Consider the following 48016-nt stretch of genomic DNA (forward strand, 5'->3'; position numbering starts at 1 on the left):
CGCTGGTACGGATGCAGCGCCTCCGCCAGTTCCTTCTCCACCTGGCGCTGCTCGGCCACCTCCAGCGCCGCGTCGAACAGCCCCGTGGACAGCAGCCCGCGGACCGCGCTGGCCATGTCCGCGTAGCCGAACGGGCAGGTCACCCGCCCCGAACCGTCCGGCCGCAGCCCGGCCCGGTCCGCCAGCTCCTCCAGGTCGTCGCGTCCGCTGGGCCGCCAGCCGCCCGCCGTACGCAGCGGATCCGCCAGCCGCTGCGCCACCCGCAGCACCCCGGCCGTGGCGCAGCGCTCCACCGGGCCCCAGCCGCCCAGCACCACCGCGCTGCCGCGCTCCGCCAGCCCGGCCGCCGCGCTCAGCGACGCCGTCAGCCCTTCGACGCTGCTCCCACAGCCCACCGGATGGAAGGCCGTGACCACGTTGAACGCGCCGCCGCCGCACGCCGCGGCCTCCAGCCCGCCGCTGACCACACGGGTGTGCTCCGGCATCCCGTCCGGCGTGAGCCGCTCGCGGGCCAGCTCCAGCCGGGACTCGTCCGCGTCCACACCGCAGACCTGCGCCCCGCGCCCGGCCGCGAGCAGCAGCGCCAGCCCGGAGCCGCAGCCGAGCCCGAGCAGCCGGGTGCCGGGGCCGACCCCCAGCCGGTCGTACGCGGCCTCGTACAGCGGCACCAGCATTCTTTCCTGGATCTCGGCCCAGTCGCGGGTGCGCGAGTGCGAGGCGGCCGGCGTGGGCGGCCCGTCGCAGTCCATGGCCGCGGAGTTCGGAAGCTGGTGCCGCACGAGCGTGGGTGACATCGATAGCGCCCCTATTCGCCGAGAACCCGAAGCTGTTCCGTACCGATCGCCCCCGTGTTCGCGCGTTGTGCGCCCCCGCAATCCAGACAACTGCGCATCCGTCCGGGCGTCCAGGGGATGCGCCGGGGTTGTCTCCCGCGCGCCCCCGTATGCGCCGGGCCCGCTCCCCGGAGCGCCGTTCCAGAGTGCCCCGGCGGGGGCGCATCCGCCACGGCAGCACCCGCCACCCGGACGCTCCGCGCGCCCCCCAACTCCCCTTAGCCGGTCCCGTCCGACGGCCCTACGGTGGGATGCGGCCCGGCGCCGGCGGGCACAGCTCGCCCCCGTACCATCGCCGCGGTGATCGCCGCCGTGGCATACGGCCCGCTACGCCATGCGGCGTACGTGGCGGTACGTACCGGCTTGCGGGCCGGTGGGCGCCTTCTCTGCAGATCGACGCACTGCGCCCTCCACACGGCCCATGACCAGAAACTGACTGGTACGTGCAAATTATTTGGGATGGCCCGGAATCGGAACACTGGGCGACCTCGGCTCGTTGTCACGACGTGAGCACGACACCGCCTGTTCTCGCCGCCGAGCTGGCGCTCGCGTGGGCCGATATTCAACGGCACCACCCCGAGCTGCCGGACCTGGCCGCGCCCGAGTCCCTGATCGGAGAGTCCTCGTCCGCCTGTGGCGCCGAGCTCTCCTTCGAACGGCTGCTCCATGAGGCAGTCCACGGCATCGCCGCAGCCCGCGGCGTCCGCGACACCTCCCGGGCAGGCCGCTACCACAACCGCCGGTTCCTGGCGATCGCCGAGGAGCTGGGCCTGGACCATGCCGACGAGCCGCATCCCAGCAGCGGCTTCTCGCTGGTCACGCTCAACCCCGAAGCCAGGAGGCGCTACCGCCCCACCATCGAACGACTCGCCAGAGCCCTCAAGGCCCACTCGGCCGCGACCGCGACGGACACCGCCCGCAGCTTCCGCGGTCCGGCCGCCCGGCACGGCTCCTCCGGAGGCGGCGTGCGCGTCAAGGCCGTCTGCGACTGCGGGCGCAATGTCCGCGTCGTGCCGTCCGTGCTCGCCCAGGCGCCGATCGTCTGCGGCGGCTGCGGCAAGCCCTTCCGGATCCCCGAGGTGGCCGCGGTCGGCTGACCCGAAGGCGTGTGGCACAATGGCTAGCTGTACTCGACAGTCGCACAGGACCCCTCTCTCCTCCGGCTGACGCGTCCATCGGGCACCCGAGTACCGCAACCCCACGTGGCATCTCGTTGTGCCCCACCACGTCAAGACCAGGAGACACCACTCCCGTGGCAGTCAAGATCAAGCTGAAGCGTCTGGGCAAGATCCGTTCGCCTCACTACCGCATCGTCGTCGCCGACTCCCGCACCCGCCGTGACGGCCGGGCCATCGAGGAGATCGGTCTGTACCACCCGGTGCAGAACCCCTCGCGCATCGAGGTCGACTCGGAGCGTGCGCAGTACTGGCTGGGCGTCGGCGCGCAGCCGACCGAGCCCGTTCTGGCCATCCTCAAGGTCACCGGCGACTGGCAGAAGTTCAAGGGCCTGCCCGCCCCGGCGCCGATGAAGGTCGCCGAGCCGAAGGCCGACAAGCGCGCCCTCTTCGAGGCCGCCGCCAAGGCTTCCGGCGACGAGCCGAAGGGTGAGGCCATCACCCCGAAGGCGAAGAAGGCTGACAAGAAGGCGGACGAGGCTGCGGCCGAGTCCACCTCCGAGTCGACCGAGGCCTGAGCATGCTCGAGGAAGCCCTCGAGCACCTCGTCAAGGGCATCGTCGACAACCCCGACGACGTGCAGGTGGCTTCGCGCACCCTGCGTCGCGGGCGCGTGCTCGAGGTCCGGGTGCACCCCGACGACCTCGGCAAGGTGATCGGCCGCAACGGCCGTACCGCCCGCGCGCTGCGGACCGTCGTGGGCGCCATCGGCGGCCGGGGCATCCGCGTCGACCTCGTCGACGTGGACCAGGTCCGCTGACAAGTTGAACACCGGCTCGGGCCGGGGAGGGCCTTAGGGCCGTCCCCGGCCCGTACCCGTTTGCGGCGGTCTCCCCCGGGCCGCGACCATCAATTGAGGAACCACGACGGCTGAACGACCACCTTCGCGAAAGCGGTGGGGGACTGGCCGCAAGGAGCAGTAGTGCAGCTGGTAGTTGCCCGCATCGGCCGGGCCCACGGCATCAAGGGCGAGGTCACCGTAGAGGTACGCACCGACGAGCCCGAGCTGCGGCTCGCCCCGGGCGCCGTCCTCGCCACCGATCCGTCCTCCGCCGGGCCGCTGACCATCGCGACCGGCCGGGTGCACAGCGGCCGGCTGCTGCTGCGCTTCGAGGGCGTCGCGGACCGTACGGCCGCCGAGGCGCTCCGCAACACCCTGCTGATCGCGGACGTCGACCCCGAAGAGGTCCCCGAGGACCCCGAGGAGTTCTACGACCACCAGCTGGTCGACCTCGATGTCGTCACCCGCGACGGCACGGTCGTGGGCCGGATCTCGGAGATCTCCCATCTGCCCTACCAGGACCTGCTGGTCGTCGCGCGCCCTGATGGAGGCGAGGTCCTGATCCCGTTCGTCTCCGAGATCGTCCCGGAGATCGACCTGGAGGAGCAGCGCGCGGTGATCGACCCGCCGCCCGGCCTGCTCGACGAGAGCCAGGCCGAGATCGCCGCCAGCCGTGAGGACAGCTGATGCGGCTCGACGTCGTCACGATCTTCCCCGAGTACCTCGAGCCGCTGAACGTCTCCCTCGTCGGCAAGGCCCGGGCCCGCGGCCAGCTGGACGTGCGCATCCACGACCTGCGGCAGTGGACCCACGACAGGCACAACACCGTCGACGACACCCCCTACGGCGGCGGGCCCGGCATGGTCATGAAGCCCGAGCCGTGGGGCGAGGCGCTCGATGCGATACTCGCCTCCGGCGAGGGCGAGCCCGTCATCGTCGTACCGACCCCGAGCGGTGAGCCCTTCACCCAGCAGCTCGCCGTCGAACTCTCCGCCAAGCCCTGGCTGGTCTTCACCCCGGCCCGCTACGAGGGCATCGACCGCCGCGTCATCGAGGAGTACGGAGACCGCCTCGACGTCCGCGAGGTCTCCATCGGCGACTACGTGCTGGCCGGCGGCGAGGCCCCGGTGCTGGTCATGGTCGAGGCGGTGGCCCGGCTGCTGCCCGGCGTCCTCGGCAACGCCGCCTCCCACCAGGACGACTCCTTCGCCCCCGGCGCGATGGCCGACCTCCTGGAGGGGCCCGTCTACACCAAGCCTCCCGAGTGGCGCGGCCGCGCCATCCCCGAGGTGCTGGTCAGCGGCCACCACGGCAAGATCGCCCGCTGGCGCCGGGACGAGGCCTTCCGCCGCACCGACCGCAACCGCCCCGATCTGATCGAGCGCGCCGACCCCGCCGCGTTCGACAAACACGACCGCGCGATCCTCGCGGCTCTCGGCTGGTCACAGGGCGAGGACGGCCGATTTGGGCGTACGAGCGAGGCCGTGGAAGAATAGGCCGCTGCCGTGTGCGTCCGGCGCGCGCCCCTGCCACAGGGGGAACGACGCCCGCCCGACGGAACGGCATCCGAAACATCCTTTCCGATATCCCGTTGATGACCTGTGGCATCAACGAAGAAAGCAGTGGGTCATGCACCTTCTCGACTCCGTCGACGCCTCGTCGCTGCGCAGCGACATCCCGGCCTTCCGCCCGGGTGACACCATCAACGTCCACGTCCGCGTCATCGAGGGCAACCGCTCCCGTGTGCAGCAGTTCAAGGGCGTCGTCATCCGCCGTCAGGGCTCCGGCGTGCGCGAGACCTTCACGGTCCGCAAGGTCAGCTTCTCCGTCGGCGTCGAGCGCACCTTCCCGGTGCACACCCCGATCGTCGAGAAGATCGAGGTCGTGACCCGCGGTGACGTCCGTCGCGCCAAGCTGTACTACCTGCGCGAGCTGCGCGGCAAGGCCGCCAAGATCAAGGAGAAGCGCGAGAGCTGAGCCGCGCCGCCCGGCACGCGATTTTTTGCGCCCGGGCAACGCAAAGCGCCTCTCGCGTCCGGTGTCCGGACGCGGCCGGATAGGCTCGGGCCCCGATGGACACCGACGCACAACGTACGGAGCGCGACCCCTCTCCCACCCCCGACACGGGGCCGGAGCAGGGGTCGCGCTCCGCGCGTTTCCTCGCCCGTGCGGCCCGTCTGCGGCACCGGCCGGTGACCCTGCTCGCGGTGTGTGTGGCGTTCGTCCTGCTGCTCAGCGCGGTCGTCGCACAGCCGTTTCTGATCCCCAGCTCCTCCATGGAGAACACCCTGCGGATCGGGGACCGGGTGCTGGTCAACAAGCTGGCGTACCGTTTCGGCAGCGAGCCGGCGCGGGGCGATGTGGTGGTGTTCGACGGCACCGGCTCGTTCGTTCACAGGGAGCAGGGGGAGAATCCCGTCACGGGGCTGCTGCGCGGAGCCGGCGCGGCGCTGGGACTGGCCCGTCCCGCCGAGACCGATTACGTCAAGCGCGTGATCGGCATCGGTGGTGACCATGTGACCTGCTGCGACAGACGGGGGCGGATCGAAGTGAACGGTGAGCCCGTGACCGAGGGCTACCTCCATCCCAAGGACGCGCCGTCCTCGGTGGAGTTCGACATCGTGGTGCCGGAGGGGAAGCTGTGGGTCATGGGGGACCACCGCGCGAAATCGAGCGACTCCCGCGACCATCTCGGTGAACCGGGCGGCGGCACGGTCCCCGTCGACAAGGTCATCGGCCGCGCGGACCTGATCACCTGGCCGTTCGGCCGCTGGCGCACCCTCGACGCACCGCCGTCCTTCGACCGGATACCCGCCGCGGCAGGCTCCCGTGGGTAGCCGCGGACGCCCCCGCCACGGGCGGCAGAGCGCCAAGGGGCCGGGCCGCGGCACAGACGGCGCGTACGGGGACTCCGGGGGCCCGTACGGCGACTCCGCGGTGCCCGGAGACCCCGAGCCCGGCGGCCGCGGTCAGCAGCCGCGCCGGCCGGCGACCGGCGGACGGGCCGAGCGGCGGCGCCAGGCCAAGCGCATCAAGCGCCGCAGGCGCCGCTCCTACCTCAAGGAAATCCCCATCCTCATCGGGGTGGCGCTGGCCATCGCCCTGGTCCTGAAGACCTTCCTCGTCCAGGCGTTCGTCATCCCGTCGGGCTCCATGGAGCAGACGATCAAGATCGGCGACCGGGTCCTGGTCGACAAGCTCACCCCCTGGTTCGGGTCCAAGCCGGAGCGCGGCGATGTCGTCGTCTTCCAGGACCCCGGGAACTGGCTCAAGGGCGAGCAGCACCAGCCCGCCGCCGACGGGGGTGCCTTCCAGCCGGTCAAGGACGTCCTGACCTTCATCGGGCTGCTGCCGTCGGACGATGAGAAGGACCTGATCAAGCGGGTCGTCGGGGTCGGCGGCGACACCGTCAAGTGCTGCGACACGAAGGGCCGGGTCACCGTCAACGGCACCCCGCTGACCGAACCGTACGTCCATCCGGGGAACCCGCCCTCCCAGATCAAGTTCACGGTGAACGTGCCCACGGGGCGGATCTTCGTCATGGGCGACCACCGCTCCGACTCCGCGGATTCGCGCTTCCACCTGGACGAGCCGTACCGTGGCACGATCTCGGAGAAGAAGGTCGTGGGCCGCGCCGTGGTGATCGCCTGGCCGTTCAGCCACTGGCGGCGCCTCGACGAGCCGGACACGTTTGCCACAGTGCGCGACGCGCCGGGCGCCAAGGCGTCCGCGGCGGATCCGCCGCATAGGGTGTCACCTGAGACTTTGACCGTACTCCCGACCCCTGCGGAACTCCCGCTCGTTATGGGAGTGGCGGGCCTGCACCGGTTGACGGGTGGGCGAGTGCGTGGAGTGAGGAGCAGATGTGGGGGACTTGGCGGTCGGCGCGCGGTCCGGAACCGAAGAGCCCGAAGAGCCGGCAAGGCGCGGTGAGACCCCGCAGCCGGCGGCGAGTTCCGTGCATCAGTCACGATCACAGTCACAGTCGGAGCAGCAGGCACAGCCGCCGCATGGGGTGCCGCTGAGCAAGCCGGATACATCGGATGCGCCCGATCCGCTGGGCGCGGCAGCGGACGAGGAGGCGAGCGGCAGCGTGAAGAAGGGCAAGAAGCCGCGCGCCTTCTGGAAGGAGCTGCCGATCCTCATCGGCATCGCCCTGCTCCTGGCGCTGCTGATCAAGACGTTCCTGGTCCAGGCGTTCTCCATCCCGTCCGACTCGATGCAGGACACCCTGCAGCGCGGGGACCGGGTCCTGGTCGACAAGCTGACGCCGTGGTTCGGGTCCAAGCCGGAGCGCGGCGAGGTCGTCGTCTTCCACGACCCGGGCGGCTGGCTGAACGAGACCCCGACGCCCGAGCCCAACCCCGTCCAGAAGGTCCTCAGCTTCATCGGCCTGATGCCCTCGGCCGAGGAGAAGGACCTGATCAAGCGGGTCATCGCGGTCGGCGGCGACACGGTCGAGTGCCACGGCAGCGGCCCGGTCAAGGTCAACGGCAAGGCCCTCAAGGAAGACTCGTACATCTACCCCGGAGCCACGCCCTGCGGGGACCGCGCCTTCGGTCCGATCCATGTCCCCGAGGGGCGGATCTGGGTGATGGGCGACCACCGCGACGACTCGCTCGACTCCCGCTACCACCAGAACCTCAAGGGCAACGGCACGGTGTCGGAGGACGAGGTCGTCGGCCGGGCCTTCACCATCGCCTGGCCCATCACGCGCTGGGCGACCCTGCCGGTGCCGGACACCTTCGACCAGCCCGGCATCAGCAAGGCCGTGGCGGCGGCTCCGGCCGCGCTGGGCCTGGCGGGTGCGGTGCCCCTCGTGCTGTGGCGTCGCAGGAGGCTGACCGGAGAGCGTAACCCCAGGTAAGGTGCCGTCCCGGATCTTCGACGCGGGCCGGTCCGCGGGGTGGGAGCTGGGATGAGCAGCAGTACGGATCGCAGGACCGACGGCCGCGGCCGGACGACGGGCAGTGTGCTGTCCGGTCTGGCCGTGGCCGTCGGCTGTGTGCTGTTCCTGGGCGGCTTCGTATGGGCGGCGCTGATCTACCGCCCCTATACGGTGCCGACCGATTCGATGGCCCCGACGATCGCGGCCGGTGCCCGGGTCATCGCCGAGAACGTGGACGGCTCCGAGATACGCCGCGGGGACATCGTCGTCTTCCAGGACTCCGTCTGGGGCGATCAGCCGATGGTCAAGCGCGTCGTCGGCGTCGGGGGCGACAAGGTCTCCTGCTGCACCAAGCAGGGCCGGCTGACCGTGAACGGAACCCCCATCGAGGAACCGTATCTGCAGGGCAGTGGTCCCGCCTCGCCCGTCGGTTTCAAGGCCGCGGTCCCCGCCGGCCAGCTCTTCCTGCTCGGCGACAACCGCAGCGACTCACTCGACTCCCGGGTCCACCTCACCGACGGCGACCACGGCTCGGTGCCGCGCAGCGCCGTACGCGCCCGGGTCGACGCCCGCGCCTGGCCGCTGGACAGCGTCGGGATGATGGAGCGCCCGGCCGGATTCTCCGCCCTGCCCGGCGGCACCTCGCAGCCCGGCCCGCTGCAGCCCATCACCCTCGCGGTGGTCGCCGGCGCGGTCCTCATCCTCGGCGGCGGGGCCTACGGGCCGATCGCCCGGCGCAGGGCGCGCAGGCGTGGGTGAGCGGGCCGCCGGAAGGCCGGCGGAGGGGAGCGGGCCCGCGGGCCCCGGGGAGTCGGATCAGGCCGGCGTGCGGCAGGTCTCCCGGATCGTGCTGCTCGACCCCGATGACCGGATCCTGCTGCTCCACGGTTTCGAGCCGGAGCATCCCGGCGAGACCTGGTGGTTCACCCCTGGTGGCGGCCTGGAGGGCGGCGAGACCCGGGAAGCGGCCGCCCGCCGCGAGCTCGCCGAGGAGACCGGGATCACCGACGTCGTCCTCGGCCCCGTCCTGTGGAAGCGCCTCTGCTCCTTCCCCTTCGACGGGCGGCGCTGGGACCAGGACGAGTGGTACTACCTGGCGAGAACGGACCGGACCGCCACCGACACCGCAGGACATACGGAGCTGGAACGGCGCAGCGTCTCGGGACTGAGGTGGTGGACTTTGGAGGAACTGTCCGCGTCCCATGAGACGGTGTATCCGACCAGACTCGCCGAGCTGCTGCGCACACTGCTCGACGAAGGGCCCCCTGGTGCGCCGGTGCAGCTGGAGACCGAGAGCGTCTGACGCACAATAGGGGGACGCACGGCTGAAGGGGATCTGCCATGAGCGCCGAGGACCTCGAAAAGTACGAGACCGAGATGGAGCTGAAGCTCTACCGGGAGTACCGCGACGTCGTCGGGCTGTTCAAATATGTGATCGAGACCGAGCGGCGTTTCTACCTCACGAACGATTACGAGATGCAGGTGCACTCGGTTCAGGGCGAGGTCTTTTTTGAGGTCTCGATGGCCGACGCCTGGGTCTGGGACATGTATCGCCCGGCCCGCTTCGTCAAGCAGGTGCGCGTACTCACGTTCAAGGACGTGAACATCGAGGAGCTCAACAAGAGCGATCTGGACCTGCCGGGGAGCTGAGCCGGCCGCACGGGCGGCGGGGCGGCCGGGCAGCCGGTGCGCCCTCCGCGGCGATGTCCGGCGTGCCCTGTGCCGCCCCTGTGCCGCCTCGTGTGGGTGAGCGGGTTATCCACAATCGGCTCGTTGTCCACCAAGATCCAATAGGTCGCGGTGAGGGCGTCACAGTCGGTGCCGGAGGTGGTACCGCATGAACGCCATGCAGGCCGGCCGCACGGCCGGGGACGACGCACGGATCAGGGACGGGGCGCGGGGGAGGCGCCGGAAGCGGCCGGGCACGGGAGGCAGGCCCGCCGCGGGCAGGCCACCGGGCGGCACGCCGCCGGCTGTACGGCGGCCGGCTGCCGAGCTGCCGGGGGCGAAGCGCACGGACATCCGCCGACGCACACTCGGCCGCTACGGCGAGGACCTGGCCGCCCGGTGTCTCATCGAAGCCGGGATGCGGATCCTGGACCGCAACTGGCGCTGCCGCGAGGGCGAGATCGACATCGTCGCCGCCGACGGCGACGCCCTGGTCGTCTGCGAGGTCAAGACCCGCCGCGCCGGCCGCTTCGAACACCCCATGGCGGCCGTACGCCCCCAGAAGACGGCCCGGCTGCGCCTGCTGGCGGAGCGCTGGCTGGAGCGGCACGGCGGCCCGCCACCCGGCGGCGTACGGATCGATGTCGTCGGCGTGCTCCTGCCGGCCCGGGGCGCCCCGGTCGTCCAGCACGCACGAGGGGTGGCGTAATGGGATTCGCCCGTACCTGCTCCGTCGCCCTGGTCGGCGTCGAAGGCGTGGTCGTCGAGGTCCAGGCCGACCTCGAACCCGGCGTCGCGGCCTTCACCCTCGTCGGGCTCCCGGACAAGTCCCTGGTCGAGTCCAGGGACCGGGTGCGCGCCGCCGTGGTGAACTCCGGCGCCGAGTGGCCCCAGAAGAAGCTCACGGTCGGCCTCAGCCCGGCCTCCGTACCCAAGAGCGGCAGCGGATTCGACCTGGCCGTGGCCTGCGCGGTCCTCGGGGCCGCGGAGCGCCTCGATCCCCGTGAACTCACCGACGTGATGATGATCGGCGAACTGGGCCTGGACGGCCGGGTCCGCCCCGTCCGCGGCGTGCTGCCCGCCGTACTCGCCGCCGCCGACGCCGGATACCGCCAGGTCGTCGTTCCGGAGCGGACCGTCGCCGAGGCCTCGCTCGTGCCCGGTGTCTCCGTCCTCGGCGTCCGCAGCCTGCGCCAGCTGATCGCCGTCCTCGCCGACGAACCGGTGCCCGAGGAGGAGAGCCCGCTGGAAGAGGGCCGCCCCGACCCGCTGCTGGCCGGACTGGTCGTGCCCGGCACCGGCGTCAGCGCGGGGCTGCCCCACGGCGACCACACACCCGACCTCGCGGATGTCGCAGGACAGTACGAAGCCCGCCGCGCCCTGGAAGTGGCCGCCGCCGGGCGCCACCACATCTTCCTGAAGGGTCCGCCCGGCGCCGGCAAGACCCTGCTCGCCGAACGCCTCCCGGGACTGCTGCCGCCGCTGTCCCCCAAGGAGTCCCTGGAGGTCACCGCCGTCCACTCGGTGGCAGGCACCCTTCCGCCGGGACAGCCGCTGGTGCACCGGCCGCCCTACTGCGCCCCGCACCACTCCGCGACGATGGCCTCCCTGGTGGGCGGCGGCACCGGCCTGCCCCGCCCCGGAGCCGTGTCCCTCGCCCACCACGGCGTGCTCTTCGTGGACGAGGCCGCCGAATGCAGCCCCCGTGTCCTGGACGCCTTACGTCAGCCCCTGGAATCCGGGTACGTCGTCATCGCCCGTGCCGCGGGCATGATGCGCATGCCCGCCAGGTTTCTGCTGGCCCTCGCCGCCAACCCCTGCCCCTGCGGGCGACACGGCACCAGCGGCGGCGGCTGCGAATGCCAGCCGTCCGCCATCCGCCGCTACCGCGCCCGCCTCTCCGGGCCGCTGATGGACCGGGTGGATCTGCGGGTCTCCGTGGAACCGGTCGCCCGTGCCGAACTGGTCGCGCTCGGCCGCAGCGGCGAATCCACCGAGACCGTGGCCGAACGCGTAAGGGCGGCTCGTGAACGCGCCGCGGCCCGCCTCGCCGACACCCCCTGGGGCACCAACAGCGAGATCCCCGGCCATGAACTCAGAACCCGCTGGCAGGTCCACCCCGGCGCCCTGGCCAAGGCGGAACGCGACCTCGAATGCGGCCTCCTCACGGCCCGCGGACTCGACAGGGTCCTCCGCGTCGCCTGGACCGCCGCCGATCTGGCCGACCGTGACCGCCCCACCAGGGAAGACGTCAACTGGGCCCTGGAGCTGCGGACCGGAGTACGCCGCGGAGCACTGGCGAAGACGGGCGGCGGGGGAGGCGTTGGCGGCAACGGCAACGGCAACGGCAGCGGCAAGGGCAGCGGCAGCGAGCGGGAGACGGCGGCCGCCGGGCTGTCGTACGGGCAGGGGTGAGCCATGAAGGGAACCGACGGGTATGGAGCCGACGCGCCCGGAGCTGAGGCCTGCGAAGCCGCCGCGCCCGGAACCGAGGCGCCCGGAACTGAGGCCTGCGGAGCCAGCGCATACGGAGCCGAGGCATACGGAGCCGAGGCGTGCGGAACCGGCCGAGACGGAGCCGGGGCAGGCGCAGCCGCGGCATGTGGAGTCGACGCATGGGGCTTCGCCGCCCATGGGCTGCCAGCGCAGGCGGACCACGCGAGCCGCGCGTCCGGTCCGGAGACCGATCCGGACCGCCCGCTGCTCGCGACCGCCGAACCGCGCTCCGCGCTACGCTCCGTCGTGCGCCCCGCGTTCGCCCGGCCACCGGCTCTCCGCCAGGCCCGCGATCCGCAGTGCACGGCCCGCGCCGCCCTCACCCGGATCCTTGAGCCGGGTGACGAAACCGCCGGCCGCTGGCTGCGCGAGATGGGCCCGGTGGCGCTGTGGCACGCGCTGTCCGACGAAGCGGCCGATCCGCCCGCAGGCGCAAGCCCGGCCAAGATCGCGGGCCTGAGGATGCGCGCCGCGCGGGCACGCCCCGCGGAGGACCTCGCCGCGATCACCGCACTCGGCGGACGCTTCATCTGCCCAGGGGACGAGGAATGGCCCCGTCAGCTCGACGACCTCGGCGACGCCCGCCCCATCGGCCTCTGGGTGCGCGGGAGGACCAACCTCCGGATGTGGGCGCTGCGCTCCGTGGCCGTCGTCGGCGCACGGGCCTGTACCGAATACGGCGCCCACCTGGCCACCACCCTCGGCGCCGGCCTCGCCGACCGTGGCTGGACGGTCGTCTCCGGAGCCGCCTACGGCATCGACGGCGCGGCCCACCGCGGCGCGTTGGCCGCCGACGGCGCCACCGTCGCCGTCCTCGCGTCCGGCGCCGACTACATCTACCCGCGCGGTCACACCGAGTTGATCGGGCGGATCGTCGAACAGGGCCTGGTGGTCGCCGAGTTGCCGCCCGGCGACCACCCCACCCGCAGCCGCTTCATCCAGCGCAACCGCGTGATCGCCGCGCTGACCAGAGGCACCGTCGTCGTGGAGGCCGAACTTCGCAGCGGGTCGCTGGTCACCGCCCGGCGAGCGGTGAGCCTCGGGCGGTTCACGATGGGCATGCCGGGGCCCGTCACGAGCGGACTGTCCGCCGGAGTCCACCAACTCCTGCGCGGCGAGGCGATGGTGGTCACCGACGCCGACGAGGTCGTCGAACTCGTCGGCAGCATCGGCGACCTCGCCCCCGAGCGGCGCGGGCCGACCCTCGTCCGCGACCTGCTGGACCCCGTCGCGGCCCGCGTGTGGGAGGCGCTGCCCGCCCGCGGCAGTGCGGCCACCGACCACCTTGCCCGGGAAACGGGCACATCCCGCGACGTCGCCCAGGGAAAACTCCTTGAGCTGCAGGCCCTCGGATTCGTTCAAAGGTGCGGCGACCGCTGGGAGTTGGCGCGACGCGCCGAGACGGCCGAAGGTTCCCGGCGAGGCGGTACTTGACCTGGGGCGAACGGGTGAAAGGGTGAGGGGAATGACCGCAGAATCCAGGTTTGCCATGCTTCGACGCATGGGTCCGACCCGTGGGGCGACCCCGATGTGGCCCCATGGACGCACGGGCTCCCGTCCACCGCGTCGTCCCCGCGTCCGTCCGCACGGTCCTCCGTACGCCGGCGCCCGGCCCCGTGCCCGGGTGTCGACACGCCGTACGAAGTAACCCTGAGGTGCGGGCAGCGGAACGTATCTGCGCACCCCCGAACCTGGCTTCCTCGCGTACCGCGACGCTGTGGTCACGCTACGCTCACAGACACATTCCACCCTCATGCATCCATCCACCCGCGTCTCGGCAGAACGGCTCAAGGCGACGAATGCCCCAGCACACCTCCGGGTCTGACCGTGCGGCAGTACCACCCGCCGCGCGCGGCAGCGTGCGCCCCGCCCCGCCCAGCTCGGTCGACGAGCTGTGGCGCTCCTACAAGGCATCCGGCGACGGACGGCTGCGGGAGCAGCTGATCCTGCACTACTCCCCCCTGGTCAAGTACGTCGCCGGACGCGTCAGCGTCGGACTGCCGCCCAACGTCGAGCAGGCCGACTTCGTCTCCTCGGGAGTCTTCGGACTGATCGACGCCATCGAGAAATTCGACCCCGAACGCTCCATCAAGTTCGAGACCTACGCCATCACCCGCATCCGCGGCGCGATGATCGACGAGCTGCGGGCGCTGGACTGGATCCCCCGCTCCGTACGGCAGAAGGCCCGCGCCGTCGAACGCGCCTACGCCACCCTCGAAGCACAGCTGCGCCGTACCCCGTCCGAGGCGGAGGTCGCCGACGAGATGGGCATCGCCCTGGAGGAACTCCACAGCGTGTTCAGCCAGCTGTCCCTGGCGAACGTGGTCGCGCTGGAAGAGCTGCTGCACGTCGGCGGCGAGGGCGGCGAACGGCTCAGCCTGATGGACACCCTTGAGGACACGGCCGCCGAGAACCCCGTCGAGATCGCCGAGGACCGCGAACTGCGGCGGCTGCTCGCACGCGCCATCAACACCCTCCCCGAGCGCGAGAAGACCGTGGTCACGCTCTACTACTACGAGGGACTCACGCTCGCCGAGATCGGCAACGTCCTCGGCGTCACGGAGAGCAGGGTCAGCCAGATCCACACCAAGTCCGTACTGCAGCTCAGGGCGAAGCTCGCCGACGTCGGACGCTGAGCCACCGCACACCGGCCGCGCCTTCCCGGGCCGTGTCGCCGGGTGGAGTGCCGCGACGGGCACGCCATCCGTACAGTGGTGCCGTGCCCAGGATTCGAGCGGCCTCTGTGGCCGAGCACCGGACGATGCAGCGCGGCGCCCTCTTGGACGCCGCCCGCTCCCTGCTGTCCGAAGGCGGAACGGAGGCGCTGACCTTCCCCGCCCTCGCCGAGCGCACGGGACTCGCGCGCTCCTCCGTGTACGAGTACTTCCGCTCGCGTGCGGCCGTCGTCGAAGAGCTGTGCGCGGTCGACTTCCCCGTGTGGGCCGCCGAGGTTGAGGCGGCGATGCAGCGCGCCGACACGCCCGAGGAGAAGGTCGAGGCGTATGTGCGCCGGCAACTGGCACTGGTCGGCGACCGGCGCCACCGGGCCGTCGTCGCCATCTCGGCCGGCGAGCTGGACGCGGGCGCGCGCGAGAAGATCCGTGCCGCGCACGGCGGACTCATCGCCATGATCGTCGAGGCGCTCGCAACCCTCGGCCACGCACAGCCGCGGCTCGCGGCGATGCTGTTGCAGGGCGTCGTCGACGCCGCGGTCCGCCGCATCGAGCTGGGCGCCGCGGAAGACCCGGACGAGATCACGGAGGCCGCGGTTGCGATGGTGCTCCACGGGGTCGCCCGCACCTGACCCCGGGCCGCCCCGGCCCCGGCCCGCCACCCCCGCCCTCACCCGCGGGCCCCGGCCGCGCCCCAGCAGCTCCGCCCCTCCCCGCCGGACGGCCGGGAGTCAGCCGGCCGATCGCCCAGAGCGCGGCGGCCGCGAGGCAGACCGCCCCGATGAGGGCCGCCCCGGACGGCGTCGGTCTTCCCACCTGAGCTGCCGGCTCCGGTGGCCCCGGCCGGCGGGGAACCGTACGGCCGCCCGGCGGCAGGGGGACACCGAAGACCGGCAGCAGCCGCGACGGGCCGCCGCCGCGCATGCTCCGGGGGAGCAGCGACAGCGGGTCCAGATACGTCGCGCCGCGGCGCAGGCCCCAGTGGAGGCATGGCCCGCGGCAGTGGAACGGGCCGCGCTGCACGACGGCGACCGGCTGGCCTGCCGCGACGCGCTGCCCTTTCCGGGCCGTGGGGCGTACGGGCTCGTACGTCGTGCGTAAGGAAGGGCGGCCCGACCGCGACACCTCGATGGTCAGGACGCCGCGGCCGGCGACCGTCCCCGCGAACGCCACCCGGCCGGGCGCGGCGGACCGTACCGTCGCGCCGGCGGACGAGGCCAGGTCCACGCCGCGGTGCCCGGCCGCCCAGGGCGAAGGGGGCGGCTCCCAGCCGCGTAACACCGTGGGGCCCAGGCCCGACGGCCCCGCCACCGGCCAGGCCCTGTCCTCCGGAGCCGCGGCATGGGCCAGCGGGGACGCCAGGACCATCGCCCACAAGGCGAGCAGGGCGGCAGCGGCCGGGGCGAGGAGCACGCCTGCCGCGCGGGCCGGGAAGAAGCAGCTCGGTCCGTATCCGTGCAGGGGCGGCATCGGCCGGCGTGGGAGTCGCAGCCGGCCGCGGAGCCCGCACCGTCTGCGCCCGGCCCTCGTCGCGGAGCCGCCGGTCAGGGAATTTCGTCGGGTGTCCTGTCGCATGTCTCGACGGTGACGGAGTCCGCCGCGACGGGGGGATCTTGGTCCGGAGCTGTGGACGAAGGGCCGGTTGTGGACAACGGCGTCACCCGTCCGGGTCCGGTCCTGGCGCGCCGCGGATTCGAAATGGTGCGTGTCGCCCGGTGCATCGGCAGTCCCGTACACTTCTGATGGCGATCCGGGTCACCGGGTCGACTTCGCACGCCCCGCCGTCAGTGCACCAGTCCCGTTCGGGCAGCACGACGGCCGCGCCCCTCGGTCCTAGGACGGCCCCGCAAGGTGTCTTCCCCGGCAGGCGCGTCGGGGCGTCAGGCACCGCGGCCGACCGGCCGCAGTGGAACCGAGAACAACAAGGAGTACGGCCATGGCCGTCGTCACGATGCGGGAGCTGCTGGAGAGCGGCGTCCACTTCGGGCACCAGACCCGCCGCTGGAACCCGAAGATGAAGCGCTTCATCTTCACCGAGCGCAACGGCATCTACATCATCGACCTGCTCCAGTCGCTGTCGTACATCGACCGCGCCTACGAGTTCGTCAAGGAGACCGTCGCCCACGGCGGCTCCGTCATGTTCGTCGGCACGAAGAAGCAGGCCCAGGAGGCCATTGCCGAGCAGGCGACCCGCGTGGGCATGCCCTACGTGAACCAGCGCTGGCTCGGCGGCATGCTGACCAACTTCTCGACCGTCTACAAGCGCCTGCAGCGCCTGAAGGAGCTCGAGCAGATCGACTTCGAGGATGTGGCCGCCTCCGGCCTCACCAAGAAGGAGCTCCTGGTTCTCTCCCGCGAGAAGGCCAAGCTGGAGAAGACCCTGGGCGGTATCCGCGAGATGCAGAAGGTGCCCAGCGCCGTCTGGATCGTGGACACCAAGAAGGAGCACATTGCCGTCGGTGAGGCGCGCAAGCTCAACATCCCGGTCGTCGCGATCCTCGACACCAACTGCGACCCGGACGAGGTCGACTACAAGATCCCGGGCAACGACGACGCGATCCGCTCCGTCACCCTGCTCACCCGCGTGATCGCCGACGCCGTCGCCGAGGGCCTCATCGCCCGCTCCGGTGCCGCCACCGGCGACCAGAAGCCCGGCGAGAAGACCGCTGCCGCCGAGCCGCTGGCCGAGTGGGAGCGCGACCTGCTCGAGGGCGAGAAGAAGGCCGACGCCGAGAAGCCCGCCGAGGCCCCCGCTGCCGAGGCCCCGGCCGCCGAGGCCGAGAAGCCGGCTGCGGACGCCGAGCAGGCCTGACCTCCGGACCGGTTGATGACGGCGGGGGAGGGCGCCACGAGCGCCGCCCCCGCCGTCCACCCGTAGATCTTTCGACCCGAGATTTCGAGAAGAGATTCACAGACCATGGCGAACTACACCGCCGCTGACGTCAAGAAGCTCCGCGAGCTCACCGGCGCAGGCATGATGGACTGCAAGAAGGCCCTGGACGAGGCCGAGGGCAACGTCGAGAAGGCCGTCGAGGCGCTGCGTATCAAGGGCCAGAAGGGCGTCGCCAAGCGCGAGGGCCGCTCCGCCGAGAACGGCGCCGTGGTCTCCCTGATCGCCGACGACAACGCCTCCGGTGTCATCGTCGAGCTGAAGTGCGAGACGGACTTCGTCGCCAAGGGTGAGAAGTTCCAGGCCGTCGCCAACGAGATCGCCGCGCACGTCGCCAAGACCGCCCCGGCCGACGTCGAGGCTCTGCTCGCCTCCGAGATCGAGGCCGGCAAGACCGTCCAGGCGTTCGTCGACGAGGCCAACGCCAACCTGGGCGAGAAGATCGTCCTGGACCGCTTCGCGCAGTTCTCCGACGGCTACGTGACGGCGTACATGCACCGCACCATGCCTGACCTGCCGCCGCAGATCGGTGTCCTCGTCGAGCTCGACAAGGAGAACGCCGAGGTCGCCAAGGGTGTCGCGCAGCACATCGCCGCCTTCGCCCCGAAGTACCTCTCCAAGGAAGACGTCCCGGCCGAGGTCGTCGAGGCCGAGCGCCGCGTCGCCGAGGAGACCACCCGCGCGGAGGGCAAGCCCGAGGCTGCCCTGCCGAAGATCGTCGAGGGTCGCCTCAACGGCTTCTTCAAGGACGCGACGCTGCTCGGCCAGCCGTACGCGCTCGACAACAAGAAGTCCGTCGAGAAGGTCCTGCAGGAGGCCGGTGTCACCCTGAAGCGCTTCTCGCGCATCAAGGTCGGCATCTGAGCCTGCCGCGAAGGCAGCGAATGACCTACGACCCCGCTAGGGTCGTACGCAGTCGGCCGCTCAACGGCCGGCCGCAGATGTGACGAGGAGGCCATTGCCGCAGAGGGATCTGGACCAGACCCACGGCAATGGCCTTCTTCGTATGTGCACGAGGAGAGCTCAATGAATCACGGTGCCGACGGCGCGCACACAGACCATGCCGGCAACAGCGGCCGGCGACGCTTCCTGCTGAAGCTGTCGGGCGAAGCGTTCGCCGGCGGCGGCGGGCTGGGTGTCGACCCCGATATCGTGCACGCGATGGCCCGCGAGATCGCCGCCGTGGTCCGCGACGGCTACGAGATCGCCATCGTGATCGGCGGCGGCAACTTCTTCCGCGGCGCCGAACTCCAGCAGCGCGGCATGGACCGGGCCCGCTCCGACTACATGGGCATGCTCGGCACGGTCATGAACTGTCTGGCCCTCCAGGACTTCCTGGAGAAGGAGGGCATCGACTCCCGCGTCCAGACGGCCATCACCATGGGGCAGGTTGCGGAGCCGTACATTCCGCTGCGTGCGGTGCGCCACCTGGAGAAGGGCCGGGTCGTCATCTTCGGCGCCGGTATGGGCATGCCGTACTTCTCCACCGACACCACCGCCGCCCAGCGCGCCCTGGAGATCGACGCCGAGGCCATGCTGATGGGCAAGAACGGCGTCGACGGGGTCTATGACTCCGACCCCAAGAAGAACCCCGACGCGGTCAAGTTCGACGCCCTCGAATACGGTGAGGTCATCACCCGTGACCTGAAGGTCGCCGATGCCACCGCCATCACGCTGTGCCGGGACAACAAGCTCCCGATCCTCGTGTTCGAACTGCTCGCCGAGGGCAACATCGCGCGTGCGGTGAAGGGTGAGAAGATCGGCACGCTCGTCAGCGATCAGGACACCCGGGCCTGACGGCCTCAACTGCCGCCATTCCGTGCGGGCATCGGCCCGTACGGGCGGCAACTCCCGGCCGGGGTAAGACCCCCGGTACGGGGATGGACAACCGCCTGCCGGTCGGACACCGTGCAGGAGAAGACGCGCGGCAGGGGCGAGGCTCTGCTTCTTACCGAAAAGACCAGGAGCAAGTGGTGATCGAAGAGATCCTCCTCGAGGCCGAGGAGAAGATGGAGAAGGCCGTCGTGGTCGCCAAGGAGGACTTCGCCGCGATCCGCACCGGGCGTGCGCACCCGGCGATGTTCAACAAGATCGTGGCGGACTACTACGGTGCGATGACGCCGATCAACCAGCTGGCGTCGTTCTCGGTTCCCGAGCCGCGGATGGCCGTGGTGACCCCGTTCGACAAGAGCGCGCTGCGCAACATCGAGCAGGCCATCCGCGACTCCGACCTCGGCGTCAACCCGAGCAACGACGGCAGCATCATCCGGGTGACGTTCCCCGAGCTGACCGAGGAGCGCCGCAAGGAGTTCATCAAGGTCGCCAAGAACAAGGCCGAGGACTCGAAGATCTCGATCCGCAGCGTCCGCCGCAAGGCCAAGGAGGCGCTGGACAAGCTCGTCAAGGACAAGGAGTCCGGCGAGGACGAGGTGCGCCGCGCCGAGAAGGAGCTCGACGACACCACCGCGAAGTACGTCGCGCAGGTGGACGAGCTGCTCAAGCACAAGGAATCCGAGCTCCTCGAGGTCTGATGAACGAGTCATCCTGGGGGGCCCCGCCCGGCGCCGGCCGTTGGGGACCGCCCGACAACGGACCGGCCTCCTCGCTTCGCGGTGCGGCGCCGACCGCCTCGGCGGGTCCCGTGCACGACTGGGGCGAAGCGGCGCAGACTCGGCCCATGCCCATCGTGCCCGAACCAGGCGGACACCAGGACGACGACCGGGAACAACGGGATATCCGGGATGACCGGGAACATCCGGACGACCGGGGGGCTGCTCGACTGAGCGGCCCCCTGTTCCGCGACGAAAAGCCGCAGGAGCCCATGCCCACCGCTTTCCCCGATCCCTCCGGGTCCGACCGATCGCCGGCCCCGGAGAAGCCGAAGAAGAAGGGCGCGGGGCGCAATCTGCGTGCCGCGATAGGGGTCGGCGTCGGTCTCGGCGCGGTCATTCTCGCGTCGCTCTTCGTCTACAAGCCCGTCTTCATCGGCGTGATCGCGATCGCCGTCGTCGTGGGGCTGTGGGAGCTGACCTCGCGGCTGGCGGAGCGCAAGGACATCAGGGTGCCGCTGGTGCCGCTCGCCGTCGGCGGCACCGCCATGGTGGTCGCCGGCTACGTACGCGGCGCCGAGGGCGCATGGGTGGCGATGGCGCTCACCGCGCTCGCCGTCCTGGTGTGGCGGATGACCGAGGCACCCGAGAACTATCTGCGGGACGTCACCGCCGGGGTGTTCGCGGCGATCTACGTGCCCTTCCTGGCGACGTTCGTGGCGCTGATGCTCGCCGCCGAGGCCGACGGGTCGCAGCGGGTGCTGACGTTCCTGCTGCTGACGGTCGTCAGCGACACCGGCGCCTACGCGGTCGGCTGGCGGTTCGGCAAGCACAAGCTCGCGCCGCGCATCAGCCCCGGCAAGACCCGCGAGGGGCTCGTCGGTGCGGTGCTCTTCGCCATGGTGGCCGGCGCGCTGTGCATGGAATTCCTGATCAAGAACGGCGCCTGGTGGCAGGGCCTGCTGCTCGGCCTCGCGGTCGCGGCCAGCGCCACCCTCGGCGACCTCGGCGAATCCATGATCAAGCGTGACCTGGGCATCAAGGACATGGGCACCCTGCTCCCCGGCCACGGCGGCATCATGGACCGCCTCGACTCCCTGCTGCCGACCGCCCCGGTCGTCTGGCTGCTGTTTGTGATCTTCGTGGGGTCGGGCTGAATCGCCCAGGTACTCTGGAAGGGCCCGCTGTCTGAGGCGGCGGGCCCTTTTCCGGCCTCGCGGCTGCGGGGATGGCCCCGTGAGTTCTCCGGGTTCCGGCATCGTTCTGCCGTTGGCTCCGCGACAGTGGAGATCGTCCGGCCCGTCGCATTGAGGAGTTTCGCCCATGGCACCGCCCGAGCCTGGTGTGCTGACTTTCGTCGCCCCCCGCGGCGCCAAGAAGCCCCCTCGGCACCTTGCCGATCTCAGCCCCGTCGAGCGCCGTGAAGCGGTGGCCGCGATCGGTGAGAAGCCGTTCCGCGCCAAGCAGCTGTCGCAGCACTACTTCGCCCGTTACGCGCACGACCCGGCGCAGTGGACCGACATCCCGGCGGCGGCCCGCGAGAAGCTGGCGAGCGAGCTGCTGCCGGACCTGATGAGCGTCGTACGGCACATCTCGTGCGACGACGACACCACCCGCAAGACCCTGTGGAAGCTGCACGACGGCACGCTCGTCGAGTCCGTGCTGATGCGCTACCCGGACCGGGTCACCATGTGCATCTCCTCGCAGGCCGGCTGCGGTATGAACTGCCCGTTCTGCGCCACGGGGCAGGCGGGGCTGGACCGCAACCTCTCCACCGCCGAGATCGTCCACCAGATCGTCGACGGGATGCGGGCGCTGCGCGACGGCGAGGTGCCCGGCGGACCGGCGCGGCTGTCCAACATCGTCTTCATGGGGATGGGCGAGCCGCTCGCCAACTACAACCGTGTCGTCGGCGCCATCCGGCGGCTGACCGACCCCGAGCCGGACGGCCTGGGCCTGTCCCAGCGGGGCATCACGGTCTCCACGGTCGGCCTGGTCCCGGCGATGCTGCGGTTCGCCGACGAGGGCTTCAAGTGCCGGCTCGCGGTGTCGCTGCACGCGCCGGACGACGAGCTGCGCGACACGCTGGTCCCCGTCAACACGCGCTGGAAGGTGCGTGAGGTGCTGGACGCGGCCTGGGAGTACGCGGAGAAGTCCGGTCGGCGGATCTCGATCGAGTACGCCCTGATCCGGGACATCAACGATCAGGCGTGGCGCGGTGACCTGCTGGGACGGCTGCTCAAGGGCCGGCGGGTCCATGTGAACCTGATTCCGCTGAACCCGACGCCCGGCTCGAAGTGGACCGCCTCGCGCCCCGAGGACGAGCGGGCGTTCGTGAAGGCCATCGAGGCGCACGGCGTGCCGGTGACCGTCCGGGACACCCGCGGCCAGGAGATCGACGGGGCCTGCGGGCAGCTCGCCGCCTCGGAGCGCTGACGGCCCGCTGGTACGGTGTGCTCGAACAAATGCACATTCCGACAGGGGAGCGCCACAGCGCTGAGAGTGCGGAAGCGTCGTAGTCCTACGGTGCCCGCAGACCCTTGAACCTCGCCCGGGTCATTCCGGGTAGGAAGTTCGGTCGTCACTCATGCTGTTGCGCCCTGCCCGCAGTCCCCTCCGTACGTCGTCGGACGTCGCGAGCCGTGGACTCCGGGCGGGGCCGCGTCTCTTCCTGGCCAGCCAGGAGGAAATCAGTGAGCACCACCAGCAGGATCACCGCCACCGCGCTGGCCGCCGCGGTCGGCATGACCGCGCTCGCCGCGTGCGGCAGCCCGGGCGACGGCGCGGACGCCAAGACCGTCACGCTCGTCAGCCATGACTCGGGTCCCTCCCAGTCCGCCCTTGCCGCCTTCGAGAAGGAGAGCGGCTACAAGGTGAAGGTCCTCAAGGGCGGGGACGCCGGCAAGGCCGTCAACCAGGCGATCCTGTCCAAGGGCAACCCCCAGGGCGATGTGTTCTTCGGCATCGACAACACCCTGCTCTCGCGCGGCCTGGACGAAGGCCTCTTCAGCCCGTACGAGGCCAAGGGGCTGGACAAGGTCCCGGCCGCGCTGCAGCTCGACAAGGGCAAGCACCGCGTCACCCCGCTCGACTACGGCGACATCTGCGTCAACTACGACCGGGCCTACTTCGAGCGGCACAAGATCGCGCCGCCGAAGACCTTCGACGATCTGATCAAGCCCCGGTACAAGGGGCTGCTCGTCACGGAGAACGCCGCAACCTCCTCCCCGGGGCTCGCCTTCCAGCTCGGCACCATCGCCACATACGGCAAGGAAGGGTGGCAGGACTACTGGAAGAAGCTCAGGGCCAACGGCGTTGAGGTCGTCGACGGCTGGGAGCAGGCCTACAACGACCGCTTCTCCGGCTCCGCGGGAGGCAAGGGCAAGGGCGACCGGCCGCTGGTGGTCTCCTACGCCTCCAGCCCGCCCGTCGAGGTGCTCGGCAAGAAGCCGGCGCCCCAGCAGGCCCCCACCGGGGTCGCGACCGGCACCTGCTTCCGTCAGATCGAATTCGGCGGCCTCCTCAAGGGCGCGAAGAACGAGAAGGGCGGCAAGGCGCTGCTGGACTTCCTGCTGAGCAAGAAGTTCCAGGAGGACGTCCCGCTGCTGATGTTCGTCAACCCGGCGCGCGCGGACGCCAAGGTGCCGGACCTGTTCACCACGTACGGCGCGAAGATCGACAAGCCGGCGACGCTGGCCCCGGAGGCGATCACCGAGAACCGCGAACAGTGGATCAAGCAGTGGTCCTCGCTCGTTCTGAAGTAACCGGCGCCCGGCGCCTTCGGCCGGCACGGGGAACGGCGGTGCGGCTCGGCCTGATGGCGGTGCCGCTCGCCTTCTTCGCGCTGTTCTTCGCCTACCCGGTGGCGGCGATCGTCGGACGCGGACTGAAGGACGGCGGACAGTGGCAGCTCGGCCGGTTCGGTGAGGTGCTGAGCGACCCGGATGTCGCGCATGTGCTGTGGTTCACCCTCTGGCAGGCGGCCGCCTCGACCGGACTGACGCTGCTGATCGCCCTGCCCGGCGCCTATGTCTTCGCGCGCTTCGACTTCCCCGGCAAACAGCTGCTGCGGGCGGTGGTGGCGGTGCCGTTCGTGCTGCCCACCGTCGTCGTCGGCTCGGCCTTCCTGGCGCTGGTCGGGCGGGGCGGGCTGCTGGACGACCTGTGGGGGCTGCGCCTGGACACCTCGGTGTGGGCGATCCTGCTGGCGCATGTCTTCTTCAACTACGCCGTGGTCGTACGGACCGTCGGCGGGCTGTGGGGGCAGCTCGACCCGCGTCAGGAAGAGGCCGCCAGGGTGCTGGGTGCCGGGCGGTTCACGGCCTGGCGGCGGGTGACGCTGCCCGCGCTGGGCCCGGCCGTCGCGGCCGCCGCCCTGATGGTCTTTCTCTTCACCTTCACCTCCTTCGGGGTGGTGCAGATCCTCGGCGGCCCCACCTTCTCGACGCTGGAGGTGGAGATCTACCGGCAGACCGCGGACTTCCTGGACCTGCCCACGGCCGCGGTCCTCACCATGATCCAGTTCGCGGCGGTGCTGGGCGTACTGGCGCTGCACGCCTGGACCGTGCGCCGCAGGGAATCCACCCTCCGCCTCGTCGCCGCCTCGCAGACCGCGCACCGGCCGCGCGGCCGCGGCCAGTGGGCGCTGCTGTGGGGGACGCTCCTGGTCATCGCCGTCCTGCTCATCGTGCCGCTGGCCGTACTCGTGGAGCGGTCGTTCGCCGGGCCGCACGGCTACGGAACGGACTTCTACGCGTCGCTGCGCTCCGCCGCGGCCGCCGACAGCACCTTCACCGTCGCCCCCCTCGACGCCCTGTGGAACTCCCTCGCCTACGGGGCCGCCGCCACCGTCATCGCGCTGGTGGTGGGCGGGCTGGCGGCCGCCGCCCTGACCCTGCCCCGCCTGGGCCGGGGGCCGTCCGGGCGGACCCCCCTGGTCAGCCGGTTCGTCCGGGGATTCGACGCGCTGCTGATGCTGCCCCTCGGCGTCTCCGCGGTCACCGTCGGCTTCGGCTTTCTGATCAGCCTCGATGCGCCACCGCTGGATCTGCGCGCCTCGTGGTGGCTGGTCCCGCTCGCCCAGGCACTGGTGGGGGTGCCGTTCGTGGTCCGCACCATGCTGCCCGTCCTGCGGGCCGTCGACGGGCGGCTGCGGGAGGCGGCCGCCGTGCTGGGTGCCTCGCCGTGGCGGGTGTGGCGGGAGGTCGACCTGCCGATGGTGCGGCGGGCGCTGCTGATCGCCGCGGGCTTCGCCTTCGCCGTGTCGCTCGGCGAGTTCGGCGCGACGGTCTTCATCGCACGGCCGGACCAGCCGACGCTTCCGGTGGCCGTGGCCCGGCTGCTGGGGCGTGCGGGAGAGCTCAACTACGGGCAGGCGATGGCCCTGTCGACCATCTTGATGGTGGTGTGCGCCGGCGCCCTGCTGGCCCTGGAGCGCGCCCGAACCGACCACTCCGGGGAGTTCTAGATGACGGCACGGGACACGACTGCGGCACGGGACGCGACCACGGCACGGGAACTGCTGCGGCTGGGCGGGGTGACCGTCCGCTTCGGCGCCGCCGGACACCCCGCGCTCGATGCGGTGGACCTGGATGTCGCCGCGCACGAAATCGTCTGCGTACTGGGGCCGAGCGGCAGCGGCAAGTCCACCCTGCTGCGGGTGGTCGCCGGCCTCCAGCAGGCCGACGCCGGGCAGGTGCTGCTGGCGGGACGCGACCAGGCGGGAGTGCCCACACACCGGCGCGGCGTCGGGCTGATGTTCCAGGACCACCAGCTCTTCCCGCAGCGCGACGTCGCGGGAAACGTCGCCTTCGGACTGCGGATGCGGCGAGCCTCACGCGCCGACCAGGAGCGCACGGTGGCCGAACTGCTGGACCTCGTCGGGCTGCCGGGCGCCCAGCGGCGCGCCGTGGCCTCCCTCTCCGGTGGCGAACAGCAGCGGGTGGCGCTGGCCCGTGCGCTCGCCCCGCGCCCGACGCTGCTGATGCTGGACGAGCCGCTCGGCCAGCTCGACCGCGGGCTGCGCGAACGGCTGGTCGTCGAACTCCGCCGCCTCTTCCGCGAACTGGGCACCACGGTGCTCGCCGTCACCCACGACCAGGGCGAGGCCTTCGCGCTCGCCGACCGCGTCGTGGTGATGCAGGACGGCCGGATCGCGCAGACCGGCACACCACTGGAGGTCTGGCAGCGCCCCGCCACCGAATTCGTCGCCCGCTTCCTCGGCTTCGACAACGTGGTCGAGGCGCGGGTACAGGGCGGTGCCGCCGCCACCCCCTGGGGCAAGGTGCCGATTCCGGACGGCACCCCGGACGGGCCCTGCCGTCTGCTCGTACGCCCGGCCGGGGTGCGGCTGACCCCCGCAGCCGAGGGCCTGCCCGCCACGGTCGCGGCCCGCACGTTCCGCGGCACCCATGTCGCCCTGCTGCTCCAGCCGGACGGCGGGCCTCAGGTGGAGGCGGCCTGCGCGCTGCGGGACGCGCCGGAGGTGGGCGAACGCGTCGGCATCGGCTTCGCCGTGCGGGACGTCGTGGTGCTCGACGCCGCGGGCGGGCCGGCCTCGTAACCGGGGATCAGCGCTCGGGCGTGGTGGTCAGGGGGTGCGCCGGCCGCCCAGCGGGTGCGCCCTCGGCCGCCGGCCGCGGCAGGCCGCCGTGCGGCGCCGTACCGTCCGCGGGCAACGCCGTCGCCTCCGCGTCCGCATCGCCGGCCGGCGCCGGTGCGGGTTCCGTCTCCGACTCGCCGAACCAGGCGACCGCGACGGCGCCCGCCACGGCCACCACGAAGCCCAGGACGGCGACCCAGGCGAAGCCCGGACGCGAGGAGTCGCCGAGCCACAGCACCCCGAGGATGCCGGGGACCACGGTCTCGCCCACCACCAGCGCCGCCGTGGCGCCGTTGACCGAACCGATCTGCAGGGCGACGGTGTGCAGATACATCCCGCCGAAACCCGCGACGAGAATCGCGTACAGAGCGGGGTCGGCGAGCAGCGTGGGCAGATGGAACGGTTCCGCGCCGTTCAGCACCCGTACGCCGACGCCGAGCGCCCCGAAGCCCAGGCCGGAGAGCAGACCGGCGAGGATCGCGGCCCGTGCGCCCAGCAGGCGCACGATCAGGGTGCCGCCGCCCATCAGCACGATGGACGCCACGAGCAGCCACCAGTGGGTGGCGATCGGCGTGTGACCGCTGCCCTCCGGGCCCGCGGCCGTGGCGAGCAGCACCAACGCCGAACAGACCACCGCGATGGAGCTCCACTCGGCCCGGCTGAGCCGGATGCCGAGGAGTTTGATGCCCAGTACGGCGGTGATCACGAGGTTGGCGCTGATCACGGTCTGGGACAGGAACAGCGGCAGCAGCCGGGCCGCCAGCGCGCCGAGCCCGAAGCCGATGAAGTCCAGCACCGTGCCCACCATGAACTCCCAGGTCACGGCGGCCTTCGCGGTCGACGAGAGGCTGGGGCCGCCGTGCTGGGTGACGCCGGGCGCGGAGGACTTGGCCGCCTCCCGGCGTGCGGACTTGCGCGAACCCACCGCCTGTAGGACCGAACCCGTGCCGTAGCAGGCCGACGCCGCCACGGCCGTCAGAAGGCCGATGATCACCAGGAGCTCCGTTTCGCGCGCTGTATTACCTGTTCATTACCTGGCCTGGCAGACGCTCATTTCGGGACGGGAGTTGCCTCAGGCGGGCAAACAGATAGCGCGGCCCGTTGGCGCGGGCGGCGACGGAACCTCCGACAGGACCGGCGACGGAACCTCCGACGGGACCGGCGGCGGGGGACGCGGACCGGCGGCGGGGACGCGGACCGGTCAGGACGCCGCGGTCAGGAAGCCGCCCCCGCCTTGAGACGGGCCAGCGCCGCCGGGGCTTCGTCCACCGAGTCGACCAGGGTGATCCGGGCCGCCATCGGGCGGCCGGCCGCCAGCGCCTGCAGCAGCGGCCAGGCGGGCAGCTGCTCGGTCCAGTGCGCGCGGTTCACCAGCACCATCGGGGTCGGCTCGCCCCGCGACTCGTAGTAGTTCGGGGTCACGTTGTCGAAGATCTCCTGTACGGTCCCGGCCGCGCCCGGCAGGAAGACGACACCGGCGTTGCAGCGCGCCAGCAGACCGTCCTCGCGGACCGCGTTGACGAAGTACTTGGCGATATGGGTCGCAAAGGGATTGGGCGGCTCGTGCCCGTAGAACCACGTCGGTATCCCGACCGAGTGGCCGCCGCCCGGACGGCTCCGGCGCACGTCGAAGGCGGCCCGCGCCCACTCGGTGACCGAGGGGGCGAAGTGCGGTGCCTTGGCGAGGAGTTCGAGTGCCGAGTCGAGCATGTCGTCCTCGAAGGGCGCGACGTACGCCCCGAGGTTCGCCGCCTCCATCGCACCGGGGCCGCCGCCCGTGGCGACGGTCAGCCCGTCGCGGGCGAGCCGGCGGCCGAGCCGGGCGGCCCCGGCATAGGCGGCGGAGCCGCGCTCCAGGGCGTGCCCGCCCATGACGCCCACCACCCGGGCGCCGGCGAGGTGCTCCTCGAGGGCGTCGGAGACGGCGTCGTCGTGGATGCTGCGCAGCATCGAGGCGAAGATGTCACCGTCCGATTTGGTCTCCTGGTACCAGTGGTACGTGCGGGCGTCCGGGGTGGCGTCATAACCGCCGTCGACCAGTCCCGCGAAGAGCTCGTCCGGTCCGTAGAGGCCGCCTCGGTACGGATCGAACGGCAGGCCCGGTATGGGCGGGAAGACCAGCGCGCCCCCGGCACGGACCTTCGCGGCGGCGCCCGGTTCCATGACGCAGCCGAGGAACACCGAGTCCGTGGTGTCCATGCTGAGCAGCGCGAACGTACGGTCCGTCAGATCGAGCGACTGGACGCGGTGTCCGGCGAGACTGCCCGAGGCGACGACCCGGTCGAACTCCTCCAGGGACTCGATCTCCCGGTCGTGATCGCGGCGGCGGGGCGCTGGGGGTTGTGAATTCGGCTGCACGCCCGCCATGTTAGGACCGCAGCGACTCCACCAGAGGGCCGAGGTGACCGTCGGCGGCCGCCGCGTCCAGCGCCTCGCGCAGCGCGCTGTCGTAGGTGGGGCGCGCCTTCTGCTGGATGTCGCGGCCCGCTTCGGTGATCACGCTGTAGACGCCGCGGCGGTCGTCGGGGCACAGGTCCCGGCGGGTCAGCCCGGACGACTCCAGACGGGAGGCCAGCCGGCTCACCGAGCTCTGGTTGAGGCCGATGAGGTCGGCGAGCTCCTGCATGCGCAGCTCCCCGTCGTCCGCCTCGGCCAGCCGCGCCAGCGCGCGGTACTCGGAGAGGCCGATGCGGTGGTGCTGTTGCAGGGCCCGTGCCAGTTCCTGCTCGACGCGCGTGTGCAGTGCTCCGAACCGGTCCCAGTGCTCCGCGTCCATCGTCATCCGCTTTCTGCTGCCGCTTTCCGCTGCCGTCTGCCGTTCGGCCTCTGCCGTTCGTTGCTTGCCGCTTGCCGCTTGCCGCTTGCCGCTTGCCGTCATCGGCGGGGGGCTTGACAGCAGCGTACATGCACCTGAAACTTATGTATGCGCATGCAAGCAATGCATGTGCATGGATCTGAAGGCGTGCCGGGAGCACGCGCAGGTAAGCACGGGTAATCAGGGGGAGAGGATGACGATGGCGATGGTGACGCCGGCTTCCGAGGACGTCGTCGCAGAGGCCGCGGCGGCGCAGAAGATCGAGCGGATCGCGACCACACCGGACTGGTACGAGCCGTACAAGATCTCCCAGGCCATCAAGGCGGGCGGGTTGATCCATGTCTCGGGGCAGGCGGGAATCGACGAGCGGGGACGGACCGTGTCGGACGACTTCCTGACGCAGGGGCGCCAGGCGTTCGCGAACGTCGAGCGGGTCCTCGCCGCGGCCGGCGCCTCGCTTGCCGATGTGGTGAAGGTGGGCATCTTCGTGACGGACATGGCCGCGAACCTCGGCCATGTCATCACGCTGCGAGGGGAGTTCCTGTCCGAGCCCTATCCCGCGGACACCCTGCTGGAGGTGTCATCGCTGGCCCAGCCGGACTGGCACATAGAGGTGGAGGTCACGGCACTGGCCCGGTGAGCGCAACGCCTGGCGACCAAGGCCCAAGCGCCCGCTCTCATTCGATCAGGGCGTGCGTCAGCTTCATCAGGCGTTCCCGGGCCTCGGCGTCGTAGGCCTGGTCATGAGCCCGGGTGTCGGTGAACTGGTCGAAGTAACGGCCGGTGGTGGACGCGAGGTCAGGATCGACGAGCAGCCGGAGGGTCGGCTGTACGCCCTCGTCGATGGTGGTCACCGGAGTGAGGCCGTACTCGCGCACCCCGTTGGTGTCCATCAGATGGGCCGGATGGAGCGTGTTCACCGTGACGCCGGTGCCCTCCAACTCGGCGGCCAGATGGAACGTCGACATGATCAGCGCGAGCTTGCTCCGGCAGTAGGCCCGCAGGCCCTCGTAGTCGCGTTCCAGCATGACGTTGTCGAAGTCGACGGCCTCCTGCCCGATCGAAGCGACATTCACCACGCGGGCGGGAGCGGAGGAGGTGAGCAGGGGCAGCAGATCGCGAGTCAGGGCATAGGGGGCGAGGTGATTCACGGCGAAGCGCAGTTCATAGCCCTGCCGGCTCAACTCACGGCGAAGCGGATCGGCGCCGCCGCCCGCGACGGCGTTGTTGATCAATCCATCGAGCCGGGTCTCCGTCGCGCGGATCCGGGCAGCCATCGCGTGCACCTGGTCGAGGTCGGCCAGATCGGCGACGTAGGTGCGGACGGTGGTGCCGGGGGCGGCGGTCCGCACCTCGGCCGCCACGTTCTCCAGGCGGGTGCGGTCGCGGCCGTGCAGCAGGACGGTGCCGCCGCGGGCGGCCAGAGCGAGGGCGAGGCCGCGGCCGAGGCCCTGGGTGGCACCCGTGATCAGGGTGGTGCGTCGATTCATGGCACGCAGCCTGACAGCCCGGCGCTACGGCACAGGAGAGCGTGCTGAACCTGTTGTTGCCACCACCAGGCGACGAACCGCCGCGGCCAAACGCCCACGGGCGGTCCCTGGGTTCTCAAGGCGTCAACGCCCTGGGGTCCTGGGGTCCCCAAGGCCGCAACGTCCTGCTTCCCGTCTCAGTGCATCAACGGCAGCGTCACCATCTCCGCCACGGTCCAGGTCAGCGGCGCCAGGACGATCATCAGGGAGAGGGCGCGCAGGGCCGCGGCGCGGTAGAGGACGGAGGCGGAGGCGCCCAGTCGGCGGAGGGCGGCGGTGGTGTGGGCGCGGGCGGAGCGGGATTCGAGAGCGGCGGTGAGGGCACTGGCGGTGACACAGGCGAGGACGACCGCCGCGCCGATGGCGGTGAGCGGACCGAAAGGACGGGAGGGAGCGGTTTCATAGACCTTCACGGCGGCGTACGCGGCGGAGGCCACCGCGCACAGCACGCCGAGCGGACGGCCGAGACGGTGGGACTCCTCCTGCAGTACGCGTCCGGACAGCAGGCGCAGTGCGCCGGGGCGGCCGGCGCACAGGAGGCGCCCGCACAGATGCACCAGTCCGGGGCCGGCCAAGACGAGCCCGACGGCGGACAGCGCCCAGCCGGCCAGTACGCCCGGAGGGCTGCCGATCAGCCGGCCGGGCAGGGGCAGCAGACCGCCGGAGGCACCGGCGCCGTGGCTGGTGTAGGCCTCGACCGCGAGGCCGGCCGCGGCCAGGGCGACGCCCCACGGGAGCCCGGAGGGCGGGGAGGTCCTGGCGTGGGTGTCGGCGTCGGCGACGCCGGCCTCGTCGCGGGGGCGCAGGGCCACTGCGGTCGCGGCGGCGGCGGTCAGCGGTACGAGCGCCAGCAGCATGAGGGCGCCGACGAGCGGCAGCGGATGGCCCGAGCCGAGCAGGTCGGAGTCGATGCCCAGGCCGGGGGCGCCGACCGGGCCGCCGAGGTCGCCGCGCAGGCGGAGGAAGACGAACAGCGCGAGGAGGACACCGAGGAGACAGGTCAGCGCGGTGGAGGCGGTGGCGAGGAGGGTGAGACGGAGGGGGCCCATCCCGGCGGCGGTCATCCCGCGCTGGAGGCGGGCAGCGGGGTCCGTACGGGCCGTGGACACCGCGAACTGAGCGGTGGCGGCGAGCGGGGCCGCGCACCACAGCAGGCGGACCAGCGATTCGTCGGCCCGGGTCGGGTGGCCGGTGGCGTGGCCGAGGGTGGACAGCAGCAGGAAGCCGGTGGCGGCCGCCGCGGCCGCGACGAAGAGACGGCGCAGCAGAACGAGGGGGTGAGAGCCGCGGGCTAGACGGAGAGCGAGCACGCTGCCCTGCTTTCCTCATCGGAGGAGCCGGTGGTGGCCGGTGCGCCCGCCGTGTGCCGGCCGTCGAGGAGCGCGATGGAGCGGTCGGCGAGCGTGGCGACGCCGGGATCGTGGGTCGCCAGGACCACGGTGATCTGGTGCGAGCGGGCGGCGGTGGTGAGGGTGCGCAGCACCTGTGTGCCGTCGGCGTGGTGCAGCGGGGCGGTCGGCTCGTCCGCGAAGAGCACCTGGGGGGTGGTGGCGAGCGCGCGGGCGATCGCGATGCGCTGGCGCTGGGACTGGTCGAGCTGCGTGGGGCGGCGGCGGGCGCACATGCCGACGTCGAGGCGGTCGAGCCATTCGAGGGCGGTGTGCTTGGCCGTGCGGCTGCCGGTGCCGCGCAGCATCAGGGGGAGGGCGGCGTTCTCCCAGGCGGTGAGTTCGGGAACGAGGTGCGGTTGGGTGTCGATCCAGCCGAACCGGTCGAGGCGCAGCCGTTCGCGGCTGGGAGAGGAGAGGGTGTGCACGGGGGCGCTGTTGAACCAGACCTCGCCCTCGGTCGGGACGAGTTGACCGGAGAGGCACTTGAGGAGGGTGGTCTTGCCGCTGCCGCGCGGGCCGGTGACGGCGAGGATCTCACCTTCGCGGACGCCGAGGGAGATCTCGTCCAGGGCGGGGGTGCCGCCGTGCGTGTGGTGCAGGCCGCGGGCCCAGAGAACGTCGTTGTCAGGCGGGGCCACCATCTGCGCACCTCTTGCTTGTTCGCGTCGAGTCATTCCCCCGAGCGGGTGAACGACCATGGAGGGTATCGGTCACTAGCACGGTAAGGATTGGTGACCCCCGGTATTCGCCGCTTGGCAGCACAACGGCCCAGATTCACTCGTATGGCTTGAAGTGAGTGAATCTGAGCCGCTGGATGTTCAGTTGTGGATGAGCGGACCGGGAGGTGACGCGTCGGTCAGAGCTTGGTCCAGGCCTCGGTCAGGACCGTGCGCAGGATCTGCTCGATCTCGTCGAAGACCGGCTGGTCGGCAATGAGCGGCGGGGCGAGCTGGATGACCGGGTCGCCACGGTCGTCGGCGCGGCAGTAGAGACCGTTGTCGTACAGCGCCTTGGACAGGAAGCCGTACAGGACGCGCTCGGTCTCCTCCTCGTTGAAGGACTCCTTGGTGGCCTTGTCCTTGACGAGCTCGATGCCGTAGAAGAAGCCGTTGCCGCGGACGTCGCCGACGATCGGCAGGTCGTGCAGCTTCTGCAGGGTGCTCAGGAAGTTGCCCTCGTTGTCGAGGACGTGCTGGTTGAGGCCCTCACGCTCGAAGATGTCGAGGTTGGCCACACCGACGGCTGCGGAGACCGGGTGGCCGCCGAAGGTGTAGCCGTGCAGGAAGGTGTTGTCGCCCTTGTAGAAGGGCTCGGCCAGGCGGTCGGAGATGATGCAGGCGCCGATCGGGGAGTAGCCCGAGGTCATGCCCTTGGCGCAGGTGATCATGTCCGGGATGTAGCCGAACTTGTCGCAGGCGAACGTCGTGCCCAGGCGGCCGAAGGCGCAGATGACCTCGTCGGAGACGAGCAGCACGTCGTACTGGTCGCAGATCTCGCGGACCCGCTGGAAGTAGCCGGGGGGCGGCGGGAAGCAGCCGCCGGCGTTCTGCACCGGCTCCAGGAAGACCGCGGCGACGGTCTCGGGGCCCTCGAAGAGGATCTGCTGCTCGATCTGGTCGGCGGCCCAGCGGCCGAAGGCCTCGGGGTCGTCGCCGTGGATCGGGGCGCGGTAGATGTTGGTGTTGGGGACCTTGTGCGCGCCGGGGACCAGCGGCTCGAAGGGGGCCTTCAGACCGGGCAGACCGGTGATGGACAGGGCGCCCTGCGGGGTGCCGTGGTAGGCCACCGCGCGGGATATCACCTTGTGCTTCATCGGCTTGCCGGTGAGCTTGAAGTACTGCTTGGCCAGCTTCCACGCGGTCTCGACGGCCTCGCCGCCGCCGGTGGTGAAGAAGACCTTGTTGAGGTCGCCGGGGGCCTCGTTGGCCAGGCGCTCGGCGAGCTCCACGGCCTTGGGGTGGGCGTAGGACCACACGGGGAAGAAGGCGAGCTCCTGCGCCTGCTTGTAGGCGGTCTCGGCGAGCTCGACCCGGCCGTGGCCGGCGTTGACCACGAAGAGGCCGGCGAGGCCGTCGATGTAGCGCTTGCCCTTGTCGTCGTAGATGTTGGTGCCCTCGCCGCGCACGATGGTGGGCACGGGGGCGTTCTCGTACGACGACATGCGGGTGAAGTGCATCCACAGGTGGTCGTAGGCCGTCTTGGAGAGGTCGCGACTCATAGCTATCTCGTTCCCCAGGTGTAGGTCTGCTTCCGGAGCTTGAGGTACACGAAGCTCTCGGTGGACCGCACGCCGGGCAGCGTACGGATCCGCTTGTTGATCATTTCCAGAAGGTGGTCGTCGTCCTCGCAGACGATTTCGATGATGAGATCGAAGGAGCCTGCCGTCATGACGACGTACTCGACCTCTTCCATGGTCGTCAGGGCGTCGGCCACGGGGTCGAGGTCACCCTCGACGTTGATGCCGACCATTGCCTGCCGCCGGAAACCGACCGTGAGGGGGTCGGTGACCGCGACGATCTGCATCACGCCTTGGTCGAGCAGTTTCTGTACGCGCTGGCGCACAGCCGCCTCGGACAGGCCGACGGCCTTGCCGATCGCGGCGTACGGACGGCGCCCGTCCTCCTGGAGCTGCTCGATGATCGCCAGGGAGACGGAGTCGATCGACGGGGTGCCGTTTCTGTCACGAGTGGCCACGTCCTTCACTGTGCACGAGCCTCGACAGTCTTGCAACCCCAAATCGATGAAATTAGTCGTGTCGCGATCAGAATTTCACTGATTCCGTTGTTCCGGGGTGGCGGGTGTGTTGAAAACGTGGGTCCCGCGGCTAGGGTGGACCCGAAACCACCGGACATCTGACTGAAGGGGGCGCACAGTGACCACCGCACTGCGTCGTCTGCGCAACTACATCGACGGGGAGTTCCGGGACGCCGCCGACGGGCGGACCACGGAGGTGGTCAATCCCGCGACGGGTGAGGCGTACGCCACCGCGCCGCTCTCGGCCGCCGCCGACGTGGACGCGGCGATGGCTGCCGCCGAAGCCGCCTTCCCCACCTGGCGCGACCTGATCCCCGCCGAGCGCCAGAAGGTCCTGCTCAAGATCGCCGACCGCTTCGAGGAGTGGGCGGAGGAGCTGATCGCCGCCGAGTCCGAGAACTGCGGCAAGCCGATCGCCCTCGTACGCTCCGAGGAAATCCCGCCGATGGTGGACCAGATCCGCTTCTTCGCCGGCGCCGCCCGGATGCTCGAGGGCCGCTCGGCCGGCGAGTACATGGACGGCTTCACCTCGATCATCCGCCGTGAGCCGGTCGGCGTCTGCGCCCAGGTCGCGCCGTGGAACTACCCGATGATGATGGCCGTGTGGAAGTTCGCCCCGGCGCTGGCCGCGGGCAACACCGTCGTCATCAAGCCGTCCGACACCACCCCCGCCTCGACGGTGCTGATCGCCGACATCATCGGCAGCGTGCTGGACGAACTGGGCCACCCGCGCGGCGTGTTCAACGTCATCTGCGGCGACCGCGAGACCGGCCGCCTGATGGTCGAGCACAAGACCCCGGCGATGGCCTCGATCACCGGCTCGGTGCGCGCCGGTATGCAGGTCGCCGAGTCCGCGTCCAAGGACCTCAAGCGGGTCCACCTGGAGCTGGGCGGCAAGGCGCCGGTCGTCGTCTTCGAGGACACCGACATCGCCAAGGCCGTCGAGGACATCTCGGTGGCGGGCTACTTCAACGCCGGCCAGGACTGTACGGCCGCCACCCGCGTGCTCGTCCACGAGTCCATCCACGACGAGTTCGTCGCGGCGCTGGCCAAGGCCGCGTCGGAGACCAAGACCGGTGCGATCGACGACGAGGACGTGCTCTACGGCCCGCTGAACAACGCCAACCAGCTCAAGCAGGTCAAGGGCTTCATCGAGCGGCTGCCCGCCCACGCCAAGATCGAGGCGGGCGGCGAACAGGTCGGCGAGAAGGGCTACTTCTTCGCCCCGACCGTCGTCTCGGGCCTCAAGCAGGACGACGAGATCATCCAGCACGAGGTCTTCGGCCCGGTCATCACCGTCCAGTCCTTCACCGACGAGAAGCAGGCGGTGGAGTGGGCCAACGGCGTCGAGTACGCGCTCGCGTCCTCGGTGTGGACCAAGGACCACGCCCGCGCCATGCGGATGTCCAAGAGCCTTGACTTCGGCTGTGTGTGGATCAACACCCACATCCCGCTGGTCGCCGAGATGCCGCACGGCGGATTCAAGAAGTCCGGTTACGGCAAGGACCTTTCGGCCTACGGCTTCGACGACTACACCCGGATCAAGCACGTGATGACCTCGCTGGGCGGCTGACCCGCAGCGCCGACCGGTTGACCGGCCGGCCCGCGCGGCCGGCCGACCCGGGGGATCACCACCGTCGAGCGGCACGGAACGCTCGACACACCGTCGCGGGCGAAGGCCCGGCAGTTGACGCTCTGTCGCTTGCCGCCTTCGCCCGCGGCAGGTGAGAGTGCACACCATGGCTGATCTTTCGCGGCGGGCGCTGCTCCGCGGCATGGGCGGAGCAGGTGTGACGGGGGCGCTGGCCGCCATGACCGGATGCGGGGTGCCGCCCGCGTACGTAGAGGCCGCGGACCGGGCGGGTCCGGACCGTTCGGCACACGACCGCAGGCTCGTCTTCGCCAACTGGCCGCTGTACATCGACGTCGACGACCACGACGAACAGCTCCGGCCCACCCTCGACGCGTTCGAGCGGCGCACCGGGATCTCCGTCACCTACACCGAGGAGATCAACGACAACGACGAGTTCTTCGGCAAGATCAGCCCCGCGCTGATGAACCATCAGCCCACCGGCCGCGATCTGATCGTCATCAGCGACTGGATGTGCGCCCGCTACGTCCGCCTGGGCTGGGTCCAGAAGATGGACCGGGCCGCCCAGCCGCACGTCGCCCGCCACCTCGATCCGCTGCTGCGCACACCGCACTTCGACCCGGGCCGTACGCACTCCGTGCCCTGGCAGTCCGGGATCACCGGCATCGCCTACAACCGCAGAAAGCTCGGCCGGGAGATCCAGCACACCGCCGACCTGTGGAAGGACGATCTGCGCGGCCGGGTCACCCTGCTCTCCGGACTCGACGAGGCGTTCGCCCTGCTGATGCAGGGCAACGGCGCCGACATCACCCGCTGGACCGCCGACGACTTCCACCGTATGACCGACCAGCTCCGCGGCCTCGTCCGCAAGGGGCACATCCGGCGCTTCACCGGCAACGACTACATCAAGGACCTGGACTCCGGGGACGTGCTCGCCGCCCAGGCCTACTCCGGCGATGTGATCCAGCTCCAGGCGGACAACCCCGACATCGAGTTCGTGGTGCCGCAGGAGGGCGCCGAGCTCTGGGCGGAGAGCCTGATGATCCCCAACCTCGCGGACCACAAGCGCAACGCCGAGCGGCTGATCGACCACTACTACCGGCCGGAGGTCGCCGCGGACCTGGCCGCCTGGGTCAACTACGTCTGCCCCGTCCCGGCCGCGCGCGACGTGCTGGCCTCGTCCAAGGACAAGGAGCGCGCCGCGCTCGCCGAGGACCCGCTGATCTTCCCGGACGACGCGATGCGCAAGCGACTGGCCATCGCCCGCGACATAACGTCCAAGGAGCGGCCGGAGTTCGCCAGGGAGTGGAACGGGATCGTGGGGTTGTGATCGTGGGGTTGTGAGCGTGCTGGCCGTGGGGTGCCCTCGGCTGTGCGGTGTCTCGTTGTGGCCTGTGACCTGTTGCCTGTGCCCTGTGTCGTGGGCGCCGCCTTATGCCCTCTGCCGTGCGCCGCCTCCCTGGGCCCTCTGCCCCTGCCGTGTGGGGCCTCCCTGGGGCCCTGCGCCCTGTGCTGTGCGCTGCCTCCCTGCGCCCTCTGTTCTCTGCCCTCTGTCGTGTGGGCCTCCGTGTGCCGGGTGTCCTTTGCCGTGTGGGGCCTCCTTGTATTCCGGCAACGATTACGGAGAGTAATCGGTTCCCGGGTGTTGCGTGAGGATTCGTGAGGCTGCGTGATGGTCAGTGCCAGGAGGCTGTGTATGCGTCGATCTCGGCTGACAGGCGGGTTTTGGACGGGGTGTCCATGAAGGAGGCCTCGACGGCGTTCTTGGCCAGGGCGGCGAGGCCGGTGGTGTCCAGTCCCAGCAGCCGGGCGGCCACGCCGTACTCGGTGTTGAGGTCTGTGCCGAACATCGGCGGGTCGTCGCTGTTGATGGTGACCGGGACGCCGGCGTCGACCATCTCCTTGACGGGGTGTTCCTCCAGGGTGCGCACCGCGCGGGTGGCGATGTTGGAGGTGGGGCAGACCTCCAGGGGGATGCGGTGCTCGGCGAGGTGGGCCAGCAGCTCCGGGTCCTGGGTGGCGCTGGTGCCGTGGCCGATGCGCTCGGCGCGCAGGTCGCGCAGCGCGTCCCAGATCGTGCCGGGGCCCGTGGTCTCACCGGCGTGCGGTACGGAGTGCAGTCCGGCGGCGATCGCGCGGTCGAAGTACGGCTTGAACTGCGGGCGGGGGACGCCGATCTCGGGGCCGCCGAGCCCGAACGAGACCAGGCCCTCGGGCTGCAGGTCGCAGGCGATCCGGGCGGTCTCCTCGGCGGCTTCCAGGCCCGCCTCGCCGGGGATGTCGAAGCACCAGCGCAGGGCCACGCCCAGCTCGGACTCCGCGGCCTTGCGGGCGTCCTCGATGGCCTCGACGAACGCGGCGTCGGGGATGCCGCGGCGGGTGGAGCTGAAGGGCGTGATCGTCAGCTCGGCGTAGCGGATCTGCTGCCGGGCCATGTCCCGGGCGACCTCGTACGTCAGCAGGCGGACGTCCTCGGCGTCGCGGATCAGGTCCACTACGGAGAGGTAGACCTCGATGAAGTGCGCGAAGTCCCGGAAGCTGAAGTAGTCGGCCAGCGCTTCGGGGTCGGTGGGGACGGCGGAGTCGGGGTGCCGGGCGGCCAGCTCGGAGACGATGCGCGGTGAGGCCGATCCGACGTGGTGGACGTGCAGCTCCGCCTTGGGCAGGCCCGCGATGAAGGCATCGAGATCGGACAACGGTTCCTCCTGGTCAAGGGGTGTGCAGGGGCAGTTCTCCAGCAGATGCGGAACAGCCTGGTCATGCTATGCGGGGCAGGCCCGGCGCGCGGTCGCCGGGCGGAAGTCCGCCCTCCCGCCCGGCCGTTCCCGCTGTTCCGCCCCTCCCTCGTTCCCACTGCTCCGCCCGGCCGTTCCCGCTGTTCCGCCCGGCCGTTCCCGCTGCTCCGCCCGGCCGCCCCACCGCTCCTACTACCCGGCCCGGCTGTTCCCGCTGCTCCGCCCCGCCGTTCCTACTGTTCCGCCCGGCCGCCCCACCGCTCCGCCCGGCCGTTCCCGCTGCTCCGCCCGGCCGCCCCACCGCTCCTACTACCCGGCCCGGCCGCTCTGCTCTTCCCGGGACTCTTCCCCGCCCACCGCTTCCCGGAGTCGCTGCCGAGCCTCCATCAGTGCGAAGCCCAGCAGGTTCAGCCCCCGCCAGCGCGCCGGGTCCATGGCCCGGTCGTCGTCGGCGGCGAGGCCGATGCCCCATATCCGGTCCAGCGGGCTGGCCTCGACCAGCACCCGGGAGTTCGTGGCCAGGAGGAACTCGCGCAGGTCGGCATGCTGGCCGAACTTGTGCAGGCTGCCCTCGACGACCAGGTCGTAGCGGTGGCGCCGCCAGGTCTCCTCGTCGAAGCCGCGGACGGTGCGCCCGGCGTCCTTGGCCTGCTTGGGGTGGCCCGCCGCTATCGCGCGCCGCTCCGCCTCCGGGTCGCCGAACAGGCGGGCCTTGCCGGCCATCATCCAGTGTTCGGCGGTGGCGTAGGTGACGCCGTCGACCGTGAAGGGGGACGGCCACCACTGGCTGAAGCAGCTCGCGCCGAGGCTGCCGTCGCGCCGGGGGCTGTGACCCCAGAAATGGACGTATCTGGTGCGCTTTCCGGCTGCGGTCTGCCGGAGCAGCTCCTCGACCGAGCGCGGCCCGTCCGAGGCCTGCCCGGAGGTGCTGCGCGGTGTGTTCTCCGCCGTGGTCCCCGTGCTGTCGTGCATCATGCCGGGATTCTGTCAGCGGGCACTGACAACGTGTCGGGGCGGTCGCCACGAAAATCGCAGAATCCGTCGCGTAACCAAAAGGCAACAACGGAATCACTTGTTGGGGAGGTATTCCTCTGTCAAGATCGGCCATCAATTCCGGAAGTAGCTACGCCAGGCAGTGCCGCTGAGCGGCCTCGGCGCCCGGCGGAGGAGAGCACCATGGATCACCGATTCGATGTCCCCGAGCGGTTCGCCGAGGGCGCGCAATTCATCGCGGGCGGCCTCCGGAGCGGCAGCTCCGGCCGTACCCAGGCCGTCGTGGACCCGGCGACCGGTGAGACGGTGTACTCCTACGAACTCGCAGGTACGGCGGATGTGGACGCCGCCGTGGCGGCCGCCGAGCGGGCCTTCCCGGAGTGGGGCGGAGCCACCCCCGGCGAGCGCTCCGACACCCTGCACCGCTTCGCCGCGGCGCTCGCCGAGGACGCCGCAGACCTCGCCTTCGCCGAATCGCTGAACTGCGGAAAGCCGATCAAGCTCAGCAATGAGTTCGACGTGCCGGGCTCGATCGACAACGCGGCGTTCTTCGCCGGCGCCGCCCGCCATCTGGAGGGCAAGGCCGCCGGCGAATACAGCGCCGACCACACCTCCGTCATCCGCCGCGAGCCCATCGGCGTCGTCGGCTCCATCGCGCCGTGGAACTACCCGCTGCAGATGGCCGCCTGGAAGGTGCTGCCGGCCATCGCCGCGGGCAACACCATCGTCCTCAAGCCCGCCGAGATCACCCCGCTGACCTCGCTGCTGTTCGCGCAGGCCGCCCGACGCGCGGGACTGCCGGACGGGGTGCTCAACATCGTCTCCGGGGCGGGCCGGGACGCCGGCGAGCACCTGGTGGGCCACCGCTCCGTGGCGATGACCTCCTTCACCGGATCGACCGCCGTCGGCAAGCGGGTCGCCGAGATCGCCACCGGCACCGTCAAGCGCCTCCATCTGGAGCTCGGCGGCAAGGCCCCCTTCGTCGTCTTCGACGACGCCGACCTGGAGGCCGCCGTGCACGGCGCGGTCGCCGGCGCGCTGATCAACACCGGGCAGGACTGCACCGCCGCCACCCGCGCCTACGTCCAGCGCCCGCTCTACGACGCGTTCGTCAGCGGCGTCGCCGACCTGATGGCGACCGTACGGCTCGGCGACCCCTTCGACCCGTCCACCGACCTGGGACCGCTGATCTCGCACACCCAGCGCGACCGGGTGGCCGGATTCGTCGAGCGGGCGCGCGGCTACGCCACCGTCGTCACCGGCGGCGAGGCGCCCCGGGGCGAGCTGGCCAGGGGCGCGTACTACCGGCCCACGCTGATCGCCGGGGCCGCCCAGGACAGCGAGATCGTGCAGTCCGAGATCTTCGGCCCGGTGCTGGTCGTGCTGCCCTTCGACAGCGACGACGAGGGAATCGCGCTGGCCAACGACACCCCCTACGGGCTGGCCGCCTCCGCCTGGAGCCGGGACGTCTACCGCACCGGCCGCGCCACCCGCGAGATCAACGCGGGCTGCGTCTGGGTCAACGACCACATCCCGATCATCAGCGAGATGCCGCACGGCGGCGCCAAGGCGTCCGGCTTCGGCAAGGACATGTCGGCCTACTCCTTTGAGGAGTACACGCAGGTCAAGCATGTGATGTACGACAACACCGCGGTCGCCAGGAAGGACTGGCACCGCACCATCTTCGGGGACCGCCCGTAAGGGATCGCCGACGAGCCCCACCGAGCCCCACCGAGTTCCACCGAGTTCCACCGAGCCCCCCCACAGGCACCGCCCCCTAGGGCCCCACCCCTGCGGCCAGCGCCGCGCGGCACCGTCACCACCGGCCGAGCGCCGGGCTCACCCCTGAAAGGGCACTGCGCATGGACCACCACGAGCAGCCCGAACCCCTGTCCGCGGCCGAACTCGCCGCCGTCCGCCGCAGCGCGGCCGACGGCCGGCTGGCCATGACCCGCCGTTCGCTGCTGCGCGCGGGCGGCGCCATGGCGGCGGCGGCCGGCGGCCTGGGCGCCCTCGGGGCCTGCGGCATCCCGCCCGCGGGCCGTACGGACGCGGGCCGGAGCACGGACCACTCCCGGGCGGAGAAGCGCGTCAACTTCTCCAACTGGACCGAGTACATGGACCTCAGCGACGACGGCAAGCGCCATCCGACGCTGGACCGCTTCACCCAGCGCACCGGCATCACCGTCAAGTACACCGAGGACATCAACGACAACGACGAGTTCTTCGGCAAGGTCCAGGCGCAGCTGGCGGCCGGTCAGGACACCGGCCGCGATCTGATCGTGCTCACCGACTGGATGTGCGCGCGGATGATCTCCCTCGGCTGGATCCAGCAGCTGGACCCGGCGAATCTGCCGCACGCCTACACCCACCTCGCCGCGGAGTTCCGCAACCCGGCCTGGGACCCGGGCCGCGCGCACTCCTACGTCTGGCAGGGCATCCCCGCGATCATCGCGTACAACAAGAAGGCCACCGGCGGCAGGAAGGTCGACTCGGTGAGCCAGCTGCTGGAGGACCCGAAGCTCAAGGGCCGGGTGGGCTTCCTCTCCGAGATGCGCGACAGCGTCGGGCTGACCCTGCTCGACATGGGCAAGCGCCCGGAGGACGTCACCGCGGACGACTTCGACGCGGCGATCGCCCGGCTCCAGAAGGGCGTCGACAGCAAGCAGATCCGCCGCTTCACCGGCAACGACTACACCAACGACCTGGACAAGGGCGACCTCGCCGCCTGTGTGGCCTGGGCGGGCGACGTCGTGCAGCTGCAGAACGACAACCCGGACATCGCGTACGTCATCCCCAAGTCCGGCTACATGACGTCCACCGACAACCTCATGGTGCCGAACAAGGCCCGTCACAAGCAGAACGCCGAACGGCTCATCGACTACTTCTACGAGCCGAAGGTGGCCGCCCGGCTGGCGGCGTACATCAACTACGTCTGCCCGGTCGACGGCGTGTACGACGAGCTCGCCAAGATTGACAAGGCGGCGGCGGACAACCCGCTGATCCTTCCGGACAAGGAGATGGCCGAACGGTCGCACTCCTTCCGCGCCCTGAACGCCAAGGAGAGCAAGGAGTTCGCCCAGAAGTTCTCCGACCTCACCGGCGCCTGAGCCGCCCCGGTGCCCGGCCCGCGCCCCGGCCGGGCCCGCCCGAGCCGTTTCGCCCTCCGACCCACGGGACGACCGATATGACCCACACCGAGACACCCCAGAGCAGCGGCGGTGACGTCCGCCTCCACGGGATCAGCAAGACCTACGGTTCCTTCACCGCCGTCCATCCGCTCGACCTCACCGTCCCCGCCGGCTCCTTCTTCGCGCTGCTGGGCGCCTCGGGCTGCGGCAAGACCACCACCCTGCGCATGATCGCCGGTCTGGAGGAGCCCACCACCGGGACCGTCGAACTGTCGGGCCGGGACGTCACCGCCCTGCCGCCCTACAAGCGCCAGGTCAACACCGTCTTCCAGAACTACGCGCTCTTCCCGCACCTGGACATCTTCGAGAACGTGGCCTTCGGGCTGCGCCGCCGCGGCATCAAGTCCGTCAAGAAGCAGGTCGAGGAGATGCTGGAGCTCGTCCAGCTCGGCCCGATGGCGCGCCGCAAGCCGCAGCAGCTCTCCGGCGGCCAGCAGCAGCGCGTCGCGGTGGCCCGTGCGCTGATCAACCACCCGCAGGTGCTGCTGCTCGACGAGCCGCTGGGCGCCCTCGACCTCAAGCTGCGCCGCCAGATGCAGCTGGAGCTCAAGCGCATCCAGACCGAGGTCGGCATCACCTTCGTGCATGTCACCCACGACCAGGAGGAGGCCATGACGATGGCCGACACCGTGGCCGTGATGAACGGCGGGCGGGTCGAACAGCTCGGCGCCCCCGCCGATCTGTACGAGAACCCCGCCACCACCTTCGTCGCCAACTTCCTGGGCACCTCCAACCTCATCGAGGCCGAGGTCGTCGAGGCCGGCGGCGAGCAGCTGCTGCTCAAGGCCGCCGACGCCACCCTGCGGCTGCCCGCGGCCCGATGTAGCGCCCCGGCCCGTACGGGCGGCAAGGTGCTGGCCGGCGTACGGCCCGAGAAGGTCGCCCTGCGGCACGCGGACGACGCCGGATCCGTCGCCGACGGCCACAACCGGCTGCCCGGACGGGTCCGGGACGCCAGCTTCATCGGCGTCTCCACGCAGTACGTCGTCGAGGTGCCGGGCCTGGGCCCGCTCGCCGTCTACGAGCAGAACATCGAGCGCGACGGCCGCCTCGTGCCCGGTGCGGAGGTCGTGCTGCACTGGAGCCCGGCGCACACCTTCGGACTGGACGCCGCCCAGGACATCCAGGCGGGCGCGGACCTCGACGAGGAGGCCGCGTGAGTATCACCGAGACACCCGCGCCACCGGACGGACAGGCCCCGGCCGTGCCCCCGAAGGCGCACAGGCCGCCCGCCCGCAAGCGGCTCGTCCCCTACTGGCTGCTGCTGCCCGGCATCCTGTGGCTGCTGGTCTTCTTCGCGGCCCCGCTCGTCTACCAGGCGTCGACCTCCGTCCAGACCGGCTCCCTCGAAGAGGGCTTCAAGGTCACCTGGCACTTCGCCACGTACCTGGACGCGCTCGCCGAGTACTGGCCGCAGTTCCTCCGCTCGGTGGGTTACGCCGCCGTGGCCACCGCGCTGTGCCTGCTCCTGGGCTATCCGCTGGCCTACCTCATCGCCTTCAAGGCCGGCCGGTGGCGCAATCTCGTGATGATCCTGGTCATCGCGCCGTTCTTCACCAGCTTCCTGATCCGCACGCTGGCCTGGAAGACCATCCTGGCCGACGCCGGTCCGGTCGTCGGCGTGCTGAACTCGCTGCACGTCCTGGACGTGACCAGCTGGCTGGGGCTGACCGAAGGGGACCGGGTGCTGGCCACGCCGCTCGCGGTGGTCTGCGGACTGACCTACAACTTCCTGCCGTTCATGGTCCTGCCGCTCTACACCTCTTTGGAGCGCATCGACCCGCGCCTGCACGAGGCCGCCGGCGACCTCTACGCCCGCCCGGCCACCACGTTCCGCCGGGTCACCTTCCCGCTGTCCATGCCCGGTGTCGTCGCCGGCACCCTGCTCACCTTCATCCCGGCGGCCGGTGACTACATCAACGCCGAACTGCTGGGCTCCACCGACCAGAAGATGATCGGCAACGTCATCCAGTCGCAGTTCCTGCGGGTGCTGGACTACCCGACGGCCGCCGCGCTCTCCTTCATCCTCATGGCGGCCATCCTCGCCATGGTCACGATCTACATCCGCAAGTCCGGGACGGAGGATCTGGTCTGATGGCCGTAACCGGGAGCACTCCCACCGAGACCACCCCCGCCGCCGCGCGCACGCCCAGCAAGGCCCTGCGCTGGCTGCGCCGCAACGTCGTCGTGATAGCGGGCCTGTGCACGCTGGGCTATCTGCTGCTGCCCAACGTCGTCGTGATGGTCTTCTCCTTCAACAAGCCCAACGGCCGCTTCAACTACCAGTGGCAGCGCTTCTCCACGGAGGCCTGGACCGATCCGTGCGGGGTCGCCGATCTGTGCGGCTCGCTGGGGCTGAGCCTGCAGATCGCCCTGTGGGCCACGCTCGGCGCGACCGCCCTGGGCACGATGATCGCCTTCGCGCTGGCCCGCTACCGCTTCCGCGCCCGCTCCTCGGTCAACACCCTGATCTTCCTGCCGATGGCCATGCCCGAGGTCGTCATGGCCGCCTCACTGGCGACCCTCTTCCTCAACATGGGCATCGAGTTCGGCTTCTGGACGATCCTCATCGCGCACATCATGTTCTGCCTGAGTTTCGTCGTCACCGCCGTCAAGGCGCGCGTGATGAGCATGGATCCGCGGCTGGAGCAGGCCGCCCAGGACCTCTACGCCTCGCCGGCGCAGACGTTCCTGCGGGTGACGCTGCCGATCGCCGCGCCCGGTATCGCCGCCGGCGCGCTGCTGTCCTTCGCCCTCTCCTTCGACGACTTCATCATCACCAACTTCAATGCCGGCTCCACCGTGACCTTCCCCATGTTCGTCTGGGGATCGGCGCAGCGGGGCACGCCCGTTCAGATCAATGTCATCGGTACGGCGATGTTCCTGGTGGCCGTGCTGTGCGTAGTCGTCGGCCAACTGGCCGGCAACCGCCGTAAGAGGAGCTAGAGGAGCTGAGAACCATGGCACGAGCTGCCATGAACCCATCCCCCGTCCACGCGCTCGCGGACGCCGCCCCCACACCCTTCTGGCTCGACGACCCCGCCCGCCCCGACGCGCTGCCCGCCCTCGTCGGCGACGAGAACTGCGACCTGCTCGTGGTCGGGGGCGGCTACTCGGGACTGTGGACCGCGCTGCTCGCCAAGGAGCGCGACCCCCAGCGCGATGTCGTGCTCATCGAGGGCGCCGAGATCGGCTGGGCCGCCTCCGGGCGCAACGGCGGCTTCTGCGCCGCCTCCCTCACCCACGGCCTGGGCAACGGGCTGGCCCGCTGGCCCGGCGAACTGGCCACGCTCGAAGAGCTCGGCATCCGCAACCTCGACGCCATCGAGGAGGCCGTCGCCCGCTACGGCATCGACTGCGACTTCGAGCGCACCGGCGAGATCGACATCGCCACCGAGCCCCATCAGGTCGCCGAGCTCAAGGAGGCCGCACAGGACGCCGCCAGGCTCGGCCTGGACCGGCACATTTTCCTCGACCAGGACGCACTGCGCGCCGAGGTCGACTCACCGACGTTCCGGGCCGGTCTGTGGGACCGCGACGGCGTCGCCATGCTCAACCCGGCCCGCCTGGCCTGGGGCCTCAAGCAGGCCTGCCTCGGCCTCGGCGTGCGCGTCTACGAGCGCACCCGCGCCACGGCTCTGTCCTCCGAGGGCATGGGCATGGCCGTGCGCACCCCCTACGGCCGGGTCTTCGCCCGCCATGTCGCGCTCGGCACCAACGCCTTCCCGTCGCTGGTCAAGCGGGTGCGCCCGTACATCGTCCCGGTCTACGACCACGCCCTGATGACCGAGCCGCTCTCCGCCGAGCAGCTCGCCGCGATCGGCTGGCAGGGCCGCCAGGGCCTCTCCGACAGCAACAACCACTTCCACTACTTCCGCATCACCGCCGACAACCGCATCCTGTGGGGCGGTTACGACATCGTCTACCGCTACCGCGGCGGCGTACGGGCCGAGTACGACCACCACCCGGCCACCTACGAGAAGCTCGCCCGGCACTTCTTCCGCTGCTTCCCCCAGCTGGAGGGCCTGCGCTTCAGCCACACCTGGGGCGGCGCCATCGACACCTGCTCCCGCTTCTCCGCCTTCTTCGGCACCGCGCACGCCGGCCGGGTCGCCTACGCCGCCGGGTACACCGGCCTGGGCGTGGGCGCCACCCGCTTCGGCGCCGAGGTCATGCTCGATCTGCTCGCCGGGGAGCGCACCGAGCGCACGGAGCTGGAGATGGTCCGCAGCAAGCCGCTGCCCTTCCCGCCGGAGCCGCTGCGCTGGGCCGGCATCGGCATGACCCAGTGGTCGATGACCCGCGCCGACACCCATGGCGGGCGCCGCAATCTGTGGCTGAAGGCCATGGACAAGCTGGGCCTGGGCAATGATCCGCCCGGGTGACCCAACCAAGACGGCCGGACCACCGACCCGCCCTGGTACTGGCTGGTCATCGTGACCGTACGGCTGTGGCTGCAGGCCG

At 70.9% G+C, this 48016-nt stretch carries 46 protein-coding genes and 1 pseudogene (1 of these 47 cut by a window edge); 35 read left to right on the forward strand and 12 right to left on the reverse strand.

Features of this window, described 5'->3' with window-relative positions; all coding sequences use genetic code 11:
* Positions 1–794, reverse strand: the 5' portion of a protein-coding gene (locus tag ACWD6P_RS15230) for a methyltransferase domain-containing protein (RefSeq protein WP_451444541.1). Its footprint begins 61 nt before the window's first position; only the first 794 of its 855 coding nucleotides appear in the window; its start codon is at positions 792–794; the stop codon falls past the left edge of the window.
* Between the two features lie 545 nt (positions 795–1339).
* Between ACWD6P_RS15230 and ACWD6P_RS15235 the strand changes: the two genes are divergently transcribed.
* From ACWD6P_RS15235 to ACWD6P_RS15315, 17 genes are all read left to right on the forward strand, one after another.
* Entirely contained in the window at positions 1340–1930 is a 591-nt protein-coding gene (locus ACWD6P_RS15235; RefSeq protein ID WP_451444542.1) for a hypothetical protein, read from the forward strand.
* A 155-nt stretch (positions 1931–2085) separates the two neighbouring features.
* Positions 2086–2526: a 30S ribosomal protein S16 gene (gene rpsP, locus ACWD6P_RS15240; RefSeq protein WP_451444543.1), complete on the forward strand. Its 441-nt coding sequence runs from the start codon at positions 2086–2088 to the stop codon at positions 2524–2526.
* A gap of 2 nt (positions 2527–2528) precedes the next feature.
* On the forward strand, positions 2529–2768 hold the full coding sequence (locus tag ACWD6P_RS15245) for an RNA-binding protein (RefSeq protein ID WP_003980229.1): 240 nt from the start codon (positions 2529–2531) through the stop codon (positions 2766–2768).
* A gap of 162 nt (positions 2769–2930) precedes the next feature.
* Complete coding sequence (gene rimM, locus ACWD6P_RS15250; RefSeq protein ID WP_451444544.1) at positions 2931–3476, forward strand: ribosome maturation factor RimM; 546 nt, start codon at positions 2931–2933, stop codon at positions 3474–3476.
* On the forward strand, positions 3476–4285 hold the full coding sequence (trmD, locus tag ACWD6P_RS15255; protein ID WP_451444545.1) for a tRNA (guanosine(37)-N1)-methyltransferase TrmD: 810 nt from the start codon (positions 3476–3478) through the stop codon (positions 4283–4285). The genes rimM and trmD overlap by 1 nt, the downstream gene beginning before the upstream one ends.
* Positions 4286–4418: 133 nt before the next feature.
* Positions 4419–4766, forward strand: a complete 348-nt coding sequence (rplS, locus tag ACWD6P_RS15260) for a 50S ribosomal protein L19 (RefSeq protein WP_451444546.1) — start codon at positions 4419–4421, stop codon at positions 4764–4766.
* 95 nt (positions 4767–4861) lie between these two features.
* A complete protein-coding gene (gene lepB / locus ACWD6P_RS15265) occupies positions 4862–5626 on the forward strand; it encodes a signal peptidase I (protein ID WP_451444547.1) in 765 nt (254 codons plus the stop codon).
* On the forward strand, positions 5619–6722 hold the full coding sequence (gene lepB, locus ACWD6P_RS15270) for a signal peptidase I (RefSeq protein WP_451444548.1): 1104 nt from the start codon (positions 5619–5621) through the stop codon (positions 6720–6722). Before lepB (ACWD6P_RS15265) ends, lepB (ACWD6P_RS15270) begins: the two co-directional genes overlap by 8 nt.
* Positions 6664–7656, forward strand: coding sequence for a signal peptidase I (lepB, locus tag ACWD6P_RS15275; protein ID WP_451444581.1), 993 nt, complete (start codon positions 6664–6666; stop codon positions 7654–7656). Before lepB (ACWD6P_RS15270) ends, lepB (ACWD6P_RS15275) begins: the two co-directional genes overlap by 59 nt.
* Before the next feature lie 51 nt (positions 7657–7707).
* Entirely contained in the window at positions 7708–8436 is a 729-nt protein-coding gene (gene lepB / locus ACWD6P_RS15280; RefSeq protein WP_451444549.1) for a signal peptidase I, read from the forward strand.
* A gap of 67 nt (positions 8437–8503) precedes the next feature.
* The gene (locus ACWD6P_RS15285; RefSeq protein ID WP_451444550.1) at positions 8504–8980 is read left to right on the forward strand and encodes an NUDIX hydrolase; all 477 of its coding nucleotides are present in this window, start codon (positions 8504–8506) and stop codon (positions 8978–8980) included.
* Positions 8981–9018: 38 nt separating this feature from the next.
* On the forward strand, positions 9019–9327 hold the full coding sequence (locus tag ACWD6P_RS15290) for a DUF2469 domain-containing protein (RefSeq protein ID WP_003980220.1): 309 nt from the start codon (positions 9019–9021) through the stop codon (positions 9325–9327).
* Positions 9328–9697: 370 nt separating this feature from the next.
* A complete protein-coding gene (locus ACWD6P_RS15295; protein WP_451444582.1) occupies positions 9698–10054 on the forward strand; it encodes a YraN family protein in 357 nt (118 codons plus the stop codon).
* A complete protein-coding gene (locus ACWD6P_RS15300; protein ID WP_451444551.1) occupies positions 10054–11760 on the forward strand; it encodes a YifB family Mg chelatase-like AAA ATPase in 1707 nt (568 codons plus the stop codon). Before ACWD6P_RS15295 ends, ACWD6P_RS15300 begins: the two co-directional genes overlap by 1 nt.
* Before the next feature lie 327 nt (positions 11761–12087).
* A complete protein-coding gene (dprA, locus tag ACWD6P_RS15305; RefSeq protein ID WP_451444552.1) occupies positions 12088–13275 on the forward strand; it encodes a DNA-processing protein DprA in 1188 nt (395 codons plus the stop codon).
* 365 nt (positions 13276–13640) lie between these two features.
* Positions 13641–14477: an RNA polymerase sigma factor WhiG gene (gene whiG, locus ACWD6P_RS15310; protein WP_451444553.1), complete on the forward strand. Its 837-nt coding sequence runs from the start codon at positions 13641–13643 to the stop codon at positions 14475–14477.
* A gap of 125 nt (positions 14478–14602) precedes the next feature.
* The gene (locus tag ACWD6P_RS15315) at positions 14603–15145 is read left to right on the forward strand and encodes a TetR/AcrR family transcriptional regulator (protein WP_451444583.1); all 543 of its coding nucleotides are present in this window, start codon (positions 14603–14605) and stop codon (positions 15143–15145) included.
* On the opposite strand, the gene ACWD6P_RS15320 is transcribed toward ACWD6P_RS15315, so the two are convergent.
* A complete protein-coding gene (locus ACWD6P_RS15320) occupies positions 15096–16088 on the reverse strand; it encodes a murein hydrolase activator EnvC family protein (RefSeq protein WP_451444554.1) in 993 nt (330 codons plus the stop codon). The two genes, ACWD6P_RS15315 and ACWD6P_RS15320, sit on opposite strands and share 50 nt — an antisense overlap.
* Before the next feature lie 361 nt (positions 16089–16449).
* On the opposite strand from ACWD6P_RS15320, the gene rpsB reads away from it, so the two are divergent.
* From rpsB to ACWD6P_RS15365, 9 genes are all read left to right on the forward strand, one after another.
* A complete protein-coding gene (gene rpsB, locus ACWD6P_RS15325) occupies positions 16450–17325 on the forward strand; it encodes a 30S ribosomal protein S2 (protein ID WP_451444555.1) in 876 nt (291 codons plus the stop codon).
* 105 nt (positions 17326–17430) lie between these two features.
* A complete protein-coding gene (tsf, locus tag ACWD6P_RS15330) occupies positions 17431–18267 on the forward strand; it encodes a translation elongation factor Ts (protein WP_451444556.1) in 837 nt (278 codons plus the stop codon).
* 162 nt (positions 18268–18429) lie between these two features.
* Positions 18430–19200 (forward strand): UMP kinase, encoded by a 771-nt coding sequence (gene pyrH / locus ACWD6P_RS15335; protein ID WP_451444557.1) that lies wholly within the window; start codon positions 18430–18432, stop codon positions 19198–19200.
* A 176-nt stretch (positions 19201–19376) separates the two neighbouring features.
* Positions 19377–19934, forward strand: coding sequence for a ribosome recycling factor (frr, locus tag ACWD6P_RS15340; protein WP_033269513.1), 558 nt, complete (start codon positions 19377–19379; stop codon positions 19932–19934).
* Positions 19934–21109 carry a phosphatidate cytidylyltransferase gene (locus ACWD6P_RS15345; protein WP_451444558.1) on the forward strand — a complete coding sequence of 392 codons (1176 nt, stop codon included), beginning with the start codon at positions 19934–19936 and terminating at the stop codon, positions 21107–21109. Before frr ends, ACWD6P_RS15345 begins: the two co-directional genes overlap by 1 nt.
* A 166-nt stretch (positions 21110–21275) precedes the next feature.
* Positions 21276–22388, forward strand: coding sequence for a 23S rRNA (adenine(2503)-C(2))-methyltransferase RlmN (gene rlmN / locus ACWD6P_RS15350; RefSeq protein WP_451444559.1), 1113 nt, complete (start codon positions 21276–21278; stop codon positions 22386–22388).
* 257 nt (positions 22389–22645) lie between these two features.
* Entirely contained in the window at positions 22646–23716 is a 1071-nt protein-coding gene (locus ACWD6P_RS15355) for a thiamine ABC transporter substrate-binding protein (RefSeq protein WP_451444560.1), read from the forward strand.
* Positions 23692–25419, forward strand: a complete 1728-nt coding sequence (locus tag ACWD6P_RS15360; protein WP_451444561.1) for an ABC transporter permease — start codon at positions 23692–23694, stop codon at positions 25417–25419. Before ACWD6P_RS15355 ends, ACWD6P_RS15360 begins: the two co-directional genes overlap by 25 nt.
* Positions 25420–26514 (forward strand): ABC transporter ATP-binding protein, encoded by a 1095-nt coding sequence (locus tag ACWD6P_RS15365; RefSeq protein ID WP_451444562.1) that lies wholly within the window; start codon positions 25420–25422, stop codon positions 26512–26514.
* 7 nt (positions 26515–26521) lie between these two features.
* Here ACWD6P_RS15365 and ACWD6P_RS15370 read toward each other — a convergent pair whose 3' ends face one another.
* From ACWD6P_RS15370 to ACWD6P_RS15380, 3 genes are all read right to left on the reverse strand, one after another.
* Complete coding sequence (locus tag ACWD6P_RS15370) at positions 26522–27547, reverse strand: hypothetical protein (RefSeq protein WP_451444563.1); 1026 nt, start codon at positions 27545–27547, stop codon at positions 26522–26524.
* A 221-nt stretch (positions 27548–27768) separates the two neighbouring features.
* On the reverse strand, positions 27769–28920 hold the full coding sequence (locus ACWD6P_RS15375) for an LOG family protein (RefSeq protein ID WP_451444564.1): 1152 nt from the start codon (positions 28918–28920) through the stop codon (positions 27769–27771).
* A gap of 1 nt (position 28921) precedes the next feature.
* Positions 28922–29329 carry a MarR family winged helix-turn-helix transcriptional regulator gene (locus ACWD6P_RS15380; protein ID WP_451444584.1) on the reverse strand — a complete coding sequence of 136 codons (408 nt, stop codon included), beginning with the start codon at positions 29327–29329 and terminating at the stop codon, positions 28922–28924.
* Positions 29330–29573: 244 nt separating this feature from the next.
* Here ACWD6P_RS15380 and ACWD6P_RS15385 point away from each other — a divergent pair, with 244 nt between their 5' ends.
* Positions 29574–30008, forward strand: coding sequence for a RidA family protein (locus tag ACWD6P_RS15385; RefSeq protein ID WP_451444565.1), 435 nt, complete (start codon positions 29574–29576; stop codon positions 30006–30008).
* A 37-nt stretch (positions 30009–30045) separates the two neighbouring features.
* Here ACWD6P_RS15385 and ACWD6P_RS15390 read toward each other — a convergent pair whose 3' ends face one another.
* The 5 genes and pseudogenes from ACWD6P_RS15390 to ACWD6P_RS15410 all read right to left on the reverse strand — a co-directional run bounded on the left by ACWD6P_RS15390 (position 30046) and on the right by ACWD6P_RS15410 (position 34982).
* The gene (locus ACWD6P_RS15390; RefSeq protein WP_451444566.1) at positions 30046–30858 is read right to left on the reverse strand and encodes an SDR family NAD(P)-dependent oxidoreductase; all 813 of its coding nucleotides are present in this window, start codon (positions 30856–30858) and stop codon (positions 30046–30048) included.
* A gap of 176 nt (positions 30859–31034) precedes the next feature.
* On the reverse strand, positions 31035–32207 hold the full coding sequence (locus ACWD6P_RS15395; RefSeq protein ID WP_451444567.1) for a hypothetical protein: 1173 nt from the start codon (positions 32205–32207) through the stop codon (positions 31035–31037).
* Positions 32189–32845: pseudogene (locus tag ACWD6P_RS15400) on the reverse strand (ABC transporter ATP-binding protein); the annotation flags it as partial. The gene ACWD6P_RS15395 and the pseudogene ACWD6P_RS15400, both read right to left, overlap by 19 nt.
* Positions 32846–33144: 299 nt before the next feature.
* Entirely contained in the window at positions 33145–34506 is a 1362-nt protein-coding gene (locus ACWD6P_RS15405) for an aspartate aminotransferase family protein (protein WP_451444568.1), read from the reverse strand.
* Positions 34507–34508: 2 nt separating this feature from the next.
* Positions 34509–34982, reverse strand: a complete 474-nt coding sequence (locus tag ACWD6P_RS15410; protein WP_018087114.1) for an Lrp/AsnC family transcriptional regulator — start codon at positions 34980–34982, stop codon at positions 34509–34511.
* 178 nt (positions 34983–35160) lie between these two features.
* On the opposite strand from ACWD6P_RS15410, the gene ACWD6P_RS15415 reads away from it, so the two are divergent.
* On the forward strand, positions 35161–36615 hold the full coding sequence (locus tag ACWD6P_RS15415) for a gamma-aminobutyraldehyde dehydrogenase (protein WP_451444569.1): 1455 nt from the start codon (positions 35161–35163) through the stop codon (positions 36613–36615).
* 166 nt (positions 36616–36781) lie between these two features.
* Positions 36782–37963 carry an ABC transporter substrate-binding protein gene (locus ACWD6P_RS15420; RefSeq protein ID WP_451444570.1) on the forward strand — a complete coding sequence of 394 codons (1182 nt, stop codon included), beginning with the start codon at positions 36782–36784 and terminating at the stop codon, positions 37961–37963.
* A 346-nt stretch (positions 37964–38309) separates the two neighbouring features.
* Here ACWD6P_RS15420 and ACWD6P_RS15425 read toward each other — a convergent pair whose 3' ends face one another.
* Both ACWD6P_RS15425 and ACWD6P_RS15430 read right to left on the reverse strand, forming a co-directional pair.
* Positions 38310–39329 (reverse strand): adenosine deaminase, encoded by a 1020-nt coding sequence (locus ACWD6P_RS15425; RefSeq protein ID WP_451444571.1) that lies wholly within the window; start codon positions 39327–39329, stop codon positions 38310–38312.
* 348 nt (positions 39330–39677) lie between these two features.
* Positions 39678–40343: an NADAR family protein gene (locus tag ACWD6P_RS15430; protein ID WP_451444572.1), complete on the reverse strand. Its 666-nt coding sequence runs from the start codon at positions 40341–40343 to the stop codon at positions 39678–39680.
* A 201-nt stretch (positions 40344–40544) separates the two neighbouring features.
* Here ACWD6P_RS15430 and ACWD6P_RS15435 point away from each other — a divergent pair, with 201 nt between their 5' ends.
* The 6 genes from ACWD6P_RS15435 to ACWD6P_RS15460 all read left to right on the forward strand — a co-directional run bounded on the left by ACWD6P_RS15435 (position 40545) and on the right by ACWD6P_RS15460 (position 47937).
* The gene (locus ACWD6P_RS15435) at positions 40545–42062 is read left to right on the forward strand and encodes a gamma-aminobutyraldehyde dehydrogenase (RefSeq protein ID WP_451444573.1); all 1518 of its coding nucleotides are present in this window, start codon (positions 40545–40547) and stop codon (positions 42060–42062) included.
* A gap of 161 nt (positions 42063–42223) precedes the next feature.
* Positions 42224–43471: a polyamine ABC transporter substrate-binding protein gene (locus ACWD6P_RS15440; protein WP_451444574.1), complete on the forward strand. Its 1248-nt coding sequence runs from the start codon at positions 42224–42226 to the stop codon at positions 43469–43471.
* A 77-nt stretch (positions 43472–43548) separates the two neighbouring features.
* The gene (locus tag ACWD6P_RS15445) at positions 43549–44712 is read left to right on the forward strand and encodes an ABC transporter ATP-binding protein (RefSeq protein ID WP_451444575.1); all 1164 of its coding nucleotides are present in this window, start codon (positions 43549–43551) and stop codon (positions 44710–44712) included.
* Positions 44713–44714: 2 nt separating this feature from the next.
* Positions 44715–45647 carry an ABC transporter permease gene (locus tag ACWD6P_RS15450; RefSeq protein ID WP_451444585.1) on the forward strand — a complete coding sequence of 311 codons (933 nt, stop codon included), beginning with the start codon at positions 44715–44717 and terminating at the stop codon, positions 45645–45647.
* On the forward strand, positions 45647–46498 hold the full coding sequence (locus ACWD6P_RS15455) for an ABC transporter permease (protein ID WP_451444576.1): 852 nt from the start codon (positions 45647–45649) through the stop codon (positions 46496–46498). Before ACWD6P_RS15450 ends, ACWD6P_RS15455 begins: the two co-directional genes overlap by 1 nt.
* 14 nt (positions 46499–46512) lie before the next feature.
* A complete protein-coding gene (locus tag ACWD6P_RS15460; RefSeq protein WP_451444577.1) occupies positions 46513–47937 on the forward strand; it encodes an NAD(P)/FAD-dependent oxidoreductase in 1425 nt (474 codons plus the stop codon).
* Positions 47938–48016 lie beyond the last annotated feature (79 nt).

The sequence above is a fragment of the Streptomyces sp. NPDC002446 genome (assembly GCF_053595675.1).

What these genes read in the sequence shown, in the direction of transcription:
- ACWD6P_RS15245 (WP_003980229.1), top strand. Translation starts at nt 2,529, where the DNA reads ATGCTCGAGGAAGCCCTCGAGCACCTCGTCAAGGGCATCGTCGACAAC.
- trmD (WP_451444545.1), top strand. Translation starts at nt 3,476, where the DNA reads ATGCGGCTCGACGTCGTCACGATCTTCCCCGAGTACCTCGAGCCGCTG.
- rplS (WP_451444546.1), top strand. Translation starts at nt 4,419, where the DNA reads ATGCACCTTCTCGACTCCGTCGACGCCTCGTCGCTGCGCAGCGACATC.
- lepB (WP_451444547.1), top strand. Translation starts at nt 4,862, where the DNA reads ATGGACACCGACGCACAACGTACGGAGCGCGACCCCTCTCCCACCCCC.
- lepB (WP_451444549.1), top strand. Translation starts at nt 7,708, where the DNA reads ATGAGCAGCAGTACGGATCGCAGGACCGACGGCCGCGGCCGGACGACG.
- ACWD6P_RS15290 (WP_003980220.1), top strand. Translation starts at nt 9,019, where the DNA reads ATGAGCGCCGAGGACCTCGAAAAGTACGAGACCGAGATGGAGCTGAAG.
- ACWD6P_RS15300 (WP_451444551.1), top strand. Translation starts at nt 10,054, where the DNA reads ATGGGATTCGCCCGTACCTGCTCCGTCGCCCTGGTCGGCGTCGAAGGC.
- whiG (WP_451444553.1), top strand. Translation starts at nt 13,641, where the DNA reads ATGCCCCAGCACACCTCCGGGTCTGACCGTGCGGCAGTACCACCCGCC.
- ACWD6P_RS15315 (WP_451444583.1), top strand. Translation starts at nt 14,603, where the DNA reads ATGCAGCGCGGCGCCCTCTTGGACGCCGCCCGCTCCCTGCTGTCCGAA.
- ACWD6P_RS15320 (WP_451444554.1), bottom strand. Translation starts at nt 16,088, where the DNA reads ATGCGACAGGACACCCGACGAAATTCCCTGACCGGCGGCTCCGCGACG.
- rpsB (WP_451444555.1), top strand. Translation starts at nt 16,450, where the DNA reads ATGGCCGTCGTCACGATGCGGGAGCTGCTGGAGAGCGGCGTCCACTTC.
- tsf (WP_451444556.1), top strand. Translation starts at nt 17,431, where the DNA reads ATGGCGAACTACACCGCCGCTGACGTCAAGAAGCTCCGCGAGCTCACC.
- pyrH (WP_451444557.1), top strand. Translation starts at nt 18,430, where the DNA reads ATGAATCACGGTGCCGACGGCGCGCACACAGACCATGCCGGCAACAGC.
- ACWD6P_RS15345 (WP_451444558.1), top strand. Translation starts at nt 19,934, where the DNA reads ATGAACGAGTCATCCTGGGGGGCCCCGCCCGGCGCCGGCCGTTGGGGA.
- rlmN (WP_451444559.1), top strand. Translation starts at nt 21,276, where the DNA reads ATGGCACCGCCCGAGCCTGGTGTGCTGACTTTCGTCGCCCCCCGCGGC.
- ACWD6P_RS15365 (WP_451444562.1), top strand. Translation starts at nt 25,420, where the DNA reads ATGACGGCACGGGACACGACTGCGGCACGGGACGCGACCACGGCACGG.
- ACWD6P_RS15375 (WP_451444564.1), bottom strand. Translation starts at nt 28,920, where the DNA reads ATGGCGGGCGTGCAGCCGAATTCACAACCCCCAGCGCCCCGCCGCCGC.
- ACWD6P_RS15380 (WP_451444584.1), bottom strand. Translation starts at nt 29,329, where the DNA reads ATGGACGCGGAGCACTGGGACCGGTTCGGAGCACTGCACACGCGCGTC.
- ACWD6P_RS15385 (WP_451444565.1), top strand. Translation starts at nt 29,574, where the DNA reads ATGGTGACGCCGGCTTCCGAGGACGTCGTCGCAGAGGCCGCGGCGGCG.
- ACWD6P_RS15390 (WP_451444566.1), bottom strand. Translation starts at nt 30,858, where the DNA reads ATGAATCGACGCACCACCCTGATCACGGGTGCCACCCAGGGCCTCGGC.
- ACWD6P_RS15405 (WP_451444568.1), bottom strand. Translation starts at nt 34,506, where the DNA reads ATGAGTCGCGACCTCTCCAAGACGGCCTACGACCACCTGTGGATGCAC.
- ACWD6P_RS15420 (WP_451444570.1), top strand. Translation starts at nt 36,782, where the DNA reads ATGGCTGATCTTTCGCGGCGGGCGCTGCTCCGCGGCATGGGCGGAGCA.
- ACWD6P_RS15430 (WP_451444572.1), bottom strand. Translation starts at nt 40,343, where the DNA reads ATGATGCACGACAGCACGGGGACCACGGCGGAGAACACACCGCGCAGC.
- ACWD6P_RS15435 (WP_451444573.1), top strand. Translation starts at nt 40,545, where the DNA reads ATGGATCACCGATTCGATGTCCCCGAGCGGTTCGCCGAGGGCGCGCAA.
- ACWD6P_RS15440 (WP_451444574.1), top strand. Translation starts at nt 42,224, where the DNA reads ATGGACCACCACGAGCAGCCCGAACCCCTGTCCGCGGCCGAACTCGCC.
- ACWD6P_RS15445 (WP_451444575.1), top strand. Translation starts at nt 43,549, where the DNA reads ATGACCCACACCGAGACACCCCAGAGCAGCGGCGGTGACGTCCGCCTC.
- ACWD6P_RS15455 (WP_451444576.1), top strand. Translation starts at nt 45,647, where the DNA reads ATGGCCGTAACCGGGAGCACTCCCACCGAGACCACCCCCGCCGCCGCG.
- ACWD6P_RS15460 (WP_451444577.1), top strand. Translation starts at nt 46,513, where the DNA reads ATGGCACGAGCTGCCATGAACCCATCCCCCGTCCACGCGCTCGCGGAC.